This is a genomic window from Pseudomonas sp. NPDC087804, assembly GCF_044742965.1.
Lineage (GTDB): Bacteria > Pseudomonadota > Gammaproteobacteria > Pseudomonadales > Pseudomonadaceae > Aquipseudomonas > Aquipseudomonas rustica.
The window spans coordinates 355855-411713 of sequence record NZ_JBIUVN010000001.1 but is presented as its reverse complement, the minus strand read 5'-3'; the positions used below and the strand labels follow the sequence as shown (position 1 = coordinate 411713).

At 57.8% G+C, this 55859-nt stretch carries 57 protein-coding genes and 1 pseudogene (2 of these 58 only partly in view); 37 read left to right on the top strand and 21 right to left on the bottom strand.

Annotated elements, in window-relative coordinates; genetic code table 11:
* The 4 genes in view from ACIOMO_RS01985 to ACIOMO_RS01970 are tightly spaced (at most 26 nt apart) and all read left to right on the top strand, a layout consistent with a single transcriptional unit that may run on beyond the window.
* On the top strand, positions 1-237 hold the 3' portion of the coding sequence (locus tag ACIOMO_RS01985) for a hypothetical protein (protein WP_401237748.1). It extends 3060 nt beyond the left edge of the window; only the last 237 of its 3297 coding nucleotides appear in the window; the start codon falls outside the window, past its left edge; the stop codon is at positions 235-237.
* Positions 238-255: 18 nt separating this feature from the next.
* Positions 256-1227: a tetratricopeptide repeat protein gene (locus ACIOMO_RS01980; RefSeq protein ID WP_401237746.1), complete on the top strand. Its 972-nt coding sequence runs from the start codon at positions 256-258 to the stop codon at positions 1225-1227.
* A gap of 26 nt (positions 1228-1253) precedes the next feature.
* A complete protein-coding gene (locus ACIOMO_RS01975) occupies positions 1254-1928 on the top strand; it encodes a tetratricopeptide repeat protein (RefSeq protein WP_401237744.1) in 675 nt (224 codons plus the stop codon).
* Between the two features lie 10 nt (positions 1929-1938).
* Positions 1939-2220 (top strand): hypothetical protein, encoded by a 282-nt coding sequence (locus ACIOMO_RS01970; RefSeq protein ID WP_401237742.1) that lies wholly within the window; start codon positions 1939-1941, stop codon positions 2218-2220.
* Between the two features lie 79 nt (positions 2221-2299).
* Here ACIOMO_RS01970 and ACIOMO_RS01965 read toward each other — a convergent pair whose 3' ends face one another.
* Positions 2300-2596, bottom strand: coding sequence for a hypothetical protein (locus tag ACIOMO_RS01965; RefSeq protein ID WP_053119866.1), 297 nt, complete (start codon positions 2594-2596; stop codon positions 2300-2302).
* A gap of 480 nt (positions 2597-3076) precedes the next feature.
* Between ACIOMO_RS01965 and ACIOMO_RS01960 the strand changes: the two genes are divergently transcribed.
* Positions 3077-3346 (top strand): DUF2790 domain-containing protein, encoded by a 270-nt coding sequence (locus ACIOMO_RS01960; protein WP_212549431.1) that lies wholly within the window; start codon positions 3077-3079, stop codon positions 3344-3346.
* A gap of 89 nt (positions 3347-3435) precedes the next feature.
* Complete coding sequence (locus ACIOMO_RS01955; protein ID WP_159811342.1) at positions 3436-3834, top strand: hypothetical protein; 399 nt, start codon at positions 3436-3438, stop codon at positions 3832-3834.
* On the opposite strand, the gene ACIOMO_RS01950 is transcribed toward ACIOMO_RS01955, so the two are convergent.
* Positions 3831-4100, bottom strand: coding sequence for a DUF1652 domain-containing protein (locus tag ACIOMO_RS01950; protein WP_053119860.1), 270 nt, complete (start codon positions 4098-4100; stop codon positions 3831-3833). The genes ACIOMO_RS01955 and ACIOMO_RS01950 overlap by 4 nt on opposite strands.
* Positions 4101-4469: 369 nt before the next feature.
* Here ACIOMO_RS01950 and eco point away from each other — a divergent pair, with 369 nt between their 5' ends.
* Both eco and ACIOMO_RS01940 read left to right on the top strand, forming a co-directional pair.
* Positions 4470-4955 (top strand): serine protease inhibitor ecotin, encoded by a 486-nt coding sequence (gene eco, locus ACIOMO_RS01945; RefSeq protein ID WP_053119858.1) that lies wholly within the window; start codon positions 4470-4472, stop codon positions 4953-4955.
* Between the two features lie 20 nt (positions 4956-4975).
* On the top strand, positions 4976-5281 hold the full coding sequence (locus ACIOMO_RS01940; RefSeq protein ID WP_159811344.1) for an NIPSNAP family protein: 306 nt from the start codon (positions 4976-4978) through the stop codon (positions 5279-5281).
* A gap of 30 nt (positions 5282-5311) precedes the next feature.
* Here the strand turns inward: ACIOMO_RS01940 and ilvA are convergent.
* A pseudogene (gene ilvA / locus ACIOMO_RS01935) lies at positions 5312-6301 on the bottom strand (threonine ammonia-lyase, biosynthetic); the annotation flags it as partial.
* Between the two features lie 343 nt (positions 6302-6644).
* Here ilvA and ACIOMO_RS01930 point away from each other — a divergent pair.
* Positions 6645-6980 (top strand): DUF2834 domain-containing protein, encoded by a 336-nt coding sequence (locus ACIOMO_RS01930; protein WP_282357614.1) that lies wholly within the window; start codon positions 6645-6647, stop codon positions 6978-6980.
* Positions 6981-7110: 130 nt separating this feature from the next.
* On the opposite strand, the gene ACIOMO_RS01925 is transcribed toward ACIOMO_RS01930, so the two are convergent.
* Both ACIOMO_RS01925 and ACIOMO_RS01920 read right to left on the bottom strand, forming a co-directional pair.
* Positions 7111-8034, bottom strand: coding sequence for a magnesium transporter CorA family protein (locus ACIOMO_RS01925; RefSeq protein WP_401237740.1), 924 nt, complete (start codon positions 8032-8034; stop codon positions 7111-7113).
* Between the two features lie 7 nt (positions 8035-8041).
* Entirely contained in the window at positions 8042-9616 is a 1575-nt protein-coding gene (locus ACIOMO_RS01920; RefSeq protein WP_401237738.1) for a RimK family protein, read from the bottom strand.
* Positions 9617-9708: 92 nt separating this feature from the next.
* Between ACIOMO_RS01920 and ACIOMO_RS01915 the strand changes: the two genes are divergently transcribed.
* On the top strand, positions 9709-10809 hold the full coding sequence (locus ACIOMO_RS01915; RefSeq protein ID WP_401237736.1) for a GNAT family N-acetyltransferase/peptidase C39 family protein: 1101 nt from the start codon (positions 9709-9711) through the stop codon (positions 10807-10809).
* 129 nt (positions 10810-10938) lie between these two features.
* Here ACIOMO_RS01915 and ACIOMO_RS01910 read toward each other — a convergent pair whose 3' ends face one another.
* Positions 10939-12084, bottom strand: a complete 1146-nt coding sequence (locus tag ACIOMO_RS01910; protein ID WP_401237734.1) for a PQQ-dependent sugar dehydrogenase — start codon at positions 12082-12084, stop codon at positions 10939-10941.
* A 52-nt stretch (positions 12085-12136) separates the two neighbouring features.
* The gene (locus tag ACIOMO_RS01905) at positions 12137-12478 is read right to left on the bottom strand and encodes a hypothetical protein (RefSeq protein WP_401237732.1); all 342 of its coding nucleotides are present in this window, start codon (positions 12476-12478) and stop codon (positions 12137-12139) included.
* Between the two features lie 191 nt (positions 12479-12669).
* Between ACIOMO_RS01905 and ACIOMO_RS01900 the strand changes: the two genes are divergently transcribed.
* Complete coding sequence (locus ACIOMO_RS01900; protein WP_053119845.1) at positions 12670-13524, top strand: Ku protein; 855 nt, start codon at positions 12670-12672, stop codon at positions 13522-13524.
* A 148-nt stretch (positions 13525-13672) separates the two neighbouring features.
* On the opposite strand, the gene lpxO is transcribed toward ACIOMO_RS01900, so the two are convergent.
* On the bottom strand, positions 13673-14572 hold the full coding sequence (lpxO, locus tag ACIOMO_RS01895) for a lipid A hydroxylase LpxO (RefSeq protein WP_053120461.1): 900 nt from the start codon (positions 14570-14572) through the stop codon (positions 13673-13675).
* A 380-nt stretch (positions 14573-14952) separates the two neighbouring features.
* Between lpxO and ACIOMO_RS01890 the strand changes: the two genes are divergently transcribed.
* Together ACIOMO_RS01890 and ACIOMO_RS01885 are read left to right on the top strand one after the other, a co-directional pair.
* Positions 14953-16539 (top strand): ABC-F family ATPase, encoded by a 1587-nt coding sequence (locus ACIOMO_RS01890; protein ID WP_082341426.1) that lies wholly within the window; start codon positions 14953-14955, stop codon positions 16537-16539.
* A gap of 280 nt (positions 16540-16819) precedes the next feature.
* Entirely contained in the window at positions 16820-18007 is a 1188-nt protein-coding gene (locus ACIOMO_RS01885) for an MFS transporter (RefSeq protein WP_401237730.1), read from the top strand.
* 95 nt (positions 18008-18102) lie between these two features.
* Here ACIOMO_RS01885 and ACIOMO_RS01880 read toward each other — a convergent pair whose 3' ends face one another.
* Positions 18103-19140, bottom strand: a complete 1038-nt coding sequence (locus ACIOMO_RS01880) for a dienelactone hydrolase (RefSeq protein WP_053119841.1) — start codon at positions 19138-19140, stop codon at positions 18103-18105.
* A 237-nt stretch (positions 19141-19377) separates the two neighbouring features.
* Positions 19378-19989, bottom strand: coding sequence for an FMN-dependent NADH-azoreductase (locus ACIOMO_RS01875; protein WP_053119839.1), 612 nt, complete (start codon positions 19987-19989; stop codon positions 19378-19380).
* Positions 19990-20117: 128 nt separating this feature from the next.
* Between ACIOMO_RS01875 and ACIOMO_RS01870 the strand changes: the two genes are divergently transcribed.
* Positions 20118-21026 (top strand): LysR substrate-binding domain-containing protein, encoded by a 909-nt coding sequence (locus ACIOMO_RS01870; RefSeq protein ID WP_401237728.1) that lies wholly within the window; start codon positions 20118-20120, stop codon positions 21024-21026.
* A complete protein-coding gene (locus tag ACIOMO_RS01865) occupies positions 21023-21382 on the top strand; it encodes an MmcQ/YjbR family DNA-binding protein (protein WP_401237726.1) in 360 nt (119 codons plus the stop codon). Before ACIOMO_RS01870 ends, ACIOMO_RS01865 begins: the two co-directional genes overlap by 4 nt.
* A 116-nt stretch (positions 21383-21498) precedes the next feature.
* Here the strand turns inward: ACIOMO_RS01865 and ACIOMO_RS01860 are convergent, their stop codons facing one another.
* The gene (locus ACIOMO_RS01860) at positions 21499-21927 is read right to left on the bottom strand and encodes a DUF1294 domain-containing protein (RefSeq protein WP_401237724.1); all 429 of its coding nucleotides are present in this window, start codon (positions 21925-21927) and stop codon (positions 21499-21501) included.
* Entirely contained in the window at positions 21924-22754 is an 831-nt protein-coding gene (locus tag ACIOMO_RS01855; RefSeq protein ID WP_401237723.1) for an undecaprenyl-diphosphate phosphatase, read from the bottom strand. The genes ACIOMO_RS01860 and ACIOMO_RS01855 overlap by 4 nt, the downstream gene beginning before the upstream one ends.
* 305 nt (positions 22755-23059) lie before the next feature.
* On the opposite strand from ACIOMO_RS01855, the gene ACIOMO_RS01850 reads away from it, so the two are divergent.
* From ACIOMO_RS01850 to ACIOMO_RS01810, 9 genes are all read left to right on the top strand, one after another.
* Positions 23060-24694: a methyl-accepting chemotaxis protein gene (locus ACIOMO_RS01850; protein ID WP_401237722.1), complete on the top strand. Its 1635-nt coding sequence runs from the start codon at positions 23060-23062 to the stop codon at positions 24692-24694.
* 258 nt (positions 24695-24952) lie between these two features.
* Complete coding sequence (pnuC, locus tag ACIOMO_RS01845) at positions 24953-25516, top strand: nicotinamide riboside transporter PnuC (protein WP_053119827.1); 564 nt, start codon at positions 24953-24955, stop codon at positions 25514-25516.
* A complete protein-coding gene (locus ACIOMO_RS01840; RefSeq protein ID WP_159811361.1) occupies positions 25513-26037 on the top strand; it encodes an AAA family ATPase in 525 nt (174 codons plus the stop codon). The genes pnuC and ACIOMO_RS01840 overlap by 4 nt, the downstream gene beginning before the upstream one ends.
* A 357-nt stretch (positions 26038-26394) precedes the next feature.
* Positions 26395-26844 carry a hypothetical protein gene (locus ACIOMO_RS01835; protein ID WP_159811362.1) on the top strand — a complete coding sequence of 150 codons (450 nt, stop codon included), beginning with the start codon at positions 26395-26397 and terminating at the stop codon, positions 26842-26844.
* A 1-nt stretch (position 26845) separates the two neighbouring features.
* On the top strand, positions 26846-27415 hold the full coding sequence (locus tag ACIOMO_RS01830) for an adhesin (protein WP_401237721.1): 570 nt from the start codon (positions 26846-26848) through the stop codon (positions 27413-27415).
* 68 nt (positions 27416-27483) lie between these two features.
* Positions 27484-28494 carry a hypothetical protein gene (locus ACIOMO_RS01825; RefSeq protein WP_053119822.1) on the top strand — a complete coding sequence of 337 codons (1011 nt, stop codon included), beginning with the start codon at positions 27484-27486 and terminating at the stop codon, positions 28492-28494.
* A 64-nt stretch (positions 28495-28558) separates the two neighbouring features.
* A complete protein-coding gene (locus ACIOMO_RS01820; RefSeq protein WP_053119820.1) occupies positions 28559-29239 on the top strand; it encodes a C39 family peptidase in 681 nt (226 codons plus the stop codon).
* Positions 29240-29283: 44 nt separating this feature from the next.
* Positions 29284-30093, top strand: coding sequence for a hypothetical protein (locus tag ACIOMO_RS01815; protein ID WP_401237719.1), 810 nt, complete (start codon positions 29284-29286; stop codon positions 30091-30093).
* Positions 30094-30138: 45 nt separating this feature from the next.
* Positions 30139-31455 carry a hypothetical protein gene (locus ACIOMO_RS01810; protein ID WP_401237717.1) on the top strand — a complete coding sequence of 439 codons (1317 nt, stop codon included), beginning with the start codon at positions 30139-30141 and terminating at the stop codon, positions 31453-31455.
* A 79-nt stretch (positions 31456-31534) separates the two neighbouring features.
* On the opposite strand, the gene ACIOMO_RS01805 is transcribed toward ACIOMO_RS01810, so the two are convergent.
* Complete coding sequence (locus ACIOMO_RS01805) at positions 31535-32860, bottom strand: sigma-54 dependent transcriptional regulator (protein WP_053119813.1); 1326 nt, start codon at positions 32858-32860, stop codon at positions 31535-31537.
* Between the two features lie 345 nt (positions 32861-33205).
* Between ACIOMO_RS01805 and ACIOMO_RS01800 the strand changes: the two genes are divergently transcribed.
* The 3 genes from ACIOMO_RS01800 (at position 33206) to nhaB (ending at position 36736) form a co-directional block, all read left to right on the top strand.
* Positions 33206-33472 (top strand): hypothetical protein, encoded by a 267-nt coding sequence (locus ACIOMO_RS01800; protein ID WP_053119811.1) that lies wholly within the window; start codon positions 33206-33208, stop codon positions 33470-33472.
* A gap of 283 nt (positions 33473-33755) precedes the next feature.
* Entirely contained in the window at positions 33756-35045 is a 1290-nt protein-coding gene (locus tag ACIOMO_RS01795) for a hypothetical protein (protein WP_401237715.1), read from the top strand.
* A gap of 188 nt (positions 35046-35233) precedes the next feature.
* Positions 35234-36736: a sodium/proton antiporter NhaB gene (gene nhaB / locus ACIOMO_RS01790; protein WP_401237713.1), complete on the top strand. Its 1503-nt coding sequence runs from the start codon at positions 35234-35236 to the stop codon at positions 36734-36736.
* A 211-nt stretch (positions 36737-36947) separates the two neighbouring features.
* On the opposite strand, the gene ACIOMO_RS01785 is transcribed toward nhaB, so the two are convergent.
* Genes ACIOMO_RS01785 through gnd form a run of 3 tightly spaced genes read right to left on the bottom strand, consistent with a single transcriptional unit; the run spans position 36948 to position 40275 of the window.
* Positions 36948-37778, bottom strand: a complete 831-nt coding sequence (locus ACIOMO_RS01785) for an HAD family hydrolase (protein WP_401237711.1) — start codon at positions 37776-37778, stop codon at positions 36948-36950.
* Positions 37775-39298 carry a glucose-6-phosphate dehydrogenase gene (zwf, locus tag ACIOMO_RS01780; RefSeq protein WP_401237709.1) on the bottom strand — a complete coding sequence of 508 codons (1524 nt, stop codon included), beginning with the start codon at positions 39296-39298 and terminating at the stop codon, positions 37775-37777. The genes ACIOMO_RS01785 and zwf overlap by 4 nt, the downstream gene beginning before the upstream one ends.
* Positions 39295-40275 (bottom strand): phosphogluconate dehydrogenase (NAD(+)-dependent, decarboxylating), encoded by a 981-nt coding sequence (gene gnd, locus ACIOMO_RS01775; protein ID WP_401237708.1) that lies wholly within the window; start codon positions 40273-40275, stop codon positions 39295-39297. Before gnd ends, zwf begins: the two co-directional genes overlap by 4 nt.
* Positions 40276-40549: 274 nt before the next feature.
* On the opposite strand from gnd, the gene ACIOMO_RS01770 reads away from it, so the two are divergent.
* The 4 genes from ACIOMO_RS01770 to ACIOMO_RS01755 all read left to right on the top strand — a co-directional run bounded on the left by ACIOMO_RS01770 (position 40550) and on the right by ACIOMO_RS01755 (position 45694).
* A complete protein-coding gene (locus ACIOMO_RS01770) occupies positions 40550-40732 on the top strand; it encodes a DUF6026 family protein (RefSeq protein WP_212549414.1) in 183 nt (60 codons plus the stop codon).
* Positions 40733-40940: 208 nt separating this feature from the next.
* On the top strand, positions 40941-42692 hold the full coding sequence (locus ACIOMO_RS01765) for a phosphoethanolamine transferase CptA (RefSeq protein WP_400644266.1): 1752 nt from the start codon (positions 40941-40943) through the stop codon (positions 42690-42692).
* Positions 42693-42937: 245 nt separating this feature from the next.
* Positions 42938-45184, top strand: a complete 2247-nt coding sequence (locus ACIOMO_RS01760; RefSeq protein WP_401237706.1) for a TonB-dependent siderophore receptor — start codon at positions 42938-42940, stop codon at positions 45182-45184.
* 300 nt (positions 45185-45484) lie between these two features.
* A complete protein-coding gene (locus ACIOMO_RS01755; RefSeq protein ID WP_053119794.1) occupies positions 45485-45694 on the top strand; it encodes a hypothetical protein in 210 nt (69 codons plus the stop codon).
* Positions 45695-45770: 76 nt separating this feature from the next.
* Here ACIOMO_RS01755 and ACIOMO_RS01750 read toward each other — a convergent pair whose 3' ends face one another.
* From ACIOMO_RS01750 to zapE, 3 genes are all read right to left on the bottom strand, one after another.
* Complete coding sequence (locus ACIOMO_RS01750; RefSeq protein WP_053119792.1) at positions 45771-46268, bottom strand: GNAT family N-acetyltransferase; 498 nt, start codon at positions 46266-46268, stop codon at positions 45771-45773.
* 177 nt (positions 46269-46445) lie between these two features.
* Positions 46446-47027, bottom strand: a complete 582-nt coding sequence (locus ACIOMO_RS01745) for a DinB family protein (RefSeq protein WP_401237704.1) — start codon at positions 47025-47027, stop codon at positions 46446-46448.
* A 17-nt stretch (positions 47028-47044) separates the two neighbouring features.
* On the bottom strand, positions 47045-48163 hold the full coding sequence (gene zapE / locus ACIOMO_RS01740; RefSeq protein WP_401237702.1) for a cell division protein ZapE: 1119 nt from the start codon (positions 48161-48163) through the stop codon (positions 47045-47047).
* A 282-nt stretch (positions 48164-48445) separates the two neighbouring features.
* Between zapE and ACIOMO_RS01735 the strand changes: the two genes are divergently transcribed.
* The gene (locus tag ACIOMO_RS01735; RefSeq protein WP_401237701.1) at positions 48446-49498 is read left to right on the top strand and encodes an aldo/keto reductase; all 1053 of its coding nucleotides are present in this window, start codon (positions 48446-48448) and stop codon (positions 49496-49498) included.
* Between the two features lie 127 nt (positions 49499-49625).
* Here ACIOMO_RS01735 and speB read toward each other — a convergent pair whose 3' ends face one another.
* Both speB and ACIOMO_RS01725 read right to left on the bottom strand, forming a co-directional pair.
* Entirely contained in the window at positions 49626-50585 is a 960-nt protein-coding gene (speB, locus tag ACIOMO_RS01730) for an agmatinase (protein WP_401237699.1), read from the bottom strand.
* A 22-nt stretch (positions 50586-50607) separates the two neighbouring features.
* On the bottom strand, positions 50608-51699 hold the full coding sequence (locus tag ACIOMO_RS01725; RefSeq protein ID WP_401237697.1) for an extracellular solute-binding protein: 1092 nt from the start codon (positions 51697-51699) through the stop codon (positions 50608-50610).
* A 99-nt stretch (positions 51700-51798) separates the two neighbouring features.
* On the opposite strand from ACIOMO_RS01725, the gene ACIOMO_RS01720 reads away from it, so the two are divergent.
* The 5 genes from ACIOMO_RS01720 to ACIOMO_RS01700 form a co-directional block, all read left to right on the top strand.
* Positions 51799-52698, top strand: a complete 900-nt coding sequence (locus ACIOMO_RS01720; protein WP_053119785.1) for a LysR family transcriptional regulator — start codon at positions 51799-51801, stop codon at positions 52696-52698.
* A 213-nt stretch (positions 52699-52911) separates the two neighbouring features.
* Positions 52912-54378, top strand: coding sequence for a nucleobase:cation symporter-2 family protein (locus tag ACIOMO_RS01715; RefSeq protein ID WP_053119783.1), 1467 nt, complete (start codon positions 52912-52914; stop codon positions 54376-54378).
* A gap of 67 nt (positions 54379-54445) precedes the next feature.
* Positions 54446-54919 carry an LEA type 2 family protein gene (locus ACIOMO_RS01710; RefSeq protein WP_400644294.1) on the top strand — a complete coding sequence of 158 codons (474 nt, stop codon included), beginning with the start codon at positions 54446-54448 and terminating at the stop codon, positions 54917-54919.
* Positions 54920-54972: 53 nt separating this feature from the next.
* On the top strand, positions 54973-55518 hold the full coding sequence (locus ACIOMO_RS01705) for a GNAT family N-acetyltransferase (protein WP_401237695.1): 546 nt from the start codon (positions 54973-54975) through the stop codon (positions 55516-55518).
* 10 nt (positions 55519-55528) lie between these two features.
* Positions 55529-55859, top strand: partial view of an AAA family ATPase gene (locus tag ACIOMO_RS01700; RefSeq protein WP_401237693.1) — the 5' portion only. The gene runs 188 nt beyond the window's last position; 331 of the gene's 519 nt are visible here — the first part of the coding sequence; it begins with the start codon at positions 55529-55531; its stop codon lies off the right edge, out of view.

Below are 55859 nucleotides of genomic sequence, written 5' to 3'. Positions count from 1 at the left end.
AAAGAAGTAAGTCAATCCGAACAAACTTACTGCGAAAACAGGTTACATTTAGATAACTTTATGTCTGAGGCAGTACTACGCCTGCACGACGATCAGAACGACGAAATGCGTTCTAGATACAAAACACACGTAAGCCTTTTAGGCTCCCGTTTAGATGGTTCATGTCGCCGCGTCCAATATTACGGCACCACCTTTGTCCCAGGTGGAAAAGCGACTTACGTCGGCGAAACCCAATAAAACTTCAGGACTAAAAAGTTGCGTACTCAAATCAAGATTTTATTCATAATTGCGCTAATATTTTCAAGCTCTGCGATTGCCCAACTCACTTCAACGCAACAAGCAGCGAAAGATCGCGGCATCATGCTTTTCAATCAATACAAGCCTGCGGAGACCGAGTTAAGAGTCGCAGCTGAAGCTGGCGATCCGGAAGCACAGTTTTACTTGGCAGACGAACTTCGTCAAAAAAATCAGCGCATGACTGCGGAAGCGCAAAAATGGTACGAAGCCTCAGCCTCCCAAGGCGACTACTACTCAATGTTCAAACTTGCTACCACCTCAGAAGATCTATGCACAGTAACTAGCCAGTGCCCTCAAGGAAGCAAGAAGCCGAGTGAGTGGTTAGATTTATTGATAAAAACGGCTACGCCTCGCGCCATGACGGGGGACGGAGAAGCAATGGCAGTCTTATACAATGCGACTTCAGATATCGAATGGCTGGAGAAGTCTGCATCGTCTGGATATGCGCCATCGCAATGGCTGCTTGCTAACCGTTACGCAGAGGGTAAAGGCACATTCCTTCTGCCTTGGAAGAAGGCTAAGATCGAGGAGGAGTTATTAAAATCCGCCTCCGAGGGTGGGTACCCTCCGGCGATGGTTGAATATATATCAATCCTTTTTCAAAGAAACGATCTTGAAGGTGCTAGGCATTGGTGGGAAGTGGCGGCAAAAACCGGCTATCAAAATGCCGTCGCTAGCTATGGCGCGTATCTATCTCATACACCAGATAAAGTTGGCTACCCTATTGACCTAGTCAAAGGCTACGCACTCATATCCCTACTAGAGGAACTTGACGGTGGCGGCAACGTTCAAGTTTATGTTGAGGGAAAGCTTCCAAAAATTGCTGAAAAAATGACGCCTGCGCAAATTAAAGAAGCCAAAAAATACGCCATTGATTGGAAGGCATCCCACCCGCCCCTTTCTTTCTTCCCAGAAAAACTAGGCCTTTAGTTTTGCAACCGCGACTTCAGAAGAACATGAACCATCTGATCGTGAGTTTTTTGGTAGCGCTTTTTGCGCCTAATGTACTGGCGCTGGCCTCCTCAGAACTTGCGATGAAGTCTCGCGGCATAATTCTTTATAACCAACACAAAGCTATTTCTGCAATCCCCTTACTTGTAATCGCCGCTAAAGCCGGAGATCACGAGGCACAATACTATTTAGCGGAGTCACTCAGAGCGAAGAGCAGATTCATGACTCCCGAAGCAAAATATTGGTACGAGGCGGCTGCCCTCCAAGATGATCTGTACGCGATGATCCAGCTTGGGCGAAACGGTAATGACTTTTGTGAAGCCTCACACGAATGCGAAAGGTCAGTAAAACAACCTGTTGAGTGGCTTAACCAAGCAAAGAAACTGGCTCAGCAAAAAGCCGATAATGGTGATGCGGAGTCCATGTACCTGATGTATGAGATCACACTGGAAGACTCGTGGCTCGAGCGAGCGGCGAACGCGGGTGATGTACACGCTCAGTATTGGATGGCTGTGGGATACAAACAAGGCGATGGTTTTTTCTTACCTTGGAATCGAGCTAAAGAAGTGGAAAAGTGGTTCAAGCTTTCAGCCGAGAACGGCAACCCTCGCTCGATGATGGAATACGCAGCGATGCTTTTTGAGAAGGGTGATATTGCCGGTTTTTCGACATTGGAATGAGCAGGCAGCTATGGCTGGCTACGCAGAGTCGGTATACGGCTACGGGTCTTATCTTGCTCACGAGCCTGATACCTATGGCTTTCCGTACGACCCAGTTAAAGGCTACTCGCTTGTGTCATCACTCCTTGTTTTAGATGGCGGGGGCGGCATGCAAGAAAATGTTGAGTATAAGCTTCCGCTCATCTCGGCAAAAATGACACCGTCGCAGATTTCAGCAGCAGAAGAACTAACGAAGTCATGGGATTTAACGCACCCTCCTCTTTCTTTCTTCCCTGAAAAATTAAGCCGCTAGGTGAAAGAGGCTCTTTAGCCGGCAGCAGTGAATCAGCCTACATTTATCAGCCATTCACTCCTGCCAAATCCCTACCCCATCAAACCGGTGCCTTCCAGCTCACCATCTGTTGCTGCGCGACCTGCAGCAAATCATTGCCATCCTGTGCCAGCAGATACAGTGCATGGGTAATGTGCGGAATGTCTTCCACGTCGGCTTGCTTGAAGCACAGACAGTGCAATGTCTCGAGCAGGTCGCTGCACGCGCGGATGCGCTGAACGGCGGCTTCGAGGATATCTTTGGGGTTGGCTTCAGTGTCGATGAGCAGCGTTGGGCTTTCTGTGATGTTGCTGTTTAGTGGGTGGTAGCGGTTTGGCAGCGGATTCAGTATCGGCATAGAGATAACTCCAATTGGGTAAGTAACCCGCCGACACCGTGACCAAACGAGGGAGGCGGACTGTATGCAAGCTTGGTCAACTGAATACCCAATCAGCTCGCCCGAAGGCAATCCTGCACACAGCCGCCACAGCAATGCACTCCGAAGACATAAGTGTCCGCGGCGCGAATGATGGCACATGTACGAGTATTCAGGTGACCAAACCCGAGCCGCTGATTTTGCAGCGACACCCGACAATACCCGCCCCGCTCCAGACCCCGAAAGCAGACAAAGCAGCAGCTTCTGTAGGAATTCGCCAAACCGCGCGAAGAAAACCGCCTCACTCCCTGACAGCCGGCGTTCAGCCGGGTTAACCATCGCTTAACGCCGTGGTCGAAAACTGTACTGAACCGCACGCCCTCAGCCCTTGGCTGACGCCCAGTGCGGCAGGTTCGGTTTGTATTGCGCCGAACTCTCTTTGCGTCGCACGGGAGTCTTTTCATGAACATTCGTCCGTTTCTGCTCACCACCGCCCTCGCCTGCGCGGCTTTTGCCGGGTTGGCGCAGGCCAATGACACGTCGGCCACATCGAAAGCGGTGCCTTATGAGTACGGCATGCCGCTGCATGTGGCGAAGGTGATTTCGTTGACTGAGCCGGCCACTCAGCAATGCAAGGTGATTACAGCTGATATGAAGTACATCGATAACGCCGGCAAGGCTGAGGAGATCAGTTATCGGAAAATGTCTGACGCGTGCAGTTTCCAAAACTGACAGAACGTTCTGATTTTTGCCGTTGCGGTAGGCGTGGGGTGTTTCGGGGGTTATGCTCGGGGCCCTCCTCACTGCCGCAAGGATTAGCCATGCAGTTGTCGTTTCGCGCGTTGTCGGGCATTACCTCTTCGTTGTGTTTTTTGCTCGCGTTGGCCTGGGGCTTTTTCCCCGAGGTGTTGCTGGCGATCTGGAGCATTGAGTATTCGACCGCAGTCGGGTTTGTCGCGCGGCGCAGCGCGGTGTTGTTTGCGGCGTTGGGGGTGATGTTTTTTCTGGTGCGCAATGCACCGCCGTCGGTGGCTCGCAGTGCGCTGAGCAACGGCTTTATCGTCGGTTGTTTTGGCTTGGCTGTGCTGGGTTTTGGCGAATGGCTCAATGGCCATGCCGGCCCCGGCATTTTGCTGGCGGTGCTGGTCGAGCTCGCGCTGGGCCTTGGTTTTGTGCAGGCCCGGCGCGTGACGGTCGAACTGGCTGAAACAGTGGGTTAAACGGCTCTGGATCGCGGACTGTAGTGGTGCGGTGTACTTTGCTTGTTCAGATCCGAACGCAGCCCTGCGATCAGTTCATTGATCTCGCGACAGCCGTTGAGGTGGCTGGCGTCGATGTCACGAACCATTAGATCGACCTGATCGGTCTGGTGATCGCCAAACACTTTGACGGTCATCAGCAAGTCCGGCGACAGCGTGCACTGGCAGCGCTTTGGCAGGAAACTGCTTTCAACGATGTTACGAAGTTCCAAGGCAGACAGAAACATGGCGAACCCTCTCCTTACTGTGAGATTGCCAATCAAGTATTCACGCTGACCTTTGCTGCGCCTGCACGGGTGTGTCCCCGCTGTTTCCCTGGTGCGGCAAATGGTGGTACGGCGAAATGCCCATTGGAGTGTAGGCGCCCAAACCCGGTGCGCCGCACTGAAAAGACGCATAAAGCGTGCCTTTCATCGGGTCATTCTGACCCACATAAAAATCAATCACTTGGCGCAAAGGCCAGTATTTCGCTACGTGCAAAATGCCGGTTGAGCCCTTTTGCGCGTTGCATTTTGCAATCTGTTGCGGGTTTGCATTCATCACCCATGACGGTAAGAATGCTTGTCAAACCACCCTACACCCGCAAGGAGGCATCCATGGGTTCTTTACGCGCTTACGCGACCACCGGGCTGATTATCGCCAGTCTGTCCACCCTCGCCCACGCGGCCAAACTTGAAGACGTCGCGCCGTATCCGAAGGCTGAGGCGGGCTTTACCCGTCAGGTCATTCATTTGCCCAAGCAGGAGAATGAAGAAAACTTCCAGGTCGAGATTCTTGCCGGCAAGACCCTTGAGGTGGACTGCAATCGTCCGAAGCTCGGCGGCGTGCTCGACGAGAAAAATCTGCAAGGCTGGGGCTATCCGTATTATCGCCTCGAGAAAGTCATTGGCCCGATGAGCACGCTGATGGCCTGCCCGCCCGGCAGCAAGAAGAAGCGCGCGTTCGTGCCGGTCGTCGGTGATGGTTTCACCGTGCGTTACAACAGCAAATTGCCGATCGTGGTCTATGCCCCAACGGACGTCGAAGTGCGCTACCGCATCTGGTCGGCCTCGGACAAGGTCAACACAGCCATTCAGGAATAACCGGGCAAGGAGCACGTGCAGTGATTACTTGCCACGTCAGATACGTGATCGACCCGTACCAACTGACCGAGTTCGAGGCTTACGCCAAGGCCTGGCTCGGTATCGTTGAACGCTTGGGCGGCAGCCATCATGGCTATTTTTTGCCATCGGAGGGTGCGAGCAACATTGCGTATTGTCTGTTCAGTTTTCCGTCACTGGCGGATTACGAAAGCTATCGGCATATCGCGATGACCGACCCAGAGAGCACCGCGCTGGTGGCCTCTTTGGTCGAGAAGAAGTTCATCGTCAGCTACGAGCGCACGTTCCTGCGCCCGCTGCTGCCCTGAACACCGTTACGCCGGGACGCCGCACGCAGCGGCGCGCTCGGCGACGTGACGCAGGCTGTCGAAGTTGATGTTGGCGCCTGAGTCGATCGCCACGAAGGTTTGACCGCGCACGCCGCTTCGCGCCACGTATTGCTTGATGCCCGCGACGGCCAGGGCGCCGGAGGGTTCGGTGATTGAGCGCGTGTCGTCGTAGATGTTTTTGATCGCGGAACAGAGGTCGTCGTTGCTGACGGTGATCACCTCGTCCACGCAGAAACGACACACTTCAAAACCGTATTCACCGATCTGCGCCACGGCCACACCGTCGGCGAAGGTACCGACGCTGGGCAACACGACACGTTCGCCTGCGTGCAGAGCGGCTTTCAGGCACGCGGAATGTTCGGATTCAACGCCGATGATCCGCACTTCCGGGTGCAGGTATTTGATGTACGCGGCGATGCCGGCGATCAAGCCGCCACCGCCTACCGGGATGAAAATGGCATCCAGCACGCCTTGGTGTTGCTGAAGGATTTCCATGGCCACGGTGCCTTGTCCGGCGATCACGTCCGGGTCATCGAAGGGGGACACGAAGGTGCGGCCGGTTTCTTCGGCCAATTGCAGGGCATAGGCCAACGCGAAGGGAAAGCTTTCACCGTGCAGCCGCGCTTCCGCGCCTCGACTGCGTACGCCCAGCACCTTCAGTTCAGGGGTGGTGCACGGCATGACGATGGTCGCGGCGATGCCCAGTTCGCGCGCCGCCAGTGCCACGCCTTGCGCGTGGTTGCCGGCCGATGCGGTGATGACGCCTTGTGCCTTCTGCGCATCGCTCAGTTGCACCAGTTTGTTGTAGGCGCCACGGATCTTGAAAGAGAACGTCGGTTGCAGGTCTTCGCGCTTGAGCAGGATGCGATTACCCAGCGCTTCGGACAACGCCGGGGCTGCCTGCAATGGCGTACGCACAGCCAGGTCGTACACGGGAGCGGCGAGAATCCTTTTCACGTAGTGCTCAAGCAGGGCTTGCTGGTCGTTGGTGTAACTCATGCTGATCTCCTTGATAGCGATTTCACACACCCTGCGTAGGAGCTGCCGAAGGCTGCGATCTTTTGATCCTGAAGATCGCAGCCTTCGGCAGCTCCTACATGAGCGGTGTTTCGAACCCTGGAGACAGAAAGTAAAAACCCGCCTCTAGGGCGGGTTGGGTGCTGCAGTCGTGAGCTAGCCCGCCAAGTGAGGAATGGCGGTAATAATAATGCTTGGCTGGCAGCGCAATACGTAGGTAGTCATGGCCTGAAAATTAGCCTGAACGCTGCTGGCACGTCAATGGCCAATTTTGCGTGGCGCGGGTAATCTGGCGATTCTGCTCATCAGTTCAAGGAAGGAATGCATGATGTCTGTCGCCCTGCCCCTCACGGCTTTGCTGGCTTTTTCCGGTTACACCGTTTCGGTGATGCTCCAGGCTGAACAGTCGTTGATTGATTTTGGGATCAGCTTGATGTCGCGGCCGGATACGGCACAGGTGGTGATTGATTTGTACCTGCTGGCGACGTTGGCCGGGGTTTGGATGGTCAAGGATGCCAAGGCTCGTGGGCAGTCGGTTTGGTCGGTGGTTCCGTATCTGTTGCTGACGGCGGTGTTTGTGTCGGTGGGGCCGTTGTTATATCTGGTGGTTCGTGGGGTTCGGGAGCGTAGGAAAGTCAGCAATTCCGCGGCTGTGGGCTGATCTGAAATCACCTGTTTATTTTGAGATCCTCATCGCGAGCAGGCTCACTCCTACAGGGGATCTTCGCTACACCAAAGATCCATTGTAGGAGTGAGCCTGCTCGCGATGGGGCCGGGCCAGACAACACAAATCACCTGGCCAAGCGCCTCAGCCCAAACAACATCCCCCCCGCCCCCATCAACATCACCAGCAAAAACACCGGATAAGACACCCACCACGGCGTCCCCGCCGTCATCATGCTGAACTCCGACATCCCGCCAATACTCGCGATCAGGTTCAGCGGCAAAAACACCACGTTGATCAACGTCAGTTTGCGCAGCAGGTTGTTCATGCTGTTGTTCATCAGGTTACCGCGCGCGTCGATCAGCCCGGAGAACACCGTGGAGTAGATTTCAGCCTGTTTGTAGCACTGGTTGTTTTCGATGATCAGGTCATCGATCAGTCCGAGTGCCTCGCTGGAAAAATGCTGTTTCTCGGCATGATTACGCAGCCGTGTCAGCACCGCGCCGTTGCTGTGCAGGGCGTTGATGTAATAGATCAGGCTCTCGCTGAGGTTGAACATCTGCACCAGATGCTGGTTCTGCATCGAGGCGTTGAATTTTTGCTGCAACTCGCGGGCGACCAGTTTGATCACCTTCAGGTGACCGAGGTAGTGATGGATGTTGTTGAACAGCAGATCAAGTAGCACATCCAGCGGCGTGTTTAATGGCTGCCGAGTGCCGAGACCATGCAGCGGCGTGTCGTCGGTGGCGATCACCAGCAATTGCCCCGGCGAGAACAGCAAGCCGCAGGACGACACCTCAAAGGCCAGGCTGCCGCCACCGGAATAGTTTTCCGGGCGCTTCCAGATCAGGAACAAATGGTCGGGGTGAAACTCGATGCGCGAGACTTCATCCGGGTCGAGCGCCGAGGCCAACGCATGCTCATCGACCTTGAAATGACTGTGCAGCAAGTCGCGCTCGGCGGCGTCGGGATTGCTGAACAGCATCACCTCGGCGTCCAATCGTTCAACCCGCTGTAACGCGCCGTGGTTCATTGAGAAACTGCTGATCATCGGCAGATCACCACGCTTGCCCGCGACGTTTGAGTTCCAGCCGCCGCACAAACTCTTCCAGCACCAGCGAATACAAATCGTCCTGTAAATACGCGTCTTCGATGCCTGCATCGAGGTTTGGATTGTCGTTGACTTCGATCACCACCACTTTGTCGCCGGCCTGTTTCAGGTCGACGCCGTAGAGGCCATCGCCGATCAGGTTGGCAGTTTTCACCGCAAGGTCGACGACCGCGCGCGGCGCTTCATGGATCGCCATGGTTCGGCATTCGCCGTTGACGTCCTGGCCTTTGGCTTTGTGGTTGTAGATCTGCCAGTGGCCCTTGGACATGAAGTACTGGCAGGCGAAGATCGGTTTGCGATTGAGCACGCCGATGCGCCAGTCGTATTCGGTGTAGAAGAATTCCTGGGCCAGCAACAACACCGAGTGCTCGAACAATTCCGCGGTGGCTTCGAGCAGCGCTTGTTGGCTTTCGACCTTGATCACTCCGCGTGAAAAACAGCCGTCGGGGATCTTCAACACCAAGGGGAAACCGAGGCGTTCGCCGACCCGTTCGAAGTCTTCGGGTCGCTCTTTGTAGAGGATTTCGGTGGCGGGCATGCCCAGTTGATGGCTGTTGAGCAGATCAGTCAGGTAGACCTTGTTGGTGCAGCGCAGGATCGACGTCGGATCGTCCATCACCACCAGCCCTTCGCTCTCGGCCTTCTTGGCGAATCGGTAGGTGTGGTTGTCGACGCTGGTGGTTTCGCGAATCAGCAGCCCGTCGTATTCGGCCAATCGCGCGTAATCCTTGCGCTCGATCAACTCGACATCGATGCCCATGGTTTTGCCGACCCGGACGAATTTTTCCAGTGCTTTGGGATTCGACGGCGGCAAGGCTTCCTGTGGGTCGTGAAGAATAGCCAGGTCATAGCGCGCAACTTGCGGCGAGCGCGGCACACGCCAGACTTTACGGCTGAAACCGTCCAACGCATTGGCAAACTGATCTTCCTGATCATCGCGTAACTTGTGCAACGCGCCGGACTTAACGCCCTCGATGTGCCAACCGTTAGTTCGGCGAAACTCAACTAACAGAATTGGACAAGGAAACACTTCAAACAACTGCCGCGCCAGATCCTGCAAGGGCTCGATATGAGTCCTGCCAAAATACAGTGTCAAGGTAAACCCTTCGGTATCGCTGTAGAGGTGGTGACTAAGAGCTTTTTCCAGGGTTTTATCCAGGTCATCCAGTGCCAGGCCATAAAGTGATTTTTTCGTCAGTTCGCTGATGGTACGCACCGACGGAATCACCTTGTGCCCACGGGCTTCCGCCAGCAGCGAGCAGTAATAGCCATGGCCCAAGTACTTGTAGCTGCGGCACAGGTTGATCACCTGAACCCGTTTGCCGGGCTCGCTTTCGCGTGTTTGCTCGAGGTATTCCTGAGCGGTGACGATGTCTTCGCTGGGAAAATAAGAGGCCCAATCTTCCTTGCGCTCGACAATGATCAACACTTGACTGGAGGTTCTGACCGCTGGTTTTAAATAAGTTGCCGTCGGCAAACTTTGCTCGGATACTTCGCGCCAATGACCCTGTACCGCTGACATAGAGATTGATCCGTTGGAGAACAAGACCTTTTCTATTAAGCACGAAGTTTTACGAAAGTCTCGTTTCGTTACGCAACTTTTACGGTGGTCATATGAGTACTGTTTTTCGCCTGGCCGTAGTTGAAGACTTGCCGGCGTTGCTGGCATTGGAAATGCAATGTTTCACCACGGACCGACTCACCAGTCGAAGTTTTCACTGGATGATTACGCGCGCCCATGCGCAGTTGCTGGTCGCAGAACGCGATGACCATCTGCTCGGTTACGCGCTGGTGCTGTTTCATCGCGGCACCTCATTGGCGCGGCTGTATTCGATAGCCCTGGCTGCCGAGGCTCGCGGCACAGGGCTGAGCAAGCAATTGCTGCAGAAAATCGAGGCCTGCGCGCTGGAACATGATTGCGCGTATCTGCGTTTGGAAGTGCGTACCGACAACCCCACCGCCATTGCCCTTTATGAGCGCAGCGGTTACCGACGTTTTGCGCTGATCCACGATTACTACGAAGACCACGCCGATGCGTTGCGCTTGGAGAAACGCATTCTCCAGCACCGCGACTCACGCAGCATCACGGTGCCTTACTACGCGCAGACCACCGACTTCACCTGCGGCCCGGCCTGTCTGTTGATGGCCATGGGCGCCTTGCAGGCCGGACGCTTGCTGGAGCGTCGTGAGGAATTACAGATCTGGCGTGAGGCGACGACCGTGTTCATGACCTCCGGCCATGGCGGCTGCAGCCCTCAAGGTTTGGCACTGGCGGCGTGGCGTAGAGGTTTTCGCGTCCGTTTGGAGCTGAGCCTGGAGGGGCCGCTGTTCCTTGATGGTGTACGCGATACGCATAAAAAAGACGTCATGCGTTTGGTGCATGAAGAGTTCACTGCGCAACTGGCAGAAACCGATGTGGAACGTGTGATCGGCGCAACAGTGGATTTGCCGCGATTGCTCGACGCCGGTGGCCAGCCTTTGCTGCTGATCAGCAGCTATCGTCTGACCCGCTCAAAATCACCGCACTGGGTTGTAGTGACCGATTGCGATGAGGACTTCGTTTACCTGCATGACCCCGATATCGATCACAGCCAGCACCGACAACCGATGGACTGCCAGCACGTGCCAGTCAGCCATGGCGAGTTTGAAAAAATGTGCCGATTTGGCCGAGGAAAACTACGCGCCGCAGTGGTGCTATTCCCCCAAAAACTATAGCCACCAAAACCCCTGTGGCGAGGGGATTCATCCCCGATGGGCAGCGAAGCAGCCCTCTCTTCCTGGAGAAGCTGCACAATCCATCGGGGATAAATCCCCTCACCACAGGTATAGAGCGCTCTCAGCGCCTTACTTCAAGCCAAGCTTGTACAACGAACCCTTCGACTCATCCGTAAGCACATACAAATAACCATCCGGCCCTTGGCGCACATCCCGAATCCGCTCTTTAAGCTCGCCGAGCAAACGTTCCTCATGCACCACCTTATCGCCATCAAACTGCAACCGGATCAACTCCTGCGTCACCAATGCACCAATAAACGCGTTGTGCTGCCACGGTTTAAACCGGTCAGCATCGTAAAACGCCATGCCAGACACACCCGGTGATTTCTCCCAGACATGGTGCGGTGCAACCGTACCTTCAGCCGTTTTACCCTGCGTTTCAGGGATCGGCTGCATCGAATAGTTGATGCCGTGAGTCGCCAGCGGCCAGCCATAATTCTTCCCACGTTCGATGATGTTCACCTCATCGCCACCGCGTGGGCCGTGCTCGTTTTCCCAGAGCGTGCCGTTCCAAGGGTTGAGCGCCGCACCCTGCGGGTTACGCTGACCATAAGACCAGATTTCTGGACGCACACCGGATTGCCCGACAAAGGGGTTATCGTCCGGCACTCGGCCATCGGGATAAATGCGTACGACCTTGCCTTGCAGCTTGTCGAGATCCTGAGCGGTTGATCGATCATTGTTTTCACCCAAGGTGATAAACAGATAGCCGTCGCGATCAAAAACCAGCCGTGAGCCGAAGTGATTGCCAACCGAGAGCTTCGGCTCCTGGCGGAAGATCACTTTGAAATCCTTCAGCGTTTTCAAATCATCCGACAGGCGCCCCCGCCCGACCGCTGTGCCGGCCTTGTCGCCCTTGCCACCACCTTCGGCGTAAGACAGGTACACCATGCGATCCTGTTTAAAGTCCGGCGACAGCGCTACATCAAGCAAACCGCCCTGCCCCTTGGCCCAGACTTGCGGTACGCCGCTGATTGGCTCGGACAACTTGCCGTCCGTGCCCACTACACGCAGATTGCCCGGTCGCTCGGTCACCAACATGCCTTGGCGATCCGGCAAAAAAGCCAGTGCCCAAGGATGGTCTAGTCCTTGAGTAATCGTGGTGACTTCGAGGATGCCCTGCTCGCTTTTCAGCTCTTTGGGCGCTGCGGCGAATACCGGAGCACTGATCAGAACGCCGGCACACAGGCTGGCCAGTAGGGTTTTACGCAACATGCACGATTCCTTATGTTCGCTTGAAAGGCTGACAGAACCTCAGTCCTGCCGTTCAACGGTTGCTGTCGGTACCCCGTGAGGGTGGATTGGGAATAAACGTCGGCGGTGTACTTGGCACCGAACGAATCGGCTGGCCGTTGCCGATACCACGGTTTTCCACGGTGGGCGTACGCGGCGTTGGCGCAGTGCTCGGCCCACGAATCGGCGGGCTGCTCGGCTGAGTGCCTTGCATGCTGTTGGGGTTGGCCCGGCGGATCGGGCTGTTGTAGGGATTATTACTGTTGCCGGTCGGACTTTGCGCCAGCAACAGCGTCGAGGCTGGCACCGAGACGCCCGCATGAGCCCAACCCACGCTCAAGCCGAGGACGGCGATGCCAAGCAGAATTCGGTTCATGGGGCAGCCTCTCGATGCAAGTGGATTAGAGCCTTCGAGTCCACGCTACGCCCAGGGTTCGCATTTGTTAAGTCACAGGCTTTAAACAACATGTAACCAGACACGACCGCTGGCCCCAGAGCCCGCGCAATCACTGGAAACTTTCACGCTGGGCCACAGGTCACCTGATCATCACTTGGGAGATCATCACCATGGCTCGGGCAATCTGGAAAGGCGCGATCAGTTTTGGACTGGTTCACATCCCCGTCGCGCTGGTTTCAGCGACATCGTCCCAAGGCGTGGACTTTGACTGGCTCGACAGCCGTAGCATGGATCCGGTGGGCTACAAACGGGTCAACAAGGTCACCGGTAAAGAGGTCACCAAAGAAAATATCGTCAAAGGTGTGGCCTATGAAAAAGGTCGTTACGTAGTGCTCAGCGAAGAGGAAATCCGTTCGGCACACCCGGTCTCTACGCAAACCATTGATATCTTTTCTTTTGTTGATGCCGAGCAGATTCCACTGCAAAACATCGACACACCTTACTACTTGGCGCCCGACAAACGAGGCGGCAAGGTGTATGCGCTGCTTCGGGAGACGCTGAGCAAAACCAACAAGGTCGCCCTTGCCCGCGTCGTTTTACATACACGTCAGTACCTGGCGGCGCTGATGCCACTGGAGTCAGCGCTGGTGTTGGTGAAGCTGCGCTGGCCGCAGGAGGTGCGCAGCCTCGATACGCTAGAGCTTGGGAGTGAAGTGACCAAGCCGCAACTGGCCAAGGGCGAACTGGACATGGCCAAACGGCTGGTGCAGGACATGAGCGCGGACTGGAAGCCTGAAGATTACAAAGACGAGTTTGAAGACAAGATCATGGCGCTGGTGGAGAAGAAAGCCCATGAAGGCAAGATCGAGGATGTCGAAACGGTGGGTGGCGAGGAAGAGCGTAAAACGGCCGATGTGATCGATTTGACGGAGCTGCTGAAACGCAGTCTGGGCGGGAAAGCGGCGGCGAAGCCGAAGGCCAAAGCCGCGCCAGCCAAGAAAACGAAGAAAGCGTCAGCCAACTGACAGGTTGCTTTTGCGAGAGTCATTTGACCCGGCCGGGCAAACGCCATGTAGGAGCTGCGGCACGCTGCGATCTTTTGACTTTGAAGTGTGTAAAAAACAAGATCAAAAGATCGCAGCCTCGTTGCACTCGACAGCTCCTAAAGGAGGATCAGATCAGGATAAAGATCGCCAACAAGCTACCGAAGATCGCCCACTTTTCCATATAGTACAGCTTGCGATTACGTTTTTTCAGCTCTTTACCACGCAAACGAATCTTGTAGATCCTGGCAAACAGACGGTTGATGCCGCCAGTACGGTCACCGGCATCGTTCGGCGCACCCGCCGCGGACATCACGTTACGGCTGAACCAGCCGTTGAACGCCGCCGCCCAGCGATATTTCATCGGACGCTCGATGTCGCAGAACAGGATGATGCGGTTCTTATCAGTGGTGTTTTCCGCGTAGTGAATGAACGTTTCGTCGAACATCACCGCTTCACCGTCACGCCAGTGGTAGTTTTCGCCGTCCACGTTGATGTAGCAACCAGCATCATTTGGCGTATCGAGACCCAAGTGATAACGGTACGAACCGGCGTACGGGTCACGGTGTCGCACCAGTTTCGAGCCCGGTGGCAGTTCGGCAAACATCGCCGCTTTGATCGAGCCGATGCTTTGCACCAGTTCGGTGGTACGCGGGCACAGTTTCATCGCCGACGGATGGCTGTCGCCGTACCACTTCAGGTAGAAGCGCTTCCAGCCGGTCTTGAAGAACGAATTGAAGCCGACATCGTTGTACTGATCCGAGCGTTTGATCTCGCCGGCACGCAGCAGATTCTGGCCTTCTTCACGGATTTCCTGCCAATGTTCCTGCAACGGACTCAGATCGGGAAACTCCGACGGATCCAGATAAGGCTTGTTCGGTTTTTTCGAAAACAGATAGAGGAAGCAGTTGATCGGCGCGAGAAACGACGAATGATCGCTCAGTTGGCGACCCAATTTGTGCCGCACCCGTCCACGAAGATGAACGTATGCAATGGAAATGACATAAATAGCAGCAATGATGAGTTTCACGGAAATCGTCACATGTCAGTAGTGAACAAACTGCGCGCCTGAAGGCCTCTGGCCCGGCGTCTGATGCAGTGGTCGGATTACAAATGGCACGTCCCTGAGCCCGCGCCGTTGAAGGCCGCTGGGTGAATGGATGGCATTTTAGCCACACTTTGTATCCGATAGTGAACCTGTAAGTGTTAAAAACTGTCCCGGGTGCGCGCCAATCAGCGGTCATGGCGTGTTCGCCCTATCGTTAAGAGCGCCAGACCAGTACAATTGCCGCCAAACTTTACGCGCCCCCCTTGGTTGATGCCGGGACTTTCCCGCCTCAGCGCACTTTGACTCGGGCCAAGCGCTCCGGCCGCACCCTCGCTACTCAGAATGCTTCGCAGGAATAACTCTTGATCTCTACAGCTAACATCACGATGCAGTTCGGCGCCAAGCCGCTGTTCGAAAACGTTTCGGTCAAATTCGGCGCGGGCAACCGCTACGGCCTGATCGGCGCCAACGGTTGCGGCAAGTCGACCTTTATGAAAATCCTCGGCGGTGATCTCGATCCGTCCGGTGGTCAGGTCATGCTTGAGCCGAACGTACGCCTGGGTAAGTTGCGTCAGGATCAGTTCGCCTACGAAGAATTCACCGTGATCGACACCGTGATCATGGGTCACGAAGAGCTGTGGAAGGTCAAGGCCGAGCGCGACCGCATCTACTCGCTGCCGGAAATGAGCGAAGAAGACGGCATGGCCGTGGCCGAGCTGGAAACCGAGTTCGCCGAGATGGACGGTTACACCGCCGAGTCCCGCGCCGGTGAATTGCTGCTGGGTCTGGGTATCGGCATCGAGCAGCACTTCGGCCCGATGAGCGAAGTGTCGCCAGGCTGGAAGCTGCGTGTGTTGCTGGCTCAGGCACTGTTTTCCGATCCGGAAGTGCTGTTGCTCGACGAACCGACCAACCACCTGGACATCAACACCATTCGCTGGCTGGAAAACATCCTGACCCAGCGCAACAGCCTGATGATCATCATCTCTCACGACCGTCACTTCCTGAACAGCGTGTGCACGCACATGGCTGACCTGGATTACGGCGAGCTGCGCCTGTTCCCGGGTAACTACGACGAGTACATGACCGTGGCGACCCAGTCTCGCGAGCAACTGCTGTCGGACAACGCCAAGAAGAAAGCACAGATTTCCGAGCTGCAATCGTTCGTTAGCCGCTTCTCGGCCAACGCCTCGAAAGCCAAGCAGGCGACTTCCCGCGCCAAGGCGATCGACAAGATCCAACTGGCCGAGGTCAAGCCTTCGAGCCGTGTAAGCCCGTTCATCCGTTTCGATCAGAACAAGAAGCTGCACCGCCAGGCGGTCATCGTCGAGAAGATGGCCAAAGGCTTCGACGGCAAACCCCTGTTCAAAGATTTCAGCTTCCAGGTTGAAGCCGGCGAGCGCGTGGCGATCATCGGCCCGAACGGTATCGGTAAAACCACCCTGCTGCGCACTCTGGTCAACGAACTGACCCCGGATGCCGGTAGCGTCAAATGGACCGACGCCGCTGAGCTGGGCTACTACGCTCAGGATCACGCGCACGACTTCGAAGACGATGTCACCCTGTTCGACTGGATGGGTCAGTGGACTCAAGGCGAGCAGATGATTCGCGGTACTTTGGGCCGCATGCTGTTCTCCAACGACGAGATCCTCAAGTCGGTCAAAGTGATTTCCGGTGGTGAGCAAGGTCGCATGCTGTTCGGCAAGCTGATTTTGCAGAAGCCGAACGTGCTGATCATGGACGAACCGACCAACCACTTGGACATGGAATCGATCGAGGCGCTGAACCTGGCGCTGGAAAACTACCCGGGCACGCTGGTTTTCGTCAGCCACGACCGTGAGTTCGTATCGTCCCTGGCCACGCGCATCATCGAGCTGAGCCCGGATGGCGTGACTGACTTCAGCGGCACCTACGATGACTACCTGCGTAGCCAGGGTGTGGTGTTCTAAAAGCAGCTTCGAGGTTTGAGCTGCTAGCTGCAAGTTAAAGGCCCTGTCCATGTGACGGGGCTTTTTGTATTTCGATGGCAAGTCATTTGTTGGTACGGAAACCATCGCGAGCAGGCTCACTCCTACAGGGGAACGCATTTCAAATGTAGGAGTGAGCCTGCTCGCGAAGGGGCCGTCAGCAGCGCCATCAATCCAAGGATAAATAGTTAGCCTGCTTCCTTTTATCCCTCACCCACGCCATCATGCGGACTCTCCCACCGCCGCCCGCGAACGAGTCCTCATGTCTGCGCAGCAACTGCCACCGCAACGCTCCATGGCGATCACCCTGCAGATCGTTTCCATCGTTTTCTATACCTTTATTGCCTTCCTCTGCATCGGTCTGCCGATCGCGGTGTTGCCCGGTTACGTCCACGAGCAACTGGGTTTCAGCGCAATCATTGCCGGGCTGGTCATCGGTTCACAGTACTTGGCCACCCTGCTCAGCCGCCCGATGGCCGGGCGCATGTCGGACACCATCGGCACCAAACGGGCGATCGTGTATGGCTTGCTGGGGATTGTGCTAAGTGGCGTGCTCACCCTGATTTCGACGCTGTTGCAGAGTTTTCCACTGACCAGCCTGCTGATTCTGATTCTCGGGCGTTTGCTGTTGGGGGTCGCGCAGGGCCTCATTGGTGTCGGCACGATCAGTTGGTGCATGGGCCAGGTCGGCGTCGAACACACGGCAAAATCGATTGGCTGGAACGGCATCGCCTCGTATGGCGCGATTGCGATTGGCGCGCCGCTGGGCGTGGTGATGGTCGCTGAATACGGCTTCGTCAGCCTCGGGATTGCGCTATCGGTATTGGCCGCCGGCGCGTTGCTGTTGATCCGCAACAAACCTTCGGTACCGGTGATTCGTGGCGAACGTCTGCCGTTCTGGGCAGTGTTCGGGCGCATTGCCCCGTTCGGCGCGAGCCTGACCTTGGCGTCGATCGGTTACGGCACGCTGACCACGTTTATCACGCTTTATTACCTCAACCGTGGCTGGAGCGGCGCGGCGTACTGCCTGACGGTGTTTGGCGTGTGCTTCATTCTGTCGCGATTGCTGTTCATTTCAGCGATCAGTCGCTTCGGTGGTTTTACCTCGGCGGTTGCCTGCATGACCATCGAGACTGTGGGACTGGTGATGTTGTGGCTCGCGCCCTCCACCGCGTTCGCCTTGATTGGCGCCGGGTTGGCGGGGTTTGGCCTGTCGCTGGTGTATCCAGCGCTGGGGGTTGAGGCGATCAAGCGCGTGCCGAGTTCCAGCCGTGGTTCGGGGCTGGGGGCTTATGCAGTGTTCTTCGATCTGGCGTTGGCGATTGCCGGGCCGCTGATGGGCGCGGTGGCGTTGAATCTGGGCTATTCGTGGATTTTCTTCAGTGCGGCGCTACTGTCGGTGATCGGGTTGGGGCTGACCCTACTGCTTAAACGCCGAGCAATGGGTTGAATCAAGATCAAAAGATCGCAGCCTTCGGCAGCTCCTACAAGGAATACCCTCTCATGTAGGAGCTGCCGAAGGCTGCGATCTTTTGATCTATCGAGCTACTGATCTGCGGTCTGCATCCCAGCCCGAGTCGGTTTACCCAGCGCATGCGAGAAAAACCGGCCAGCCTCGGAGATCAAGTTGCGATGGATGTCTTCGCGGTCCACGCCATCAGCGTCGGTACACAACGCCGGCATCGCCATGAGCTGCTCTTCCGTGCACGGCGCCATAAACACAAAGTGTCCTGCCCCGGCCAGCAACTTGAAGTCCGGCGCGGTCGGCAGTTTGCGCGCCAGCGCGGCGGCGTTTTTGTCGAAAGCCACCAGTTTGTCGCCATCACCGCTATAAAGAAGCACCGGCACATGCACGTCGGCCAAGGTATGACGGCCGAATTTAAGACTCAGCGGCGCCATTAACAGCAAGGCATGTACGCGCGGATCGGCGACAGGCTGTAAATCATCGCGATCCACAATCAACTCGCCCTTTGTATTGCAGGCATCGCGATCATCAGGACGCTCTTGGCAGTAGCGACGCAAGCGATCCAGATCCGGCTGCGCCCCCGAAAGGATCAGCGCGGTCTCACCGCCTGCCGAATAGCCGATCACCCCGACTTGGTCAGCATTGACGAATGGCGCAAGCATTGGGTCGCCAAGCGTGGCGGTAATCGCTTCGGATATCTGGATCGGCCGCCCGTAAAGATTGCTCAGGGTACCGAGTCGGCTGTGATCTTTGGAGTTATCGCCGGGGTGAATAACCGCGACGACGACGAAGCCTTTGCGCGCCAGTGAGGTCGCGAGGTCGTGCAGTGCCAGCGGTGTGCCGGTGTTGCCGTGGGACAACATCAGCATCGGAAAGCGGCCCATGGCAACTTTGGTGTCTTCGCCAGCCTCGACCGTGTAACCCTCAAGCAACGCGGTGTGCTCGCGGTCAGTCGATGGATAGAACGCAATGGCGCGCATCGGTTGCAGATCCAGCGGATCAAGGAACGTCATTTCGTGATAGCCGACGCTCCAGCGAGGGTGCAACCCGGGGGCGGCGTGCACTGAATTCAGGCTGCCTAGCAGGCAAATCAGTAACGTTGCACAAAGACGCATCATGGGATGCCCCACCCTGTTGTTACTCAATCGAAAAGTCCTTTTGCTGTGCGAGGGCAAAACGTCGTGAGTTCGACGCTGCGCAATGGCGACACAGTCAGACACTGATTGTTTAACTGCATAACCCGGGCCAGATTATGTAACAGTCAGAAACAAAAAACTCCGTATTTGGCCCTTGCAGAACCAGAATACAGAGTTTTTTTGGTGTTACCTGAACAACAGCTGTTCTTTACGCAAGCCTTACGCAGCGGCGAAAAGTTGCTCGCTGATTTTCGCTTGAGCGGCGGTCATCGCGTTGTTGCGCACTTCGTCGCCGTACGCCAGACCTTCAGCGCGAACGATTTCGATGTCGGTGATGCCGAGGAAACCCAGCACCAGCTTCAAGTAATCTTCGTGAGCAACGCCGCTCGCTTGACCGGCGTGGATGCCGCCAGCGGTGGACACGATCACGACTTTCTTGCCACCGCACAAACCTTCAGGGCCGGCTTCGGTGTAACGGAAAGTCTGGCCGGCAACGGCGATGCGGTCGATCCAGGCTTTGAGTTGGGTTGGCACGGTGAAGTTGTACATCGGTGCGGCGATGACGATCGCGTCAGCAGCGATGAATTCGGCCAGGGTGGTCGCGCTCAGGTCGGCTTCGTGCTGTTGTGCGGCGTTGCGCAGTTCAGCGGTGGTGCCGGCGGCAACCAGGGTGGTCGACGAGAAGTGGCTGATGGCGTCAGCGGCCAGGTCGCGGTAAGTGACCACGGCGCTCGGCTCGGCGGCTTGCCAGGCTTTGGTGACTTGGCTGCTCAACTGACGGGAAGCCGAGTTGTCGCCCAGAATGCTCGAATCGATATGCAGCAGTTTCATGCGGAATCTCCTGGAATGAATCGCCTGTGGCGACCGAATGGAGACAATCCTACGCAAGAAACCAATGGATGATTAGCCGCCGACAATGCGATAGTTTGTCCCACTGATAGAACAGTTGGATTTCCCTGATGCAAGATCTCAACGATCTTTACTATTTCGCCAAAGTCGTCGAGGCCGGTGGCTTTGCGGCGGCGGGCCGTTTGCTGGGCATTCCCAAGTCACGACTGTCGCGGCGAATTGCCGAACTCGAAGAGCGACTCGGCGCGCGTCTGGTGCAGCGCACCACGCGCCAGCTCAATCTCACTGCGGTCGGCGAGCGTTATCTGCGTCACTGTCAGGCGATGTTGCTGGAAGCGGAAATGGCTGACGAGGCCGTGGCGAGCATGTCCAGCGAGCCACGCGGGCGATTGCGCGTGTCGTGCCCTACCGGGTTGGCCCATGAAATGTTGCCGATGGTCATCAGCGACTTTCTCGGCAAATTTCCGCAGGTACAACTGGAAGTGGTGCTGCTCAATCGCCGGGTGGATCTGGTCACCGAAGGGATTGATGTCGCGTTGCGCGTCAGAGAACTGGGTGACGAAGATCCATTGCTGGTGACTCGACGTTTGCGTCAGGCGCAAATGGTGGTGATCGCCAGCCCGGCTTTTCTTGAAGGCAAGACGATCGAACATCCGCAAGACCTGAAAAATCTGCCGGTGCTCGGCGCGCTAGAAGCTGATCGCATGGTGCATGTGCGCTTGCTCGATCAACACGGCAAGAGCTTCGAGCTAAGCATGGAAGCACGTTTGGGGATCGACGATTTTGTGGTGCGCAAGGCCTGCGTACTGGCCGGTCAGGGCTTTACGCTGTTGCCGATGATGTATTGCGAAACCGAACTGGAAAACGGCACGCTGGTGCAGATGCTGCCGGAGTGGTCGCTGCCCGGCGGCTGGCTGCAAGCAGTGTACCCGCATCGCCGCGGGGTGATGCCGGCGGTGCGCGCGTGGATCGATCATCTGGTCGAGTCGTTCAATGCCTGTGGGGAGCGGTTGCTATGACGAAAGGAAAAATGAGCGAAGCGGACGTCGCCGCGTTTTGCCTGGGCCTGCCCGGTGCGCGGGAAGATTATAAATGGGGCGGCGTGCGCGTGTTCTCGATTGCCGGCAACAAGATGTTTGCCTTGCAGGGACTGCGCGGTGATTCGCTGGCGTTCAAGGTCGACAAGGATCTGTTCCTCGGCCATTGCGACCGCCCGGGAATTCACCCGGCGCCGTATTTGGCGCGGGCGCAGTGGATCATCATGCACCCGCCCTACCCGCTGGGCGCTGATGAACTGCGCGGATTGTTGCAGCGTTCGCACCAGTTGGTAGTAAGCAAACTGCCCAAGAAAACCCAGATCGCCCTACTGCTGTAAACCCAACCCCCTGTAGGAGCTGCCGAAGGCTGCGATCTTTTGATTTTGATGTTTAAAAAGAAAAATCAAAAGATCGCAGCCTTCGGCAGCTCCTACAGGGGGGAGTCGGTATTTGTTTAGAACAGCGCCAACAGGTTCGAGCCGAGGAATATCTGGTCGATCCAGAACACCTGATGCAGCGCAACGATTATCCAGAACAGCACCTGAAACGAAACCTTGCGCGTCTTGTGCCGAAACACTTGCTGGGCGATCAACGCACCCGGCCAGCCGCCCGCCAGTTCCACGGCGTGAAGGATGTTCTCCGGCGTGCGCCAGGCATCGGCGCGGGCCTTGCGTTTGTCCGCCCAGTACAGAAAGAACGCCAGCACACTAACGATGCCGTATGCCGCCAAAGGCACCAGCGAGATCCCGCGCAGCCACATCGACAGCGAGCCGAACAACGGCAACGCGAGAACGATCAGCAGCACCACCAGTTTCAATTTCAGATGCTGAATGTTGCCGCCCGAAGGTCGCCCTTCCGGCCGGCGTGCGCGGGAATCACTCATGGTTTGGCTGCCGACCAGTCCACCCAGCCAAACTGCCAGGTCGCCAGAATCACCAGACCGAAGACGATCCGGTACCAGGCGAACGCCGCGTAGCTGTGGCTGGCGATGAACTTGAGCAAGCCTTTCACCGCGATCATGGCAAAGATGAAGGCGGTGACAAAACCAATGGCGAATACTGGAAAGTCCGTCGGCACAAACAAGTGGCGGTACTTGAAGCCCGAGTATACCGCTGCACCGACCATGGTTGGCATGGCGAGGAAGAACGAGAACTCGGTCGCGGTTTTGCGCGACAGACCGAAGAGCAAACCACCGATGATCGTCGAGCCGGAGCGCGAAGTCCCCGGAATCATTGCCAGACACTGGGCGAAACCGATTTTCAAGGCGTCCGTCCAGCGAATCTCATCGACCGTTTCGGCATGCACTTCATGCTGACGCTTTTCCGCCCACAACATGATGATGCCGCCAATGACCAGAGCCGCCGCAACGGTGATCGGGTTGAACAGGTACTCGTGGATCAGGTCGGCAAAAATCACCCCCAACACCACTGCCGGCAAGAAAGCGATCAGCAGATTAGCGGTAAAACGCCGCGCGCTCGGCTGGGTCGGTAAACCGATGACCACGTCGAGAATCTTGCGGCGAAACTCCCAGACCACCGCGAGGATCGCGCCGAGCTGGATGATGATATTGAACGCCATGGCCCGTTCGCCGCCGAAGTTGAGCAAGTCGGCAACGATGATCTGGTGTCCGGTACTGGAAATGGGCAAAAACTCCGTGAGCCCCTCTACAACTCCAAGTATCAGTGCCTGCAAGGCGGTCCAAAGATCCATCAATCCCCCAAAGAGCGATGCACGCCGGCATGCCCCGATAGTATTTTTCTTACGTTCACTGCGATCAGCGTAGCTGTTTATGGCTGTACCGATTCCGCGCACACAGGATCCACACGAAATGGTCAAAATTCCGTGAAATATCAACTTGGATTCAGGTTTTTACGCGCGGGGCCGAAATCCTATCAGACAAGCCGTAAAAGCGCTGCCGCGTTATACGACTTGGGTCGCGTAGGCCGCATCACCGAATCGTGGTTGGATGCTGGCGATGGTTTATGACAATAAAAAGAACCCGGAGTGACAGCGTTATGAACAGCTTGCGCAGTGTGTCGATCAGCCGACGCTTGTGGCTCATCTTGGTGGTAGCGGTGGTGATGTTGTTGACCTTGGGTGCGTTGATGCTCAAGCAGATCCACGCCGACCTCTATCACGCCAAAGCCCAGAAAACCCAGCATGTGGTGCAAACCGCCAGCGGCCTGCTGACCTATTACCATGACCTGGAAATCGCCGGCACCTTGAGCAAGGAGGCTGCGCAGAAACAGGCACTGACTGCGATCCGCGGCCTGCGCTATGACCAGAACGACTATTTCTGGATAAACGACCTCACGCCCGTGATGGTCATGCACCCGACCAACCCCAAACTTGAAGGCCAGAACCTTTCGGCAATCCGCGATCCGGACGGTTTTGCGGTGTTTAACGAGATGGTCGCCATCGCCAAAGCCAAAGGCGCTGGCATGGTCGATTATCGTTGGCCAAAACCCGGTGCCAGCGAACCTGTGGCCAAGACCTCCTACGTCAAACTGTTCGAGCCGTGGGGCTGGGTGCTTGGCTCCGGCGTGTATATCGACGATGTGCAGGCCGAATTTCAGGGCCAGGTGATCAAAGCCTCGGCGATTGGTCTGGCGATTGCCGTGATCATGGCGCTGCTGGTGATTCTGATTGCGCGCAGCATCGTGCGGCCGTTGCAGGAAACCGTGAACGCCATGGCCAACATCGCCAGCGGCGAAAGCGATTTGACCCGCAGTCTCGATACCCACGGTCAGGACGAAGTCACTGAGCTGGCGCACCACTTCAACGCCTTCACGGCCAAGCTGCGTCGGGTGATCGGCGACTTGCAGGTCTCGGCCAGCGCGCTCGGGGTGTCGTCCAGCGAACTGGGCAACGATGCCTCGCAGGCGCAGCAACGCAGTCAGCAGCAATCGCAGCAAATGGAGTTGGTGGCCACCGCGATCAACGAGGTGACCTACGGCGTGCAGGACGTGGCGAAAAACGCCGAGCACGCGGCCGCGGAAATGCGCGACGCTGAAGCGCAGGCGCAACAGGGACAGATCAATATCGATGGCAGCCTGCAGCAAATCGACAAACTGTCAGGGACGATTGATCAGGCGGTTGAAGTGATTCGCACATTGGCTGCTGAAAGCACGCAGATTGGCAGTGTGCTGGAAGTGATTCGTTCGATTGCCGAGCAGACCAATCTACTTGCGCTCAACGCTGCTATTGAGGCGGCACGTGCTGGAGAACAGGGTCGCGGTTTTGCGGTGGTGGCGGATGAGGTTCGATTGCTCGCGCAACGGACGCAGAAGTCGACGGCGGAAATTCAGACGATGATTGAGCGTTTGCAAAATCATTCTGAAGCCGCCGTTAAAGTGATTGGCGACAGCAGCAAGGCTTCGCATCTGACCATTGAGCAAGCAGGACTGGCCGGGGCCAGTTTGAGTGCGATTGGCCAGGCACTGCGCAATCTGAATGGCTTGAACGCTTCGATTGCCAGCGCCACGCTGCAACAGGCGCATGTGGTTGAGGACATCAACCAGAACGTGACGCAAGCGGCCGGGCTGTCGCACAGCACGGCGTTGGCGGCGGAACAGTCGAGTGTGGCCAGCGTACGGCTTGCGCAACTCAGCGAACAACTGAACGGCTTGCTGCGCCAATTCCGTGTCTAACCCCCCAACTGCCTGTGGAACACTAATCCTGTGGTGAGGGGATTTATCCCCGTTGGAGTGCGCAGCGCTCCCAAACCCGGCAACCGCGGTCTTCCAGTTAGAACGCGTTCTGCGGTTTTGCGACGGCTGCGCCGCCGAACGGGGATAAATCCCCTCGCCACAGGGAAATTTGTTGCCAACAGTGCGTGTGCGGTAGCTAACGCCCCTTAGCCGTCTCTGGGTACAATCCGCCCCCTTCAACTCCCCCAAGGAAGACTCATGTCCGGGCTCGAACTGTTTGCCGCCGCTCTCGGTGTGATTGCCGTGTGGCTGACGGTTAAACAGAATCCGCTGTGCTGGCCGATCGGGCTGGTCATGGTGTTGCTCTACAGCTGGATCTTCTTTGAGGTGAAGCTGTATTCGGACATGTTGCTGCAAGTGATCTACGCCGCCCTGCAAATCTACGGCTGGTGGCAGTGGACGCGGGCCGGGACGATGCATGACGGTCGGCAGGTCACGCGGCTCGATCAGCGTTCGATTCTGTTGGGGCTAGGTGTCGGCGCGGTTGGCAGTTTGTTGCTGGGCGCGGCGATGGCGCACTGGACGGATGCCGCGCAACCTTGGCTGGACGCAGCACTCACCGGTTTTAGCCTGGTCGCACAGTTGTGGATGGCGCAGAAACGTCTGCAATGCTGGGCGCTGTGGTTTGTGCTGGATGTGATCTTCGTCGGGTTGTTCATTTATAAAGGTCTGTACCTCACCGCTGCGCTGTACGCCTTGTTCACCCTGATTGCGGTGCAAGGCTGGCGCGAGTGGCGGGCGGATCCGGCGTTGCGCACATGAAAGTCGTGGTGCTCACGGGCCCTGAATCGACGGGCAAGAGCTGGCTCGCCGCCGGCCTGCAAAAGCAATTCGGCGGGGTTCGGGTGGATGAGTACGTGCGCCGGTTCATCGAAGAGAATCCGCGCGATACTTGTCTGGCTGACATTCCCGCGATCGCCCGTGGCCAGTTGCAATGGGAAGACGAGGCGCGCGCGCAGCGGCCAGCGCTGCTGATTCTCGACACCCACCTGTTGAGCAATATCCTCTGGAGCCAGACGCTGTTCGGTGATTGCCCGGACTGGCTGGAGCCCGAGTTGTTGGCGCGGCATTACGATCTGCACCTGTTGCTGTCCCCTGAGCAGATCGACTGGACGGATGACGGTCAGCGCTGCCAACCGGATCTGCAGGAACGGCTGATGTTCTTTCGAGCCACACAAAACTGGCTGGAAAAACACCAGCAGCCCTTTCAAATCATTCAAGGCAATTGGGCCGAGCGACAGGCGCAAGCCGTAGCCGCAGTCGCAGATCTATTGGCTGAGTGATCAGCGACGTGGGGCTTTTGCCCCACTAATTTCCCCTGGTCTGGGGCAATTGTGTCCGTTTCTGAAACACTCGCCCGAGTGCAAAGTGGCCGTTTCAACGCCCTTCATCGTTTTGTCATGCCGCTTGTTACGCTAATGAAACACATCCCCGCAAACCCTTGTTCCAGAGCTTTGTTCAGCGAACAGACAGGTCTTCTGGCCAAGCACTGTTTCAGCGATGAAACATCACGTGTTTCAGCCCTGCGAACTTTTCCGATAACCCATTGAAAAACCGTCTTTTTTAAAAAGCGGCACAGCTTTCGCTCTCTCCTTCCCAACGCTGACTAGGGCCAGCCCACTGAAGAAGGAATTGCCGCCGTGGGGAATATCAAAAAAGGCTTCACCTGCCTGGTGCTGATCGGATCTGCAGCCAGCACATTCATCAGTTTCAACGCTCAGGCCGAAGGCAACGGCGTGATTGTGCTCAATCGCGATGTGCAGGTTCATTCGATCGGCCGCGAGAGGGGCAAAGACCCCTACCCAACCACCGTCAACGCCAACCCTTCGGCACGCGTCAATCAGGCCGTGAACAGCGGTGAACTCAGCGATGGCGAGTTTGCCAGCGTCGCCAGCGGTTCCTCCATCAGCGGCACCATCATGAATCAAAACGGTGCGCTGCCCGGTACCAACGTCATCACCAACCCCAACGGGTTGCCCGGTATGAGTGCCGGTCACGGTGGCGGCAGCGGCGGCAGCATTTCCAACACCATCAATCGCTCTCTGAGCACCGGTCTCGCCCCGCTGACCCGCATGGCTGGAGGCCAATGAGATGAATCGCACTCTACTCATTCTGGCCCTGCTCAGCTGCACCAGCGCCATGGCCGACTCCAGCAACAACAACGCAGACATTCAGAACACCGGCATCCAATACAAAGGTAACTACAACGTTAACCAGGCCGCCGGCGACCAGATGCAACAAACCAACACCAAAGCAATCGCCATCGGCACCAGTGCCAGCGCATCGACCAGCGTGATTCAGCGCATCGACACCCCGGCCGACCGCTCGGCCAATGCCAGCGCGAACATCGGCGGCAACTCTTTCAGTAATGGTAACGGGATTCTGGGCGTGAACCAGGGTGCCGGGGCCAACAACCAAATGGCCAACGTGACGCGCGTCAGCATCAGTGCTGCCCCGCAGAGTGTTGACGATAGCGCCCTTTCGCAACAGAACGTGGCGTTGTTACCGAGCTCAGGAGCAACTGGTACCTCAATCGGCAGCCGCCAGGTCACGACAAGTGATCAGGCCTTCACCGGCAGCCGCGGGGTAATCCAGGTGAACCAGAGTGCCGGGGTGGGGAACCGTATGGCTAACACCCTGAGCATCCGGGTCGCAGACTGACCCATATAAAAAGCAGTGCAATTAGAAAGTACCAACACTTAACCAACTAATAAGCACGGAGAAACACCATGAAACCTACAATGGCTCTCAAACCACTGGTTTTCGCACTTGCAGCAGTGATGGCAATCGCAGCACAGGCAGGCGGTCGTGATGACGATCACGGTCATGGTAACGGCGGCCACAATAACGGTGGTCATAACAATCAACCAAAAGGCCCTACTCTCGAAGAGCTTCTGCAAATCGGGGCCGGCGCTGGGGCTGCTGTACTCGACTCGCAAAACAGCGATAGCAACATCGTTGGCAACCAGGGCACTAAAAACAATGCCACTGTCGATAACTCGGCGAACGGTTCCAACGGCAACCTGGGCATGAACAACACCGCCGGCGACGGCAACCAGCAAGACAACGCTGCTGCACTGGCCACCGCTGACGAAAGCTTCATCTTCGGTACCGCTGTTGCTGTTTCCAGCGCTACCCAGGTTAACAACAACAACGCTGTGGCTAACGCCTCGACGACCAACAATGCAAGCTTGAACAATGTGGGTAATGGCGGTTCCGGCAACATTGGCATCAACAACAGTGCCGGCAACTTCAACCAACAGAAAAACAACCTGGCAATTGCTGTATCGGGTGGCCGTGTAGCGAATGCTGCCGCTGCAGCCAACCAAAGCTCCACCGGTCTGACTGTGGCCAACTCCGCCACTCAAACCTACAAAACCACTACCCTCACCGGTACTGTCGCCGCTCTTGGCGCGTTCGGTGCAGTTGGCGAAGCAACCATCAAAGGCGATAGCGGTCACGGCGGTGGCGGCTATGACGATCGTGGCCACGGTGGCAACGGTGGTAGCAAAGATCAGAAAGCTACCTTCGAAGCTGTGGGTGTCTTCGGCCTGGCTGGCGTAACCACTCAACAAGTGATGACTCCAGACGGCTGGAAAAACCCTGTAACCAACAATGCCACCCTGAGCAACGTTGGCAACAACTTCTCCGGCAACGCTGGTTTCAACAACGCCGCCGGTGTTGGCAACCAACAGAGCAACTCGCTGTCCATCGCCGCAGGTTGCAAAGCCTGCATGTAATCGCGATCGAACTGAAAGCCCCGGCAACGGGGCTTTTCCTTCAGTCCGCCAAGGCGTATCGATCATGCGTAAAACTGCCCTTATCGCTTTGCTTTGCCTGTCTGGCTTGAGCCAGGCCGCGCAAATGCCAGTGGCCGCCCTCCCCGGTGGCGTACTCATTTACAAGGATGTGCAGAGCATTCGTGAGCGCAAGTTTGCCGACATCGTCGAACAGAAAACCGACTTCAGCTGCGGCGCTGCTGCACTGGCGACGGTGTTACGCCAGGCCTATTGGCTCGACGTCGATGAGGAGCACATCATCAAAGGCATGCTGGTCAACGCTGACCAGGACCTTGTCCGTACTCAAGGTTTTTCCATGCTCGACATGAAGCGCTACATAGAAAGCATCGGCATGCGCGCCAGGGGCTACAAGATTCCACCGGAGAAGCTCGACGCAGTAACAATCCCGGTGGTGGTACTGATGGAAATTCGCGGCTACAAGCATTTCGTCGTGCTACAGCGTTCGGATAAGGATTGGGTTTACATCGGAGACCCGGTGCTGGGACACAAACGCTATAAACATGATGATTTTGTCAAAGGTTGGAACGGCATCGTCTTCGCCATTGTGGGCCCTGGTTATGACAAGGCAAACGCACTACGCAGCCCACCGGTACCGCTGACCGCGAAGAACAAGCTGGATGGCTTCAACCCTGTCAAAGATGCTGAATTGATGGACTTCGGATTCATTCAGAGCGACTTCTTTTAATCGCCGCTTATAAAAAATGGGACTGGATGTCCCGGGAGCAGCAGATGAAAACCTCATACTGGCTGGCCGCCGCCTGCCTGGCCGCGAGTGCGTCAGGCTATGCCAATGCAGGATTTAAACCCATCGAAATAAAAGATCAGGAGCTCTCTGAGCTGCGTGGTCGGTATGTCATGCCGGGGCGGATTATCAGCTTCGGCATTGTTATGAGCAGTACCTGGCGCAACGCCAGTGGCGATCTGATCGGTGCAGCCGCCTCGATGCAGATCCAGCAATCCACGATCAAACCCGAATTCTATGTTTCGACCATCAAAGAGGCGGGCAATATCGTCAATTCGGCGCAGAACGCCGTCGCCAGCGCCAACAATGGCGGCGCCGCCCCAACGACCCAACCGGCCCAACAACAAGGCACCGGCACCATCATTGGTGGCGCAGCCTTGAATACCAGCCAGGGCGTAACGCAAAGCGTGCGCGCAGCCGGTGATGACAATACCGCTTACAACAACGTTGCGATCAACGTCAAAGAAGCCAGCCAAGCTCCGGCCATTACGCCTTCCCAGGGACAAGCTCTGGTCGCAGGCCAGACCATCACCGGCAGCAACGCCGCCGGCAATGTCGCGGTTTCCGCCACCGGCGGTGGCGTGCAAATGGCAATTCAGGCCAGCGGCAACCAGGGCGCCGCCCTGCAACAGGTTGCCCAGAGCGGACTGCTGCAGAACACCCGTTTGCTGGGCAGTTCGAACGTGGTCAATAACATGACTCAACTCAACGTTGTGTTGAACAATAACGGCATGAGTGCCGGCGCACTGGATTGCAACCTGACTCAACTCAGGGCCCTACGCAACATAGGATATTGAACTACGCTGAGTCTCGATCATTGGGCTTAAAGGGACGGCTTTTTCATGTATCGATCAGTATCACTGCGTGCTGCTGTATGTCTGAGTACGCTTCTCCCGGCGGCAATCTTGCAAGCTGCACCTGACGCCGATGTAGAAGCGCTAAAACAAGAACTGATGGAACTCAAGCAACGATACGAAGTGCAACAAAAAGCCCTGGCAGTCCTTGAACAACGTGTCCGCCAGGTCGAAGACCAACCCGCTGCGCCGCAACCCAAACGCCTGGTCAAATCGCCGGCCGACCTCAGAACTCAAAAAGTGGCGGCCGCAACAGGAACTGGTGCAGCAGCCGCGTCGGGGGGCGCAGCCGGAGGGGGCACGGGCAGTTCTTATGGCCAATCACTGGCCGATGATTCGCAACCCGCGCAATCGGTATCCAACCTTTACGACGAGGCCAGCGGCTTCTTCGGTGGCGGTCGTTTCAGCGTTGAAACCGGCATCACCTATTCGCGCTACGACACCCGTCAACTGGCGCTTAACGGCTTTCTGGCGCTGGATTCGATCTTCCTCGGCAGCATCAACCTGGACCGGATCAAGGCCGATACCTGGACCCTCGACCTGACGGCGCGCTACAACTACAACAACCGTTGGCAGTTCGATATCAACGCCCCGGTCATTTACCGCGACTCGACTTATCAGTCCGGCGGCGCGCAAGGCGGCGCATCGGGCGCCCTCAGTGAACAGGATGTCACTCAGGATCCGACCCTTGGCGATGTCAACGTCGGCGTGGCGTACAAGTTCCTCGACGAATCGCCAAACCTGCCGGATGCGGTGGTCACGTTGCGTGTCAAGGCGCCAACCGGCAAGGATCCTTTCGGGATCAAGCTGAAACAGGCTCCGGGCGACAACACCAACCTGTTCGTGCCTGACAGCCTGCCAACCGGTAACGGCGTCTGGTCGATCACGCCGGGCATCTCGCTGGTGAAAACCTTCGACCCTGCCGTGCTCTTCGGTAGCTTGTCCTACACCCACAACTTCGAAGATTCGTTTGACGACATCAGTCCACGGGTCAACGAGAAAATTGGCGGTAAAGTGCAACTGGGCGACAGCTTCCAGATCGGCGCCGGTGTAGCGTTCGCATTGAACGAGAAGATGAGTATGTCGTTCTCGGTCTCTGATCTGGTGCAACGCAAGAGCAAGATCAAACAGGATGGCGGCGATTGGGAGTCGGTTGTCTCCAGTGACGCCAACGCCGGTTACTTCAACATCGGTATGACCATCGCGGCCACCGACAACTTGACGATCGTGCCTAACCTGTCCATCGGCATGACCGAAGATGCGCCGGACTTTTCCTTCAGCCTGAAATTCCCGTATTACTTCTAAACGCAAAAGATCGCAGCCTTCGGCAGCTCCTACAGGGTTATCCCAATGCAGGAGCTGCCGCAGGCTGCGATCTTTTGATTTAACGAATTTGATGTTTGTGCAGTAACCGGTAGAACGTAGGTCGCGAAACGCCCAGCACTTTTGCTGCCACACTCAAGTTGTCGCTGTGCCGATTCAATACATCGCACAAGGCCTGGCGTTCGGCGCGGGTTTTATAGTCTTCCAGGGTGCCCATCGGCGTGGCGATCGACTGCTGGCTGATCAAGCCCAGATCTCGCGCTTCAATCTGTCGCCCTTCGGCCAGCACCAAACCACGACGAACGCGGTTGGCCAGTTCGCGCACATTGCCCGGCCAGTCGTGTTTGCCCATCGCAATCAACGCGTCTTCACTGAAACTGCGCGGCCGCCGGCCGGTTTCGTGGCTGTAGAAATGCGAGAAGTGGTTGGCCAGCATCGACAGATCGCCATGGCGTTCGCGCAACGGCGCGGTGACCACTTGCAGCACATTCAGCCGGTAATACAAATCCTCACGGAAACGCTTTTTCTCGATCGCCGACTCCAGATCGACGTGGGTCGCGGCCAATACCCGAACATCCACGGGGATCGGCTGACTGCCGCCAACCCGTTCAATGTGTTTTTCCTGGAGAAAACGCAGCAGATTGGCTTGCAGTTCCAGCGGCAGATCGCCGATTTCATCAAGAAACAGCGTGCCACCGTTGGCCGCTTCGATGCGCCCGACCTTGCGTTGATGAGCGCCGGTAAACGCGCCCTTCTCATGGCCAAACAATTCCGACTGGATCAAATGTTCAGGGATCGCCCCGCAGTTGATCGCTACAAAAGGTTTGCTGTGGCGCTGCGATTGTCGATGCAGGGTGCGCGCCACCAGCTCTTTGCCCGTGCCGCTTTCGCCACGGATCAGTACGGGCGACTCGGTCGGCGCCAGTTTGCTGAGCAATTTTCGCAATTCGCGAATCGGTCGACTGTCACCGAGCAACTCATGCTCTGGTTGATCGACGTGGATCGTGCCCTGCCCGCGTAGACGCGCCATGCCGAACGCGCGACCTAGGGTGACCTGCACCCGCGAGACGTCGAACGGCAAGGTATGAAAATCGAAAAACCATTCGCAAACGAAGTCGCCAACGTTCTGTAAACGCAGGACTTCCTGATTCAGCACGGCGATCCATTCAGTACCGCTGCGGCTGATCAGTTCTTTGACGGCTTCGGGGCGTTCGAGGTGAAACGGCTGCAAGCGCAGCAAACCAACATCACAACTTCGGTCAGCGGCGTTTTCCAAAGTACAGCTGTCGACATCCCAACCTATCGCACGTAAACCGGGCAACAGGCGATGACAATCGTCGCAAGGATCGACGACCAATAAACGTCTTAATGCAGGCGCTTCGCTCATGACTGTTCCTTGGCGCCAAATTATAAGAAATGATTGTAAAAACAGTCATTTGGCAGACCTGGCTGTAACATTAGCAAGATTTTGACAGCGCCTTGTATCGATTGCTTATAGGGATACAAGCGAACCAGTTATAAGAAGCGAAGTTGTTAGTCAGCTATCGACTTTGAATCTTTCAGCCAGCTTTCAATAGCTGTCGACAAACTGAGTATATGAAAGAAAGTTGAAATTTCTTTGTTTCAGGTGTGACCTGTCACCGGGTTGCGTGCATCAGTACAAGTAACCAGCCGAACGGTAAGCCCAACCGACGGCACATCACTTGATTGGGCACGACAGAGAGAAGACCCCATGACCGCCCCGCTCCGTATCAACGAAGCTCTTTTGATTGCCAACCACGCGTTCAAACCGTTCCAGTGCGTGGCTTGGGCCCCACAAGACGGCAATGGCGAAGTCAGCCTGACCGTCATCGACCGCACCAACAATCACATTGGTCGCAAACAGATTTCCAGCAGTGACTATTCGGATCCGGCACAACTTGAATTGGTCTTGCAGCAAGCTCGCGCACAATTGAGCGAAGAAGGTTACGAGCTGCAATCGTGGTCGATGCCGCACTGAGCAGAGGGCATTGCGGATGACTTCAATGTCATCCGCCCTCTTCTTTGTTAGTTGCCCTGTTGTTTTAACCCCGCGCACTTTTTACATCGCTAAGCAACGAAACCAGGCACAACTGCTTGGCAGGCTTGCATTTGGTTCAAAAAGACACTGTTTCGGCACAGTGCGACCCTCCGCCTGTTAGTTCTTACCGTTGTGCTTCTTTGTTATCAGGGATTGAATGTTCCGCTCATGCAGTTACCCACCCGGCTCCCGGGTTATGGTCAACTCGCAAGGAGATGCGTGCATGTTCAGCTCGAATGCTTTTGCGCTGGCAACCCCCATAAATAAAGTCGGACATCTTGATCAGACATTCGCTGCGACCGGCGTGGCGCAGGTTTATTTCGCCGGCAGCCTGTCGAGCATGACGCAAGGCGTGGCACTCGATCAGCAAGGTCGTGTATTGGTCGCCGCAAAAATCGGCACCGCTCATGGCAGCCGGTTTGGCCTGGCGCGATTGCTGGCCGATGGTTCTGCCGATCTTGGGTTCGGCCATCAGGGCAGCGTCATCGGCGAGTTCGCCGCCGGCTTCGAGGCCGTTGCCAGCAAGGTGCTGGCGCTGCCGGACGGCCGAATCCTGCTCGCCGGCCTGCATTATGAAAGCGCCCATCAAACCCTTCCCGCCTTTGCCTGCTTCGATGCCCACGGTCAGCCAGACCCGACCTTCGGCGACAATGGCCGGCAAGTCGTGCGCCTGCCGGGCAATCTGTCCATGGGCTCGCGCGATACCTGGCTACCGCCGGGCGTGCCCGGGGCCGAAGCCTGCGACTTCGCTGTGCAGGATGACGGGCACATCCTGCTGATCGCCAACCACCATTTCGAACTGGCCGACCACGCCGGCATGCTGATTCGCCTCAAACCCGACGGCAGTCTCGACGACACGTTCAACGGTCGCGGCTTTGTGATGATCCGTCACCTATTGCTCAATACCTGGCTCAGCAGCCTGCTGTTGCAGGAGGACGGGCGGATCGTGGTGGCCGGTTCGATCGACTTTCCGCAGGAAGGCCTGCTCGCGCGCTATCTGCCCGACGGCAGTCTGGATGAACGTTTTGCGGTGGACGGTTTTATGGCGTTCAAGGCTCAGGGGCGAAGCGCGCAGGTCAGCCAGGTGATTGAATCGGCGGAACACCTGCATTGTTTCGGCAGCAGCCGTGATCCGATTCGCTGCGTGGCATTGTCGCTGCACCATAACGGCCGCCCGGATCTGCACAGCCATGACGGTTTGGCGCAGCTGCTGGAAATCGGCCCGAGCGGCTGCCAGTGGAGCGCTGCGCAACGCATGGCAGACGGTCGCATGATCGCAGTCGGCGCGACCATCGGCGGCGTTGAAGCGGATTTTATCGTCGCGCGCTATTTGGCTGACGGCAACCTCGACCCAAGTTTCGGCGATGGCTGCGGCTGGTTGCGCACACGCCTGGGACGCAGCCTCGACACCGCCAACTCACTGGCCCTGCAAGCCGATGGCGGGATTCTGGTCGGCGGTTATTCACTGGATGGCAACTACCGGGCAATGGTCGCGCGCTACCTCAACCCATAACGGGCTGCAGGACGGTCGACCTGTAGGAGCTGTCGAGTGAAACGAGGCTGCGATCTTTAAAGTCAAAAGATCGCAGCCTCGTTTCACTCGACAGCTCCTACAAAGGAAGGCCGGGCCAAGTCATTAACAACTTGAACTTGCTCGACACATGCGGCAACTTGCGCGCTTCTTAAGACAAGGAGCAACCGATGTCCGGTTCAATGGCCCAGGCGTTCGCGCAAAATTTTCTCGGGCATTCGCCACGTTGGTATAAGGCGACCATCGTCGGATTCCTGATCCTCAATGCGTTGGTGCTGTTTACCGCAGGCCCGGTCGCTGCCGGTTGGTTGCTGGTGATCGAGTTCATTTTCACCCTGGCCATGGCGCTCAAGTGCTATCCATTGATGCCCGGCGGCCTGCTGCTGATCGAAGCGCTGCTGCTGAAAATGACCACGCCACAGGCTCTCTATGATGAGCTGGTGCACAACTTCCCGGTGATCCTGCTGCTGATGTTTATGGTGGCGGGCATCTACTTCATGAAGGATCTGCTGCTGTATTTGTTCTCGCGGCTGTTGCTGGGGGTTCGCTCGAAAGCGGCGCTGGCGTTGATGTTCTGCTTTCTCTCGGCGTTCCTGTCGGCGTTCCTTGATGCTTTGACCGTTACGGCCGTGATCATCAGCGCGGCGGTCGGTTTCTATTCGGTGTATCACCGCGTTGCCTCGGGCAACGATCCGCGTCAGGACAGCGAGTTTGCCGACGATCAGCACCTACCCAAACTGCATCACGACGATCTCGAACAATTCCGCGCGTTTTTGCGCAGCCTGTTGATGCACGGCGCGGTCGGCACGGCGCTGGGCGGTGTCTGCACGCTGGTCGGTGAGCCGCAAAACCTGTTGATCGGCCATGAAATGGGTTGGCACTTTGGCGAGTTTTTCAGCAAGGTCGCGCCGGTGTCGTTGCCGGTATTGGCGGCCGGTCTTGTGACCTGCGTGCTGCTGGAGAAACTGCGTTGGTTCGGCTACGGCACGCTGCTGCCGGACAACGTGCGCGCTGTGCTGGCCGATTACGCCGCCGAAGACGATGCCGAGCGTACCCCGCGTCAACGCGCCGCTTTGCTGGTGCAAGGTGCGGCGGCACTGATTTTGATTGGTTGCCTGGCGTTTCACGTCGCCGAAGTCGGCCTGATTGGTCTGATGGTGATCGTGCTGATCACGGCGTTTACCGGGATCACCGATGAGCATCGTCTCGGTAGCGCATTCAAGGACGCGATGCCGTTTACGGCATTGCTGGTGGTGTTTTTTGCGGTGGTGGCGGTGATTCATGATCAGCAATTGTTTGCGCCGCTGATTCAGTGGGTGCTGGCCCTGCCGGTCGAGCAACAACCGGGGATGCTGTTTATCGCCAACGGCGTGCTGTCAGCGATCAGTGACAACGTGTTTGTCGCGACCATTTACATTACCGAAGTGAAACAGGCCTTTCTCGCTGGGCACATGAGCCGCGAGCATTTCGAGACCTTGGCGATTGCCATTAATACCGGCACCAACCTGCCGAGCGTGGCGACGCCAAATGGCCAAGCGGCGTTCCTGTTCCTGCTGACCTCAGCGATTGCCCCGCTGGTGCGCTTGTCGTACGGGCGGATGGTGTGGATGGCGCTGCCATACACCTTCGTGATGGGCCTGCTGGGCTGGTACGCCGTGAGCTACTGGCTCTAACCACCGTGCACGTTGTAGGAGCTGTCGAGTGCAACGAGGCTGCGATCCGTTGATCTTGTTTTTGAAGCAAGATCAAAAGATCGCAGCCTCCGGCAGCTCCTACACTCAAAACGCCGCATAACAATTGTGGGAGTGGGCTTGCTCGCGAAAGCGGTGTGTCATTCGACAAATGCGTTGTCTGACACAGCCCCTTCGCGAGCAAGCTCGGCTCCTACAGGTTTTGGGTTGGGAGGATGTATTTTTCGATGGCTTGGGCGACGCCGTCTTCGGTGTTTTGGGCGGTGACTATGTCGGCTTGGCGCTTTACCGCGTCCTCAGCCTGGCCCATGGCAATCGATAATCCGGCGCAATGGAACATCGCCGGGTCGTTGCCGCCGTCACCGATCGCGGCGGTCTGTTCCAACGGGATGCCCAGGTGCTCGGCAATCGTCGTCAGTGCGGTGCCTTTGTTGGCTTCCAGCGCGGTCACGTCGAGGTACACCGGTTGCGAGCGCGAGACTTGCGCCATGCCGTTGACCTTCGGTATCAAGCGCGCTTCCAGTTCGATCAGCAGTTCAGTGTTGTTGCTGGTCGCGACGATCTTGTCGATATGCTCCAGATACGGCTCGAAACTCTCAACCACCACCGGCGGATAGCCGAGGCCATGCTGTTCGCGCGGCACCATCGGCCCGTGCGGATCCTTCAGCAGCCAGTCGCCGCCGCTGAACACCCAGATTTCCACGTCCGGCTGATCGGCGAACGTCGCCAGTGCAATCAGCGCGGTGGTGGCCGGCAGGTAATGTGCGGCCAGCAAACTGCCGTCCGGATTGACGATGGTGCCGCCATTGAATGCCGCCGTCGGCAGATCAACGCCCAAGGCTTCGATCTGCTGCAACATGGCTTTCGGTGGACGCCCGGTGGCGAGGCTGAACAACACGCCCGCCTCACGCAAGGCACGAACCGCATCAATGGTGCGCTGGCTCAGCGTGTGATCGGGCAGCAACAGCGTGCCGTCCATGTCACTGAGCAGAAAACGGATGGGTTGTTTCGGCAGGTCACTCATCCGAGGCCATGCCAGACGCGACCATCGCGAGTCAGCAGGTCTTCGGCGGCCTGCGGGCCATCGTCACCGGCAGCATAGGTCTGCACGCTCGCGTCCTGCTGCCAGGCATCGAGGAACGGTTGCACGGCGCGCCAGCCGTTCTCGATGTTGTCGGCGCGCTGGAACAGCGTCTGATCGCCGGTCAGGCAGTCGTAGATCAGGGTTTCGTAACCCGTCGACGGCTGCATCTCGAAGAAATCCTTGTAGGCAAACCCCAGTTCGATGTTGGCCATGTTCAGCGCCGGCCCCGGCCGTTTCGCCAGCAGGTCGAACCACATGCCTTCGTTAGGCTGGATCTGGATGCGCAGGTAAGTCGGCTGCAATTCATCGACTTCGGTGTCACGGAACTGCGCGTAAGGCGCCGGTTTGAAGCAGATGACGATCTCGGTGTCGCGCACGCTCATGCGCTTGCCGGTGCGCAGATAGAACGGCACGCCGACCCAGCGCCAGTTATCGATCATGACTTTCAGCGCCACGTAGGTTTCCGTGGTGCTGTCTGGCGCGACGTTGGGCTCCTGGCGATAGCCGTTCAAGGCTTTGCCGTCGACTTCGCCGGCGCTGTACTGGCCGCGAACCGAGTTGGCGCGCGCCTCTTCGGTCGTCCACGGACGAATCGCGCCGACTACCTTGGCCTTTTCGCCACGCACCGCATCGGCGCCGAACGCGGCCGGCGGTTCCATGGCGACCATGGCCAGCAACTGGAACAGGTGATTGGGCACCATGTCACGCAGCGCGCCGGTGTGTTCGTAAAAACTGCCACGGGTTTCAACGCCGACGGTTTCCGCCGCGGTGATTTGCACGTGGTCGATGTAATGGTTGTTCCAGAACGCTTCGAACAGGCTGTTGGAGAACCGGCTGACCAGAATGTTCTGCACGGTTTCCTTGCCCAGGTAATGGTCGATCCGATAGATCTGCTTCTCGGACATCACCTTGAGCAAACAGGCGTTGAGCGCTTCGGCGGTGTGCAGATCGGAGCCGAACGGCTTCTCGATCACCACCCTTCTGAACGCTTCAGGCGTTTCTTCCAGCAGTTTCGCGGCGCCCAGTCGGCGCACCACTTCACTGAAGAAACGTGGCGCGGTGGCCAGATAGAACACCGCATTGCCAGTGCCGCTGTCGGCGATTTTCGCCGCCAGCGCGGAATAGGTGCTGTCGTCCAGGAAGTCGCCTTGGACGTAGCTGATACCTTTGGCGAGCTTGGCCCACAAGGCCGGATCAAGCATCTGATCGCCCTTGCCGACCTTCGCCGCCACTTCGGTACGGATGAAGTCTTCGAGCTTCTGCGCAAAGGCCTCATCGGTAATGGCGTTGTGGTCAACGCCGACGATCCGCAGATTCTCGTCAAGCAGGCCGTCGCGACTGAGGTTGTACAGCGCCGGCATCAGCAAGCGCTTAACCAGGTCGCCGTGGGCACCGAACAGGAACAGCGTGGTCGGTGGAGCGGGTTCTGCCTTGGATTTCTTGCGGATCGTATGACTCATTTCTTCGGTGTCTCCACATGGCCGCCGAAGCCGAAGCGTTGGGCCGAAAGAATCTTGTCGCCAAAGGTGCCCTGGCCGCGTGAGCGGTAGCGCGAGAACAGCGAGTTGGACAGCACCGGTACCGGCACCGCTTGTTCCATGGCCGCTTCGATGGTCCATTGACCTTCGCCGCTGTCCGCTACCGAACCGGAAAAGCCGTCGAGTTTCGGATCGCTGGCCAGTGCATCAGCCGTCAGGTCGAGCAACCACGAGGACACCACGCTGCCACGACGCCAGACTTCGGCGATGTCAGCCACGTTCAGATCAAAACGCTGATCTTCCGGCAGACGCTCGCTGGACTTGGTCTTGAGGATGTCGAAGCCCTCAGCGAACGCGGCCATCATGCCGTACTCGATGCCGTTGTGAATCATCTTCACGAAGTGCCCGGCGCCGGCAGGACCGGCATGGATGTAGCCGTGTTCGGCGCGATGGTCATCGGACTTGCGATCCTTGGTGCGCGGGATGTCACCCATGCCCGGCGCCAGTGCAGCGAACAGCGGGTCGAGGCGCTGCACGGTTTCAGCGTCGCCGCCGATCATCATGCAATAGCCGCGCTCCAGGCCCCAGACGCCGCCCGAGGTACCGACGTCGATGTAGTGCAGGCCCTTCTCGTTCAGGGCCTTGGCCCGGCGAATGTCATCCTTATAGTTGGTGTTGCCGCCGTCGATGATGGTGTCGCCGGCCTCCAGCAGTGTGCTCAGGGTGTTGATGGTGTCTTCGGTCGGCGCGCCGGCCGGCAGCATGACCCAGACCGCACGCGGTTTGGCCAGACCGGCAACCAGCGCCGGCAAGTCGGCGACGCCCGTGGAGCCCTCGGCGACCAGGTTATCGATGAAAGCGGTATTGCGGTCGTAAACAACGGTGGTGTGACCGTTGAGCATCAGACGCCGCGCAATATTGCCGCCCATGCGGCCCAGTCCAATAATCCCGAGTTGCATGTGCTGATGCTCCTTACTACAAATAAATGTGTGTCATTGGTTATAGCCCAACGCGACTGATAGGAGGTTAGTCCAGAGCGTTGCGATGAAGTTTCCGGGCATTGTGCCCGATCCAGACTGATAACGCCCCGAAACGTGGCGAAGACACACCGACCATGAAAAATAAAAAAGTTCCATTCACAGGCAAAAGAAATCAAAATTGGCGCCGATAGTAAGTCACTGCCCCAAAACGGGGGTGGTTTACAGTTGAGACACGCCATTTGCGAGGTGAGCAATGGGCACAGTACACACAGCAATGCCGCCACAAACCCTGTACGTGACAATCCGTCGCGATGAATTGCGCCAGTTGAAAGACGAGCGCGACCAATTGAAACAGGAGCTGGCGCAGCTGCGCGCGCTGACTCAGGGCCCCGCGTCCAAGCCGCTGCCGGTTGTCCTTCGCGCGCCCAACGCTTGATCCCCGCCTCTTTCGGGAACGGCCTGTGTCGTTCCCGACATGATTCACCTCCTGTTGTAACTCGCAACTAACAAAGTTTTCACATTGCCTTGCCCATACTCCGGCGCATTCTGGCCGGGCGTTCGCGTTCGGCCTCCGTTCGTCGGTTTCATGCTCTCGTTTCATGAAGCGTTCCGGCGGTGGTTGTGAAACAGAGCTGGAGTGCTGAATGGCATTGTTCAAACGCAGCAAAACGACTGCGACAGGTTTTGACTGGGCCGGTTTTCTCTGGCTGTTCGTTTTCTTCTGGTACTTCTCGGGTATTACCCAGCTGCTGATCCAGTTGACCGGCACCTCCGGTTTCACCGGTTTCCGTCAGGCGTTTGTGATGAGCGCAATCTGGCTGGCGCCGATGCTGCTGTTCCCCAAGCGCACGAAACTGATTGCCGCCGTGATCGGCGTGGTGCTGTGGGCCTGCTCGATGGCCAGCCTCGGTTACTTTTTCATCTATCAGCAAGAATTCTCGCAAAGCGTCATCTTCATCATGTTCGAGTCGAACATCTCTGAAGCGGGCGAGTACATGACCCAGTACTTTGCCTGGTGGATGGTGCCGGCGTTCCTCGCCCATACCCTGTTCGCCTACTTCCTGTGGACGCGTCTGCGCCCGGTGTACATGCCGCGTGGCCGTGCCTACGTGGCTGCCGCCGCGATCGTGATTGCAGTGGCTGGCTACCCGCTGATCAAGCAAACCATGCGCACCGGCAGCTTTACTGAAGGCTTCGAAAAGTTCGAAACGCGCATCGAGCCGGCCGTGCCGTGGCAGATGGCCGTGGCCTATCACCGCTACGTCAACACCCTCGCCGACATGCAGGACATGCTGCACAGCGCGAGCAAGATTCCGCCGCTGAAAAACCTCCAGGACGCTTCTGCCAATCAGCCTGCAACCCTGGTGTTGGTGATCGGTGAGTCGACCAACCGTCAGCGCATGAGCCTTTACGGCTACCCGCGCAAGACCACGCCGGAACTGGACAAGCTCAAAGATCAGCTCGCGGTGTTCGACAACGTCATCACCCCGCGCCCTTACACCATCGAAGCCTTGCAGCAAGTGCTGACCTTCGCTGATGAAGAGAATCCGGATCTGTACCTGTCGACGCCGTCGCTGGTCAGCATGATGAAACAGGCCGGTTACAAGACCTTCTGGATCACCAACCAGCAGACCATGACCAAGCGCAACACCATGCTTACGACCTTTTCCGAACAGGCCGACGAGCAGGTGTACCTGAACAACAACCGCAACCAGAACGCCGCGCAGTACGACGGCGACGTGATCGAGCCGTTCAACAAGGCCCTGACCGATCCGGCACCGCGCAAGTTGATCGTCGTGCATTTGCTCGGCACGCACATGAGCTACCAGTACCGTTATCCACCGAGCTTCGACAAGTTCCAGGATCGCACCGGCGTACCGGCCGGCGTGCGTGACGATCAGGTGCCGACTTACAACAGCTACGACAACGCCGTGTTGTACAACGACTTTGTGGTGTCGAGCCTGATCAAGGACTACGCCAAGTCCGATCCGAACGGCTTTTTGCTGTACCTCTCCGACCACGGTGAAGACGTGTTCGACTCGGTCGGCCACACCACGCTGGGCCGTAACGAGAACAAACCGACTGCGCCGATGTACACCATTCCGTTCATGGCGTGGGCATCGCCAAAGTGGCGTGAAAACCATGACTGGAACTTCGCCGCGGATCTGGATCGGCCGTACAGCAGTTCGCACCTGATTCATACCTGGGCGGATCTGGCCGGTTTGAGTTCCGATGAACTGGATCGCAGCAAGAGCCTGGTGAGTGACAGCTTCAAGCCGCGCCCGTTGTTGATCGGCAACCCGTATGAGAAGCAGCAACGTGCCTTGATCGACTTCAGTCTGATGAAGCCGAAAAAACCTGCAGAGGCACCACCCGAAGTGGCGCAACAGCATTAACGAAAAGGGGCCAAAAAGGCCCCTTTTTCATGCCCACCATTCCCCTGTAGGAGCTGCCGAAGGCTGCGATCTTTTGACTTTTTTTTTAAGAAGACAAGATCAACAGATCGCAGCCTTCGGCAGCTCCTACGGGGTTTTGAAATACATTCAAATAACAATATTTCTTGTTTGTTACTAAATCGCATCCGCCCTCTTCGTCTTTGAACCAAAGGATATTTCCCCTCGAAGACAAGGAGTCGGCTGCGATGTTCGCGCCTATCACCCGTTCCATGACCCTCACCCTCGGCCTCTGCGGTGCTGCACTGAGCCCTGACTTGCTGGCCGAAACAGACGTTGAAAAACAGCCAGAGCCTGCCTCTACAGCGCTCGAACTGGCGTCGACCAACGTCACCGCCCAAGGTCTGGGCACCACCACCGAAAACACCGATGCCTACACCACCGGCGCCATGAGCACCGCGACCCGGCTGAACCTGTCGATCAAGGAAACCCCGCAATCTGTGTCCGTGGTCACCCGTCAGCAAATGGACGATTTCAAACTCGGTACCTTGTCCGAAGCCATGAGCCAGACCACGGGTATCGTCGTGCAGCACAACGATTCGGATCGGGTCGGTTATTCGTCGCGCGGCTATTCGATCAATAATTTCCAGATCGACGGGATGCTCAACACCTTCGACCGGATGAAGACCGATGCCGACACCATCATCTACGACCGCATCGAAGTGGTACGCGGCGCTACCGGCCTGACCACGGGCGCTGGCGACCCTTCGGCGACGATCAACATGGTGCGCAAACGCCCGACGGCTCAATGGCAGGCGCTGGCCGGGGTCAGCGGCGGCAGTTATGACGATTACTACAGCTACGTCGACGTTGGTGGGCCGCTGGCGTTCGATGGTCGTTTACGCGGGCGCACGGTGCTGGCGTATCGCGACAGCCAGTCGTTCCGCGACAGCTACGCCCTGCAACGTGAAGTCGGCTACGGCATTCTTGAGGCGGATCTGACTGACTCCACCGTGTTGGCAGTGGGTTATGACTATCAGGACAAACAGGTTCAGGGCACCTCCTGGGGCACCCTGCCGTACTGGAATGCCGATGGCACGAAGGCCGGGCTCGGTCGTTCGACCAACATGGCGACCTCTTGGAGTTCGTGGCCGCTGCGCGATAAAACCGCGTTCGCCACGCTGGATCAGCAACTAGCGGGCGGCTGGCGCCTGAAAGCCGCCTACACCCACCGCGACAGCGATGTCGACGGCAAGGTTTATTACGGCGGCACCGGGTTCCCGGAAGCCGATCGCAGCGGCATGTACGCCTACCGGGGCCATATGCTCGGCAACCAGAAAATGAATGTGTACGACTTCAATCTGTCCGGCCCGTACAGCCTGCTCGGCCGTGAGCACGAAATGATGCTCGGTTACGGCGAGGCGAATCACCGTTCGTATTCCCCGTCCATCGTCGCGGGCGCGGTGCCTGAGGGTTATGACAGCATTCGTGACTGGAAATACATGGGCGATATTGCCAAGTTCTCCGACACCGTTACCGGCCGCACCGGCTCGCGCAGCAGCACCCGCCAGAAGGCCGGCTACATCGCCACACGCCTGAGCCTGACCGATGAACTGCACGCGGTGATCGGCAGCCGATATGGCAGTTGGGAAGGCAAAAAGGACGATCGTTACTATGACGAGAACCTGCAACTGACCAGTGTCGACAGCACCACTCAGCGCCAGAACGACATCTGGACGCCGTACGCCGGTCTGCTCTACGACCTGACGCCGGAATACACGGTCTACGCCAGTTACACCGATATTTTCAAACCGCAGAGTTACCGCGACAGCAGCCGCAACTACCTGGATCCGGTGGTGGGCAGTAACTACGAAGTCGGTCTCAAGGGCAGTCTGCTGGAAGAACGCCTCAACGTCGCGACAGCGGTGTTCTGGAGCAAGCAGGACAACGTGGCCGAACTCGACGATTCGGTACCACCGGATCCGGCTAGCGGCGAAGAGTTTTATAAGTCTGGCGGCAAGGGCAACAAGGTCAACGGTTTCGAAGCGGAAGTGTCTGGCGAAGTGATGACTGGCTGGAACGTGACGGCCGGTTACACCTATACCCACTCGGTTAACGGCGACAAACAGCGCACCAATACCAGTTCGCCGTTGAACATGCTGCGCGTATCGACGGCGTACCGATTGCCGGGTGATTGGCAGGCACTGACGGTGGGCGGTGCGGTGAATTGGCAGAGTGCGATGTTCGACTACGCTGATCGACCGGTGGGGCGTGAGGCGAATGGTGATTTCATCACTGAGAACACCAAGATTCATCAAGGTGCTTACACCGTGGTCAAGCTGATGTCGCGTTATCAATTCGACGAGCACGTGTCGGCGTCGCTGAACGTCGACAACCTGTTTGACGAGAAGTATTACGACAATGTCGGCTTCTACAACGGCGTGTTCTGGGGTGATCCGCGCACGGTGACGCTGAGTCTGGATTGGAAGCTTTAGTCTTAACGACACAAAACCAGTGGTGGGAGAAATACTGTGGTGAGGGGATTTATCCCCGATGGCCTGCGCAGCAGGCCCCCTTCTCTTTCAGATCAAAAGAGGGGCCGCTGCGCGCCCCATCGGGGATAAATCCCCTCGCCACAGATAAATCCCCTCGCCACAGATAAATCCCCTCGCCACAGTTATTCCTCCCACCACGAATGTTCTGGTGTTAACCCCGAGTTAATTCCTGAAGAACACACTCGCTTTCGAGTTCTGCTTCATGGACGAACGGCTCCGACTTGTTCAGTAGGAGGCACCATGAAAACCACGACTGTAATGCTTGCCGGGCTGCTAGCCCTTGGCTCTGCCAGCGCTTTTGCCGAAGGGGGCGCCGAACGCATGCGCTACTACTTCAACAACTTTCCCGTTCACCACGCGCAAAGCGAACAGGTGAGCGACGCCAAGACCAAAGAACTGCGGGTTCCCGACGACCAGACGGCCCAAGTGACCGAGTCTTATCGCAACTGAATCACCGATGGACCTGCGAGGACTGTGCTCCGGTCACCGCAGATGACAGTTGGGCGCCCTGTTGGGGCGCCTTTTTTTATGCCTGCAAATCCTTGATCCAGAACAGCATGCGGCCGTGCTCCGGGTTAAACATCCCCGGGGCAAAACCGAATTTGCGGTAAGAGCCCTGGGCGATATCGTTGCCTTCGAGCACTTCAAGGGTGATCTTGCAGCAGCCACGCTGGCGGGCGATGTCCTCGACCTTGCGCAGCATCTTCTGGCTTAAGCCGAGACCGCGAAACTTGTTCACCACCGCCACATCGTGAACGTTGACCAGCGGTCGGCAGGCGAACGTCGAAAAGCCTTCAAAGCAGTTCACCAAACCGGCCGGCTCACCGCCAACGAACGCCAGCACGCTGAACGCATGCGGTCGCCGGGCAAGTTCTTCCGGCAGGCGTTGCAGTAGCTCGGGGGCAATCGGATGACCGCCGCCCATGGGATCTTCTGCATAGTTGTTGAGTACCACGCCGATTGCCTCGGCATGCACTGGATTGGTGTAACTGGCCTGAAGTACAAGAATTTCTGCGGAATCCATTTCCATCCCCAAACACACAACCCCGGCGCGCAAGGTGCGCACTGATAGGCTGCCTGACCTTAGCGCGAGCACGGTGTTGTCGACAAGATCAAAAGATCGCAGCCTTCGGCAGCTCCTACATTGATCCCATTCCCCTGTAGGAGCTGCCGAAGGCTGCGATCTTTTGCTTTCGAAAAATCAATGCCCCCAAATCAGCTCTTCCGTCCAGCCGAGTTCGGCGAAGTCTTCAGCCCGCAAGCCGGCCTCGCCGGCGCAGAAAAACTCGTCCAGTTGCGGCGGCTTCACCGAGGTATCAGTGAGCATTGCGTGCACCTGCCCACGATGATGAATCTGATGTTCAAACAGATGCGAAAGCATGCGCAAACGGCTGTCATGTTGCGGCGTGTCGCGGGCGATGGTGACGATTCGGCCCAGATCGGCATCGCGCATCTGCTCGCAATAGGCGATCAGCCGACGATCCACATGCGCCTGCTCCTCGCGCAGGGACGCAGCCTCGATAAACGGCTCGTCCTGATTGAAAAACACGTAACAATCCGGGTGCGGCTCGGCCCCGCGCAACTCGCGTTCCAGCGCGTCGACATAGAACCAGTCGCAAGTGAGGATGTGATTGAGGGTCAGACGAATACTGGGGAAAAAACTGATGCGCGGCGCGGCGAGATCCGCGCCATCGAGCTGCATCCAGGCCTTGGCCAGACGATGGTTGGCCCAGGCATTTTGATAGGCCATGGTCAGCAAATGATGGGACAGCGGCTGGGTCATGGTGGCGCCCTCTTCACTCACGCTTCGGCAAAGCGCTGCAATTGCATCTCCTGCAAACGGCTGAGGGTGCGACGGAACGGGAATTCCAGATAACCCTCGGTGTACAGCGCATCCATTGGCACTTGCGCCTCAATGTACAGCGGCACCTTGCGGTCGTAGCACTCGTCGACCAAGGCGATGAAGCGCCGTACACCGTCGTCATGCACCGACAACTGCGGCAACTCGCGATCCCCCGCCGCCACGCGCTCGGCGTTGTCCTCGGTGCCACGGGCAATGCGCCCTTCGCGTTTCTGCGCGCTAAGGTTGGGCACCTCGCTCAACAGAATAGACTGGTAGGCATCACACAGCGCGATGAAATCCATGGCGGCGAACGGTTGCTCGCAGAGATCGGCGTAGCGACACCAGAGCACCGTCGCACTGGCCTGCACCACGTTCAACACGCGGTGGCCGACGGCAACGGGTTCGGCGCTGGCGGGTTGCCCGGCGTTCAGCGTTTGAAACACCTCATCCAGCGCGCTGCCCTGCTCCGGCGTGGCGACGAAGTAACGCTGCAGCCCGGTGCCGGGGTGCAGACGATGGTCTTCGGCGCCGTTCACCGGCACCACCTGCATGTGCGCCTTGATCGAAGCGATTGCCGGCGTGAAGCGGTCACGGTTGAAGCCATCGGCGTACAGATCATCCGGCGGCAGATTGGACGTGCAAACCACCACCACGCCTTCGTCGAACATCACCTGAAACAGCCGACCGAGAATGATCGCGTCACCAATGTCGTTGACGAACAGTTCGTCGAAACACAGCACCCGCACTTCGGCTGCCAGTTCTTTGGCCAGCGCGCGCAACGGGTCGGCGATACCGGTCAACTGGAACGAACGCTGATGCACCCAGCCCATGAAGTGATGGAAATGCTGTCGCCGCGCCGGCACCCGCAGGCTCTGATAAAACTGATCCATCAGCCACGTTTTGCCCCGCCCGACCGGGCCCCACAAATAAACGCCAGTGACCGAACGGGCCCCGGCGTGCAGAGCTTCGTGGCATTTTTGCAACGCCCAGACGGCGTGCTCCTGAGCTTCATCCTGGATGAAGCCCTTGTGCTCGATGGCGTGTTGCCAGGCGCTGAGGGGGGAGTCGAAAGTCATGCGCGGGAGTATGCCACGACCGCCTTAAAAACGGACTCATCGCCGTTACTCAACCAGGCTTGAGAGCACCGCAAAACCCTGTAGGAGCCGAGCTTGCTCGCGAAGGCGGCGTATCAGTCGACGCATGAATTGACTGATCCACCGTCTTCGCGAGCAAGCTCGGCTCCTACAAATGCGAGGGTACCGTTCAGCGGAGTGTGTCTTGACAGCGGAATATTACCAGCATCATATTGGCGCCATATTTCAACCGTAATCTTACTGAATCGGATCGGGAGCATTGCCATGCACTACAAGGTTTTTGGCCGTAAAACCGGCTTGCGCGTATCGGAACTGGCGCTTGGCGCCGGCAACTTTGGCACCGGTTGGGGGCATGGCGCAGAGCGTGACGAAGCCAAACGCATTTTCGACGGTTACCTCGAGGCCGGCGGCAATTTCATCGACACCGCCAATGGTTATCAGGGCGGGCAATCGGAGTCGATGCTCAGTGAGTTCATCGCCCCGGAACGCGATCGACTGGTCATCGCCACCAAATACAGCATGGGCACCACGCCGGCGGCCAGTATTTCCCACACCGGCAACAGCCGCAAAAACATGGTGCGTGCCGTCGAAGAAAGCCTGAAGCGCTTGAAGACCGATCACATCGATCTGTTCTGGGCGCACATCAGCGATGGCGTGACGCCGATGGAAGAGATCCTGCGCGGGTTCGATGATCTGGTGCGCGCCGGCAAGATTCACTACGCCGGTTTGTCGAACTTCCCGGCCTGGCGCATCGCTCGCGCCGACGTGCTGGCAGAGGTGCGCGGGTTCGCGCCGATTGCTGCGATTCAAGTCGAGTACAGCCTCGCCGAACGCACCGCCGAACGGGAATTACTGCCGATGGCCGAAGCACTCGGACTGGCCGCAACACTCTGGTCGCCTCTGGGCGGCGGCTTCCTCACCGGCAAGTATCGCGGCAACGATGACAACAACCGCGCAGCCAAACTCGGCATGCTGGTGCATGCGGAAAAAAGCGCGCGGGAAACGGCTTTGCTCGACACCTTGCTTGCGGTTGCCAGTGAGGTCGGCGTTAGCCCCACTCACGTCGCGATTGCCTGGCTGCGCGAAAAAGCCAAGCGCTCGACCACGGCGCTGATCCCGATTCTGGGTTCGCGTACCCGTGAACAACTGGATGCGACGTTGGGTGCGCTTGCGGTGCAACTGAGCGATGAACAACTGGCGCGGCTGGAGGGTGTGAGTAGCGTGCCGGCGGGCGTGCCGTTCGAGACGATTGCCAGTTCAGCACCCCGCTACACCGGGCCGGAGACGCTGGATCGGCCGATCATGCCAGTGGCCTGACACCCTCAACGCCACACACCCTTGTAGGAGCAGAGCTTGCTCGCGAAGGCGGTGGTTCAGTCAACTCATGCATCGACTGATATGCCGCTTTCGCGAGCAAGCTCTGCTCCTACACAGGCAATTGCGGTTAGAGGTCTACTTTGTGTTTCGCGGCGTAGAGGCAAAGCATTTCCATGGCCAATGTGGCGGCGGCCAGTGAAGTGACTTCGGCGTGATCGTAGGCCGGGGCCACTTCGACGACGTCCATGCCCACCAGATTGATCCCGCGCAAACCGCCGAGAATCTCCAGCGCCTGCACCGTGCTCAAACCGCCGCACACCGGCGTACCCGTGCCAGGCGCAAATGCCGGATCAAGGCAATCGATGTCGAACGTCAAATACACCGGGTTATCGCCCACCCGTGCGCGGATCGCTTCGACAATCGCCTCGCAACCGCGCCGATGCACTTGCCGCGCATCAAGCACTTGAAAACCCAGAGTGTCGTCATTGGTGGTTCGCAAACCGATCTGCACCGAACGCGCCGGATCCACCAGACCTTCCTTCGCGGCGTGCCAGAACATGGTGCCGTGATCGACGCGTTTGCCCTCCTCGTCCGGCCAGGTGTCGCTGTGCGCGTCGAAGTGGATCAGCGACAGCGTGCCGTGCTTGCGCGCATGGGCCTTGAGCAGCGGATAGCTGACGAAATGGTCGCCGCCGAAAGTGAGCATGGCCGCGCCGGATTCGAGAATCTGCTCGGCATGCGCCTCGATGCTTTCCGGGATGCTGTGCGGCGAGCCGTAATCGAAATCGCAGTCACCGTAATCGACCACTGCCAGATGATCGAACGGGTCGAACGTCCACGGCCAGTGGCGTTCCCAGGCAATCCCGGTAGACGCCGCACGAATCCCGCGCGGCCCGAAACGTGCGCCCGGGCGGTTGCTGGTGGCGGTGTCGAACGGCACACCGCTGACCGCCACATCAACACCGCGCAGGTCACGGCTGTAACGCCGGCGCATGAAACTGGTGATACCGGCGTAAGTGCTTTCGGCAGAGGTGCCATACAGGCTGTCGCGCGTCAGGGCTTGGTCGTTGAGCATCGGCACGTCCATCGGAGTGCTCCTTTTTTTATCGTTACTGGTGGCTACGGAAAGTGGTCCACAGACGCGTGCGCTGACGCATGTCTTTGAGGCTCATGCTGCGGTCGGCGTAGAGCAGCTCGCGCACATTGGCCGGCGGATAGATGTCCGGATCGTTGCGTACCGCTTCATCCACCAGCGGCGTCGCTGCCTGGTTGGCGGTGGCAAAAAACAGCGTGTTGGTCAGCTCGGCGACCGAGTCCGGACGCAGCATGAATTCGATGAACGCCCGCGCAGCTTCAGGGTGTGGCGCGTCCTTGGGGATGGCCAGGTTGTCCTGCCAGATCAGCGTGCCCTCCTTGGGAATGCGGTAAGCGACTTCGAACGGCTTGTTGGCCTTGTGCGCCTGATCCGCCGCCATGCTCGCGTCACCGTTGTAGGTCAGCGCGAGGCAGACTGTGCCGTTGGCCAGATCGCTGATCTGCCGACCCGTGGCGACATACAGCACTGACGGTTGCAGTTTTTGCAGCAGCGCTTCGGCGGCGGCCAGATCAGCTTTGTCGGTGCTGTACGGATCTTTGCCGAGGTAGTGCAGCGCGAGGCCGATGACTTCCTGCGGCGAATCAAGAATCGCGATGCCGCAGTCTTTGAGCTTGGCGGCGTACTCCGGTTTGAACAGTAGATCGAGGCTATTCAGCGGCACGTCCGGCAAGCGTTTTTTCACCGCTTCGACGTTCATGCCCAATCCGAGCGTGCCCCAGGTGTACGGCACGGCGTAACGATTGCCGGGGTCAACGGCCGCCAGTTTCGTCAACAAATCCGGATCGAGGTTGGCGTAACCCTTGAGCCCTTCGTGAGGAATTTCTTTCAGCGCCCCCGCGGCTAATCCACGGGCCAGCACGCTGGACGACGGCACCACCACGTCATAACCGCTGCCGCCGGTGAGCAGTTTGGTTTCGAGCACTTCGGAGGTATCGAACGTGTCGTAACGCACGTGAATACCTGTTTCCTGCTCGAAGCGTTGCAGCGTCTGCGGCGGCACGTAATCGGCCCAACTGTAGAGGTTGAGGGTCTTGTCCTCGGCTTGAGCCATGCTGACAACGGTAAACAGCAACGCGGGGAAACACAGCTTGAACATGGGAGCCATGACGCACACCTGACCGAGGGAAGTGGTTGCAGCGTGCGCCGTCGGATACATTAGAAAAATACCTGAATAGTTATCCTGACTTTATTGCGGAGTAATGTGATGCTCGGTCAGCTCCACGATGTCGATTTGCAGCTGTTGCGCCTGTTTGTCAGCGTGGTCGAGTGCGGCGGTTTCAGCGCGGCGCAGGGTGAGTTGGGCCTCAGCCAGTCGAGCATCAGTCAGCAAATGGCCAAGCTCGAAACCCGCCTCGGCTATCGTCTGTGCAGCCGTGGCAAGGGTGGTTTCGGCGTGACGCCCAAGGGCGAGCAACTGCTGATCGCCGCGCGCACACTGTTTGAATCCATTGAAACCTTTCGCCATCAATCCAACGGCGTCGCCGGACGTTTGATTGGTGAAGTGCGGCTGGGTATTTCTGAAGCGGTCGATCAATCGGTGCTGCAACGGGTGGCCGAGGCCATTCGGCGCTTTCGCGAGCGTGATGAGTCGGTGCGCATCGAAGTGATCAGCGCGATGCCCGGCGAGATGGAGCGCTTGTTGTTGCGGCAGCGGCTGGATCTGGCGATCGGTTATTTTTCGCAGGTGCAAAGTGCGTTCGACTATCACGAGTTGTTCAGCGAAACCCAGCATTTGTATTGCGCGGCGGGGCATCCACTGTTCACCGACGATGCGCCCAGCGATGCGGCACTGGCGGCGTGCGATCGGGTCGATCATCCGTACCGGTTTCTGCGCAGTGACGAGCCGTTTCAGGGCAAGGTGTGTTCGGCGCGATCTGAGCAGGTTGAAGGCACATTGGCGTTTATTTTGTCGGGCAAGCACGTGGGGTATTTGCCGGATCACTATGCGCGGGGTTTACAGGACAAGGGTTTATTGCGACCGGTGCGTGAAGGTGAGTTGAGTTTTGATGTGGCGTTTCACCTGGCACGGCACCGGGCGCAGGTACCGGGGGATGCGCAGAAAGCCTTCGAAGAAGACCTATTGGCTGCCTTCAACCCCCTGTAGGAGCTGCCGAAGGCTGCGATCTTTTGACTTTGCCATTCAAGATCAAAAGATCGCAGCCTCGTTTCACTCGACAGCTCCTACAGGGATTTGGCTACAACACCCAATAAAACCTGACCTTTCAGGCAATTTTTGCTCGTTGCCCTCGCCGCGCTCTTGCGGCATCCTGCGCCTCCATTTTCTGACCCGGCCCCGCCTCGCGGCGCATAAATCACCATGACCGCCTCTGAAAAAGCCCCGCGCAACAACGACTTGATCTACGGTCTCAACGACCGTCCGCACCTCACCGCCACCGTGTTCGCCGCGCTGCAACACGTGCTGGCGAGCTTCGTCGGCATCATCACGCCAACCCTGATCATGGGCGGCGCCCTCGGTCTGCAAAGCGAAATTCCCTACCTGATCAGCATGGCGCTGTTCGTCTCCGGCCTCGGCACGTTCGTCCAGGCCAAGCGTTTCGGCCCGGTCGGTTCCGGATTGTTGTGCCTGCAAGGCACCAGTTTCTCGTTTATCAGCGTGATTCTCAGCGCCGGCTTCATGGTCAAGGCGCGCGGCGGCGGCACCGATGAAATCCTCTCGACGATCTTCGGCGTGTGCTTCTTCGCCGCGTTCATCGAGGTTGCGCTCAGCCAGTTCATCGGCAAATTGCGCATGCTGATCACCCCGGTGGTCACCGGCACCATCATCACCTTGATGGGCCTGTCGTTGATCAAAGTGGCGATGACCGACATTGCCGGCGGTTTCGGCGCGGCGGACTTGGGCGCGTCCAGCCATCTGTTTCTGGCCGCGCTGGTGATCGGCACCATCGTCGTGTTGAACCGCGTTGACGTGCCGTTCCTGCGCCTCGGCGCGATCGTTATCGGCCTGACCCTCGGTTACTTCGTTGCATGGCTGATGGGCACCGTCGATTTCGCTTCGATGCCAGAAGTGCCGCTGGTCAGCGTGCCGGTGCCGTTCAAGTACGGTTTCAATTTCGACTGGGTCGCGTTCGTGCCGATCGCGGTGATTTTCCTCGTATCGCCGCTCGAAGCTGCCGGCGACCTGACCGCCAACTCGATGATCTCGCGCCAACCGGTCAAAGGCCCGCTGTACATCCGCCGGATCAAGTCCGGCCTGCTCGCCGATGGCCTCAACTCGGCCATGGCGGCGGTGTTCAACAGCATGCCGATGGTGACCTTCGCGCAGAACAACGGCGTGATCCAGCTCACCGGCGTCGCCAGCCGCTATGTCGCCTTCTTCATCGCCGGTCTGCTGGTGCTGCTCGGGCTGTTCCCGATGATCGGCGCGGTGCTGCAATTGATGCCAAAACCGGTGCTCGGCGGCGCTGAGCTGGTGATGTTCGGCACCGTCGCGGTGGCCGGGATCAAGATCCTCGCCGAAGCCGGCCTGCACCGTCGCAACATGCTCATCGTGGCGATTTCCCTCGGCATGGGCCTGGGCATTGCCGCTGTGCCGGAGGTGCTGCGTGAGCTGCCGCAAGCGCTGCGCAACATCTTCGAATCGCCAATCACCGTCGGTGCGTTGTGCGCTATCGTGCTGAACGTCTTCCTGCCGGAAGAATTCATCGAGCTGGAAGAAGACGATTTCGACCCGGAAGCTTCTATTCTTCAGGTCATGGAAAACCCGGACATGCCGTCCAAAGCTGAACCTGGCCAACCGGCGGCTGTCGCACAGTTGAACCGCTGACGTCCGGCCTTTAACAGAAAGGGCTGCACCGGCAACGGTTCAGCCCTTTTTTGTTGAGAGACCGTTTATGCGCCGCGTCCACGCCGTCATTCTGTCGTTACTGTTGCTGTCCCTCAGTGCCTGCGCGCTGTTTCCCAACCGAGATCCGGTAAACATCAACGTGGTCGGCCTCGAACCGTTGCCGAGCCAGGATCTGGAAGTGCGCTTCGCGATCAAGATCCGCGTGCAGAACCCCAACGAAACCGCCATCGACTACAACGGCATCGCCCTCGATCTGGAAGTCAACGGCCATTCACTGGCCTCCGGCGTGAGCGATCAGAGCGGCACGATTCCGCGCTTCTCCGAAACCATCGTCAGCGTTCCGGTGAGCATTTCCGCGTTCTCGGTACTGCGCCAAACCCTCGGCCTCAGCCAGACGCAAACCCTCGACAATCTGCCGTACGTGCTGCGCGGCAAACTCGCCGGCGGCTTGTTCGGCACCATGCGTTTTGTCGACAGCGGCAAGCTGAGTTTGCCGAAAGCCACTGCCGCGACCTGGTAAAGATGGGTTAGCCTTGGGCGTTCATTAGCAATGCTCAAGGAGGCGGCACGATTATGGAAGAGATACCGACGTTGTACACCGAACGGCTGATCCTGCGTCCGCTGGAACTGGCCGACGCTGATGCCGTGCAGCAGCAATTTGCGCACTGGGAAGTGGTGCGTTACCTGAACGCCCTCGTCCCTTGGCCCTACCCCGCCGACGGCGCCCTCACCTACCTGCGCGACATTGCATTGCCGGCGATGGCCGCTGGCAAGGAGTGGCATTGGTCGCTGCGGCTGAAATCGGCACCTGAACAATTGATCGGCAACATCAGCCTGATGGATGAGCAGGACAACAACCGTGGGCTCTGGCTCGCGCCGGCATGGCACGGTCAAGGCTTGATGACCGAAGCCTGCGCCGCCGTCACCGATTATTGGTTCGAAACCTTGAATCGCCCGCTCATGCGGGTGCCGAAAGCAGCGCCCAATATCGCCTCGCGCCGGCTCTCCGAACGCAGCGGCATGCGCCTGATTGGCAGCGATGAAGGTAACTTCGTCAGCGGCCGCTGGCCCCGGGATCTTTGGGAAATCAGTCGCGAAGAATGGCTGAGTCAACGCTGAGGAGCTCCCCATGCTTATTGTGTTCAGCGGTTTGCCCGGCACCGGCAAAACGACCCTCGCCAAATCTGTCGCGACGCGGTTAAAAGCCACGTACCTGAGGATTGATACGATTGAACAAGCTATCCGTAACGCCGACGTTCTCGCAGGCGATGTCGGCCGCAGTGGTTATTTTGTTGCGCTTGAACTGGCGCTAGGCAATCTTCGGCCGGGTCACACTGTCATCGTCGACTGCGTCAATCCTGTGGCAGAAAGCAGACAAACGTGGGCCGATGTTGCCGCCCGTGCTAACGCTGCGCTGCTGAATATCGAAGTGATCTGCTCAGACCCGCAAGAGCACCGCC

What these genes read in the sequence shown, in the direction of transcription:
- ACIOMO_RS01915 (WP_401237736.1), top strand. Translation starts at nt 9,709, where the DNA reads ATGAGTACTGTTTTTCGCCTGGCCGTAGTTGAAGACTTGCCGGCGTTG.
- ACIOMO_RS01745 (WP_401237704.1), bottom strand. Translation starts at nt 47,027, where the DNA reads ATGACCCAGCCGCTGTCCCATCATTTGCTGACCATGGCCTATCAAAAT.
- ACIOMO_RS01825 (WP_053119822.1), top strand. Translation starts at nt 27,484, where the DNA reads ATGAAACCTACAATGGCTCTCAAACCACTGGTTTTCGCACTTGCAGCA.
- zapE (WP_401237702.1), bottom strand. Translation starts at nt 48,163, where the DNA reads ATGACTTTCGACTCCCCCCTCAGCGCCTGGCAACACGCCATCGAGCAC.
- ACIOMO_RS01720 (WP_053119785.1), top strand. Translation starts at nt 51,799, where the DNA reads ATGCTCGGTCAGCTCCACGATGTCGATTTGCAGCTGTTGCGCCTGTTT.
- ACIOMO_RS01810 (WP_401237717.1), top strand. Translation starts at nt 30,139, where the DNA reads ATGTATCGATCAGTATCACTGCGTGCTGCTGTATGTCTGAGTACGCTT.
- ACIOMO_RS01840 (WP_159811361.1), top strand. Translation starts at nt 25,513, where the DNA reads ATGAAAGTCGTGGTGCTCACGGGCCCTGAATCGACGGGCAAGAGCTGG.
- ACIOMO_RS01925 (WP_401237740.1), bottom strand. Translation starts at nt 8,034, where the DNA reads ATGATCAGCAGTTTCTCAATGAACCACGGCGCGTTACAGCGGGTTGAA.
- ACIOMO_RS01815 (WP_401237719.1), top strand. Translation starts at nt 29,284, where the DNA reads ATGAAAACCTCATACTGGCTGGCCGCCGCCTGCCTGGCCGCGAGTGCG.
- ACIOMO_RS01950 (WP_053119860.1), bottom strand. Translation starts at nt 4,100, where the DNA reads ATGTTTCTGTCTGCCTTGGAACTTCGTAACATCGTTGAAAGCAGTTTC.
- nhaB (WP_401237713.1), top strand. Translation starts at nt 35,234, where the DNA reads ATGTCCGGTTCAATGGCCCAGGCGTTCGCGCAAAATTTTCTCGGGCAT.
- ACIOMO_RS01735 (WP_401237701.1), top strand. Translation starts at nt 48,446, where the DNA reads ATGCACTACAAGGTTTTTGGCCGTAAAACCGGCTTGCGCGTATCGGAA.
- ACIOMO_RS01855 (WP_401237723.1), bottom strand. Translation starts at nt 22,754, where the DNA reads ATGGATCTTTGGACCGCCTTGCAGGCACTGATACTTGGAGTTGTAGAG.
- ACIOMO_RS01865 (WP_401237726.1), top strand. Translation starts at nt 21,023, where the DNA reads ATGACGAAAGGAAAAATGAGCGAAGCGGACGTCGCCGCGTTTTGCCTG.
- ACIOMO_RS01970 (WP_401237742.1), top strand. Translation starts at nt 1,939, where the DNA reads ATGGCTGGCTACGCAGAGTCGGTATACGGCTACGGGTCTTATCTTGCT.
- ACIOMO_RS01710 (WP_400644294.1), top strand. Translation starts at nt 54,446, where the DNA reads ATGCGCCGCGTCCACGCCGTCATTCTGTCGTTACTGTTGCTGTCCCTC.
- ACIOMO_RS01910 (WP_401237734.1), bottom strand. Translation starts at nt 12,084, where the DNA reads ATGTTGCGTAAAACCCTACTGGCCAGCCTGTGTGCCGGCGTTCTGATC.
- ACIOMO_RS01705 (WP_401237695.1), top strand. Translation starts at nt 54,973, where the DNA reads ATGGAAGAGATACCGACGTTGTACACCGAACGGCTGATCCTGCGTCCG.
- ACIOMO_RS01965 (WP_053119866.1), bottom strand. Translation starts at nt 2,596, where the DNA reads ATGCCGATACTGAATCCGCTGCCAAACCGCTACCACCCACTAAACAGC.
- ACIOMO_RS01820 (WP_053119820.1), top strand. Translation starts at nt 28,559, where the DNA reads ATGCGTAAAACTGCCCTTATCGCTTTGCTTTGCCTGTCTGGCTTGAGC.
- ACIOMO_RS01770 (WP_212549414.1), top strand. Translation starts at nt 40,550, where the DNA reads ATGGGCACAGTACACACAGCAATGCCGCCACAAACCCTGTACGTGACA.
- ACIOMO_RS01800 (WP_053119811.1), top strand. Translation starts at nt 33,206, where the DNA reads ATGACCGCCCCGCTCCGTATCAACGAAGCTCTTTTGATTGCCAACCAC.
- zwf (WP_401237709.1), bottom strand. Translation starts at nt 39,298, where the DNA reads ATGAGTCATACGATCCGCAAGAAATCCAAGGCAGAACCCGCTCCACCG.
- eco (WP_053119858.1), top strand. Translation starts at nt 4,470, where the DNA reads ATGGGTTCTTTACGCGCTTACGCGACCACCGGGCTGATTATCGCCAGT.
- ACIOMO_RS01795 (WP_401237715.1), top strand. Translation starts at nt 33,756, where the DNA reads ATGTTCAGCTCGAATGCTTTTGCGCTGGCAACCCCCATAAATAAAGTC.
- ACIOMO_RS01805 (WP_053119813.1), bottom strand. Translation starts at nt 32,860, where the DNA reads ATGAGCGAAGCGCCTGCATTAAGACGTTTATTGGTCGTCGATCCTTGC.
- gnd (WP_401237708.1), bottom strand. Translation starts at nt 40,275, where the DNA reads ATGCAACTCGGGATTATTGGACTGGGCCGCATGGGCGGCAATATTGCG.
- ACIOMO_RS01785 (WP_401237711.1), bottom strand. Translation starts at nt 37,778, where the DNA reads ATGAGTGACCTGCCGAAACAACCCATCCGTTTTCTGCTCAGTGACATG.
- ACIOMO_RS01715 (WP_053119783.1), top strand. Translation starts at nt 52,912, where the DNA reads ATGACCGCCTCTGAAAAAGCCCCGCGCAACAACGACTTGATCTACGGT.
- ACIOMO_RS01900 (WP_053119845.1), top strand. Translation starts at nt 12,670, where the DNA reads ATGGCTCGGGCAATCTGGAAAGGCGCGATCAGTTTTGGACTGGTTCAC.
- ACIOMO_RS01765 (WP_400644266.1), top strand. Translation starts at nt 40,941, where the DNA reads ATGGCATTGTTCAAACGCAGCAAAACGACTGCGACAGGTTTTGACTGG.
- ACIOMO_RS01930 (WP_282357614.1), top strand. Translation starts at nt 6,645, where the DNA reads ATGATGTCTGTCGCCCTGCCCCTCACGGCTTTGCTGGCTTTTTCCGGT.
- speB (WP_401237699.1), bottom strand. Translation starts at nt 50,585, where the DNA reads ATGGACGTGCCGATGCTCAACGACCAAGCCCTGACGCGCGACAGCCTG.
- ACIOMO_RS01830 (WP_401237721.1), top strand. Translation starts at nt 26,846, where the DNA reads ATGAATCGCACTCTACTCATTCTGGCCCTGCTCAGCTGCACCAGCGCC.
- pnuC (WP_053119827.1), top strand. Translation starts at nt 24,953, where the DNA reads ATGTCCGGGCTCGAACTGTTTGCCGCCGCTCTCGGTGTGATTGCCGTG.
- ACIOMO_RS01975 (WP_401237744.1), top strand. Translation starts at nt 1,254, where the DNA reads ATGAACCATCTGATCGTGAGTTTTTTGGTAGCGCTTTTTGCGCCTAAT.
- ACIOMO_RS01905 (WP_401237732.1), bottom strand. Translation starts at nt 12,478, where the DNA reads ATGAACCGAATTCTGCTTGGCATCGCCGTCCTCGGCTTGAGCGTGGGT.
- ACIOMO_RS01755 (WP_053119794.1), top strand. Translation starts at nt 45,485, where the DNA reads ATGAAAACCACGACTGTAATGCTTGCCGGGCTGCTAGCCCTTGGCTCT.
- ACIOMO_RS01860 (WP_401237724.1), bottom strand. Translation starts at nt 21,927, where the DNA reads ATGAGTGATTCCCGCGCACGCCGGCCGGAAGGGCGACCTTCGGGCGGC.
- ACIOMO_RS01955 (WP_159811342.1), top strand. Translation starts at nt 3,436, where the DNA reads ATGCAGTTGTCGTTTCGCGCGTTGTCGGGCATTACCTCTTCGTTGTGT.
- ACIOMO_RS01725 (WP_401237697.1), bottom strand. Translation starts at nt 51,699, where the DNA reads ATGGCTCCCATGTTCAAGCTGTGTTTCCCCGCGTTGCTGTTTACCGTT.
- ACIOMO_RS01760 (WP_401237706.1), top strand. Translation starts at nt 42,938, where the DNA reads ATGTTCGCGCCTATCACCCGTTCCATGACCCTCACCCTCGGCCTCTGC.
- ACIOMO_RS01875 (WP_053119839.1), bottom strand. Translation starts at nt 19,989, where the DNA reads ATGAAACTGCTGCATATCGATTCGAGCATTCTGGGCGACAACTCGGCT.
- ACIOMO_RS01850 (WP_401237722.1), top strand. Translation starts at nt 23,060, where the DNA reads ATGAACAGCTTGCGCAGTGTGTCGATCAGCCGACGCTTGTGGCTCATC.
- ACIOMO_RS01750 (WP_053119792.1), bottom strand. Translation starts at nt 46,268, where the DNA reads ATGGATTCCGCAGAAATTCTTGTACTTCAGGCCAGTTACACCAATCCA.
- ACIOMO_RS01960 (WP_212549431.1), top strand. Translation starts at nt 3,077, where the DNA reads ATGAACATTCGTCCGTTTCTGCTCACCACCGCCCTCGCCTGCGCGGCT.
- ACIOMO_RS01880 (WP_053119841.1), bottom strand. Translation starts at nt 19,140, where the DNA reads ATGATGCGTCTTTGTGCAACGTTACTGATTTGCCTGCTAGGCAGCCTG.
- ACIOMO_RS01870 (WP_401237728.1), top strand. Translation starts at nt 20,118, where the DNA reads ATGCAAGATCTCAACGATCTTTACTATTTCGCCAAAGTCGTCGAGGCC.
- ACIOMO_RS01885 (WP_401237730.1), top strand. Translation starts at nt 16,820, where the DNA reads ATGTCTGCGCAGCAACTGCCACCGCAACGCTCCATGGCGATCACCCTG.
- ACIOMO_RS01920 (WP_401237738.1), bottom strand. Translation starts at nt 9,616, where the DNA reads ATGTCAGCGGTACAGGGTCATTGGCGCGAAGTATCCGAGCAAAGTTTG.